The 57,671-nt window shown below is 36.8% G+C and carries 53 protein-coding genes (2 of these 53 only partly in view); 29 read left to right on the forward strand and 24 right to left on the reverse strand.

Features of this window, described 5'->3' with window-relative positions; translation table 11 throughout:
• Nucleotides 1–1,517, forward strand: partial view of a glycosyl hydrolase family 18 protein gene (locus CZ809_RS01625; protein ID WP_080155700.1) — the 3' portion only. Its footprint begins 832 nt before the window's first position; the window shows 1,517 of its 2,349 coding nt (coding positions 833–2,349); its start codon lies off the left edge, out of view; the stop codon is at nucleotides 1,515–1,517.
• Between the two features lie 98 nt (nucleotides 1,518–1,615).
• On the opposite strand, the gene dcuC is transcribed toward CZ809_RS01625, so the two are convergent.
• The 3 genes from dcuC to CZ809_RS01640 form a co-directional block, all read right to left on the reverse strand.
• Nucleotides 1,616–2,971: a C4-dicarboxylate transporter DcuC gene (gene dcuC, locus CZ809_RS01630; protein WP_235865757.1), complete on the reverse strand. Its 1,356-nt coding sequence runs from the start codon at nucleotides 2,969–2,971 to the stop codon at nucleotides 1,616–1,618.
• 362 nt (nucleotides 2,972–3,333) lie between these two features.
• On the reverse strand, nucleotides 3,334–3,609 hold the full coding sequence (locus tag CZ809_RS01635; RefSeq protein WP_080155702.1) for a nitrogenase-stabilizing/protective protein NifW: 276 nt from the start codon (nucleotides 3,607–3,609) through the stop codon (nucleotides 3,334–3,336).
• A gap of 160 nt (nucleotides 3,610–3,769) precedes the next feature.
• Nucleotides 3,770–4,549, reverse strand: a complete 780-nt coding sequence (locus CZ809_RS01640; RefSeq protein ID WP_080155703.1) for a RelA/SpoT domain-containing protein — start codon at nucleotides 4,547–4,549, stop codon at nucleotides 3,770–3,772.
• 412 nt (nucleotides 4,550–4,961) lie between these two features.
• On the opposite strand from CZ809_RS01640, the gene CZ809_RS01645 reads away from it, so the two are divergent.
• Complete coding sequence (locus CZ809_RS01645; RefSeq protein WP_080155704.1) at nucleotides 4,962–5,291, forward strand: hypothetical protein; 330 nt, start codon at nucleotides 4,962–4,964, stop codon at nucleotides 5,289–5,291.
• A 51-nt stretch (nucleotides 5,292–5,342) separates the two neighbouring features.
• On the opposite strand, the gene CZ809_RS01650 is transcribed toward CZ809_RS01645, so the two are convergent.
• On the reverse strand, nucleotides 5,343–5,702 hold the full coding sequence (locus CZ809_RS01650; protein WP_080155705.1) for a HopJ type III effector protein: 360 nt from the start codon (nucleotides 5,700–5,702) through the stop codon (nucleotides 5,343–5,345).
• Between the two features lie 71 nt (nucleotides 5,703–5,773).
• Nucleotides 5,774–6,166, reverse strand: coding sequence for a DUF2750 domain-containing protein (locus CZ809_RS01655; protein WP_080155706.1), 393 nt, complete (start codon nucleotides 6,164–6,166; stop codon nucleotides 5,774–5,776).
• A gap of 411 nt (nucleotides 6,167–6,577) precedes the next feature.
• Here CZ809_RS01655 and CZ809_RS01660 point away from each other — a divergent pair, with 411 nt between their 5' ends.
• Nucleotides 6,578–7,924 carry a sigma-54-dependent transcriptional regulator gene (locus tag CZ809_RS01660; protein WP_080155707.1) on the forward strand — a complete coding sequence of 449 codons (1,347 nt, stop codon included), beginning with the start codon at nucleotides 6,578–6,580 and terminating at the stop codon, nucleotides 7,922–7,924.
• Here CZ809_RS01660 and CZ809_RS01665 read toward each other — a convergent pair whose 3' ends face one another.
• Entirely contained in the window at nucleotides 7,925–8,764 is an 840-nt protein-coding gene (locus CZ809_RS01665; RefSeq protein WP_158258936.1) for an endonuclease/exonuclease/phosphatase family protein, read from the reverse strand.
• Between the two features lie 228 nt (nucleotides 8,765–8,992).
• Complete coding sequence (locus tag CZ809_RS01670) at nucleotides 8,993–10,105, reverse strand: GGDEF domain-containing protein (protein ID WP_080155709.1); 1,113 nt, start codon at nucleotides 10,103–10,105, stop codon at nucleotides 8,993–8,995.
• 320 nt (nucleotides 10,106–10,425) lie between these two features.
• Between CZ809_RS01670 and nrdD the strand changes: the two genes are divergently transcribed.
• From nrdD to CZ809_RS01690, 4 genes are all read left to right on the forward strand, one after another.
• Entirely contained in the window at nucleotides 10,426–12,561 is a 2,136-nt protein-coding gene (gene nrdD, locus CZ809_RS01675) for an anaerobic ribonucleoside-triphosphate reductase (RefSeq protein ID WP_080155710.1), read from the forward strand.
• Nucleotides 12,562–12,670: 109 nt separating this feature from the next.
• Nucleotides 12,671–13,144 (forward strand): anaerobic ribonucleoside-triphosphate reductase-activating protein, encoded by a 474-nt coding sequence (nrdG, locus tag CZ809_RS01680; protein ID WP_080155711.1) that lies wholly within the window; start codon nucleotides 12,671–12,673, stop codon nucleotides 13,142–13,144.
• Between the two features lie 301 nt (nucleotides 13,145–13,445).
• Nucleotides 13,446–15,500, forward strand: coding sequence for an EAL domain-containing protein (locus CZ809_RS01685; protein WP_080155712.1), 2,055 nt, complete (start codon nucleotides 13,446–13,448; stop codon nucleotides 15,498–15,500).
• 100 nt (nucleotides 15,501–15,600) lie between these two features.
• On the forward strand, nucleotides 15,601–15,864 hold the full coding sequence (locus CZ809_RS01690) for a DUF2960 family protein (RefSeq protein ID WP_036791038.1): 264 nt from the start codon (nucleotides 15,601–15,603) through the stop codon (nucleotides 15,862–15,864).
• A 65-nt stretch (nucleotides 15,865–15,929) separates the two neighbouring features.
• Here CZ809_RS01690 and CZ809_RS01695 read toward each other — a convergent pair whose 3' ends face one another.
• Nucleotides 15,930–16,313: a nucleotide pyrophosphohydrolase gene (locus CZ809_RS01695; protein WP_080155713.1), complete on the reverse strand. Its 384-nt coding sequence runs from the start codon at nucleotides 16,311–16,313 to the stop codon at nucleotides 15,930–15,932.
• A 77-nt stretch (nucleotides 16,314–16,390) separates the two neighbouring features.
• Nucleotides 16,391–17,296 (reverse strand): EamA family transporter RarD, encoded by a 906-nt coding sequence (gene rarD, locus CZ809_RS01700; protein ID WP_080155714.1) that lies wholly within the window; start codon nucleotides 17,294–17,296, stop codon nucleotides 16,391–16,393.
• A gap of 342 nt (nucleotides 17,297–17,638) precedes the next feature.
• Here rarD and CZ809_RS01705 point away from each other — a divergent pair, with 342 nt between their 5' ends.
• Entirely contained in the window at nucleotides 17,639–17,992 is a 354-nt protein-coding gene (locus CZ809_RS01705) for a DUF2750 domain-containing protein (RefSeq protein ID WP_080156522.1), read from the forward strand.
• Nucleotides 17,993–18,704: 712 nt separating this feature from the next.
• Nucleotides 18,705–19,064, forward strand: coding sequence for an NlpC/P60 family protein (locus tag CZ809_RS01710; protein ID WP_080156523.1), 360 nt, complete (start codon nucleotides 18,705–18,707; stop codon nucleotides 19,062–19,064).
• Between the two features lie 64 nt (nucleotides 19,065–19,128).
• On the opposite strand, the gene CZ809_RS01715 is transcribed toward CZ809_RS01710, so the two are convergent.
• The 3 genes from CZ809_RS01715 to CZ809_RS01725 all read right to left on the reverse strand — a co-directional run bounded on the left by CZ809_RS01715 (nucleotide 19,129) and on the right by CZ809_RS01725 (nucleotide 22,600).
• Nucleotides 19,129–19,677, reverse strand: a complete 549-nt coding sequence (locus tag CZ809_RS01715; RefSeq protein ID WP_080155715.1) for a thioredoxin domain-containing protein — start codon at nucleotides 19,675–19,677, stop codon at nucleotides 19,129–19,131.
• The gene (locus CZ809_RS01720) at nucleotides 19,677–21,779 is read right to left on the reverse strand and encodes a protein-disulfide reductase DsbD family protein (RefSeq protein WP_080155716.1); all 2,103 of its coding nucleotides are present in this window, start codon (nucleotides 21,777–21,779) and stop codon (nucleotides 19,677–19,679) included. Before CZ809_RS01720 ends, CZ809_RS01715 begins: the two co-directional genes overlap by 1 nt.
• 269 nt (nucleotides 21,780–22,048) lie before the next feature.
• Entirely contained in the window at nucleotides 22,049–22,600 is a 552-nt protein-coding gene (locus CZ809_RS01725; protein ID WP_080155717.1) for a hypothetical protein, read from the reverse strand.
• 522 nt (nucleotides 22,601–23,122) lie between these two features.
• On the opposite strand from CZ809_RS01725, the gene CZ809_RS01730 reads away from it, so the two are divergent.
• Entirely contained in the window at nucleotides 23,123–23,587 is a 465-nt protein-coding gene (locus CZ809_RS01730; protein ID WP_080155718.1) for an ATP-dependent zinc protease family protein, read from the forward strand.
• A 5-nt stretch (nucleotides 23,588–23,592) separates the two neighbouring features.
• Nucleotides 23,593–24,495 carry a 30S ribosomal protein S6--L-glutamate ligase gene (gene rimK, locus CZ809_RS01735; RefSeq protein WP_080155719.1) on the forward strand — a complete coding sequence of 301 codons (903 nt, stop codon included), beginning with the start codon at nucleotides 23,593–23,595 and terminating at the stop codon, nucleotides 24,493–24,495.
• Between the two features lie 59 nt (nucleotides 24,496–24,554).
• Here the strand turns inward: rimK and CZ809_RS01740 are convergent, their stop codons facing one another.
• Together CZ809_RS01740 and CZ809_RS01745 are read right to left on the reverse strand one after the other, a co-directional pair.
• Nucleotides 24,555–26,084 (reverse strand): phospholipase D family protein, encoded by a 1,530-nt coding sequence (locus CZ809_RS01740; RefSeq protein ID WP_080155720.1) that lies wholly within the window; start codon nucleotides 26,082–26,084, stop codon nucleotides 24,555–24,557.
• A gap of 218 nt (nucleotides 26,085–26,302) precedes the next feature.
• Entirely contained in the window at nucleotides 26,303–27,376 is a 1,074-nt protein-coding gene (locus CZ809_RS01745; RefSeq protein ID WP_080155721.1) for a Preprotein translocase subunit SecY, read from the reverse strand.
• A 390-nt stretch (nucleotides 27,377–27,766) separates the two neighbouring features.
• Here CZ809_RS01745 and CZ809_RS01750 point away from each other — a divergent pair, with 390 nt between their 5' ends.
• The gene (locus tag CZ809_RS01750) at nucleotides 27,767–28,012 is read left to right on the forward strand and encodes a hypothetical protein (protein ID WP_080155722.1); all 246 of its coding nucleotides are present in this window, start codon (nucleotides 27,767–27,769) and stop codon (nucleotides 28,010–28,012) included.
• A gap of 210 nt (nucleotides 28,013–28,222) precedes the next feature.
• Nucleotides 28,223–29,284: an L-asparaginase 2 gene (gene ansB, locus CZ809_RS01755; protein ID WP_080155723.1), complete on the forward strand. Its 1,062-nt coding sequence runs from the start codon at nucleotides 28,223–28,225 to the stop codon at nucleotides 29,282–29,284.
• A 73-nt stretch (nucleotides 29,285–29,357) separates the two neighbouring features.
• Here ansB and CZ809_RS01760 read toward each other — a convergent pair whose 3' ends face one another.
• The gene (locus CZ809_RS01760) at nucleotides 29,358–30,137 is read right to left on the reverse strand and encodes a DsbA family protein (RefSeq protein WP_080155724.1); all 780 of its coding nucleotides are present in this window, start codon (nucleotides 30,135–30,137) and stop codon (nucleotides 29,358–29,360) included.
• 292 nt (nucleotides 30,138–30,429) lie between these two features.
• Here CZ809_RS01760 and aphA point away from each other — a divergent pair, with 292 nt between their 5' ends.
• The 4 genes from aphA to CZ809_RS01780 all read left to right on the forward strand — a co-directional run bounded on the left by aphA (nucleotide 30,430) and on the right by CZ809_RS01780 (nucleotide 33,363).
• A complete protein-coding gene (gene aphA / locus CZ809_RS01765; RefSeq protein WP_080155725.1) occupies nucleotides 30,430–31,149 on the forward strand; it encodes an acid phosphatase AphA in 720 nt (239 codons plus the stop codon).
• A gap of 189 nt (nucleotides 31,150–31,338) precedes the next feature.
• Nucleotides 31,339–31,752, forward strand: coding sequence for an alternative ribosome rescue aminoacyl-tRNA hydrolase ArfB (arfB, locus tag CZ809_RS01770; RefSeq protein ID WP_080155726.1), 414 nt, complete (start codon nucleotides 31,339–31,341; stop codon nucleotides 31,750–31,752).
• Between the two features lie 183 nt (nucleotides 31,753–31,935).
• The gene (locus tag CZ809_RS01775; protein ID WP_080155727.1) at nucleotides 31,936–32,379 is read left to right on the forward strand and encodes a hypothetical protein; all 444 of its coding nucleotides are present in this window, start codon (nucleotides 31,936–31,938) and stop codon (nucleotides 32,377–32,379) included.
• A gap of 96 nt (nucleotides 32,380–32,475) precedes the next feature.
• On the forward strand, nucleotides 32,476–33,363 hold the full coding sequence (locus CZ809_RS01780; protein WP_080155728.1) for an aspartoacylase: 888 nt from the start codon (nucleotides 32,476–32,478) through the stop codon (nucleotides 33,361–33,363).
• A gap of 68 nt (nucleotides 33,364–33,431) precedes the next feature.
• Here the strand turns inward: CZ809_RS01780 and CZ809_RS01785 are convergent, their stop codons facing one another.
• From CZ809_RS01785 to CZ809_RS01795, 3 genes are read right to left on the reverse strand one after another with little or no spacing between them, the layout of a single operon-like run.
• The gene (locus tag CZ809_RS01785) at nucleotides 33,432–34,193 is read right to left on the reverse strand and encodes an ABC transporter ATP-binding protein (RefSeq protein ID WP_080155729.1); all 762 of its coding nucleotides are present in this window, start codon (nucleotides 34,191–34,193) and stop codon (nucleotides 33,432–33,434) included.
• Nucleotides 34,193–35,239, reverse strand: coding sequence for a FecCD family ABC transporter permease (locus CZ809_RS01790; RefSeq protein WP_080155730.1), 1,047 nt, complete (start codon nucleotides 35,237–35,239; stop codon nucleotides 34,193–34,195). Before CZ809_RS01790 ends, CZ809_RS01785 begins: the two co-directional genes overlap by 1 nt.
• Complete coding sequence (locus CZ809_RS01795) at nucleotides 35,239–36,390, reverse strand: ABC transporter substrate-binding protein (RefSeq protein ID WP_080155731.1); 1,152 nt, start codon at nucleotides 36,388–36,390, stop codon at nucleotides 35,239–35,241. Before CZ809_RS01795 ends, CZ809_RS01790 begins: the two co-directional genes overlap by 1 nt.
• Nucleotides 36,391–36,688: 298 nt before the next feature.
• Between CZ809_RS01795 and CZ809_RS01800 the strand changes: the two genes are divergently transcribed.
• From CZ809_RS01800 to CZ809_RS01820, 5 genes are all read left to right on the forward strand, one after another.
• The gene (locus tag CZ809_RS01800) at nucleotides 36,689–37,390 is read left to right on the forward strand and encodes a DNA alkylation repair protein (protein WP_080155732.1); all 702 of its coding nucleotides are present in this window, start codon (nucleotides 36,689–36,691) and stop codon (nucleotides 37,388–37,390) included.
• 129 nt (nucleotides 37,391–37,519) lie between these two features.
• Complete coding sequence (locus CZ809_RS01805) at nucleotides 37,520–38,179, forward strand: DNA-methyltransferase (protein ID WP_080156524.1); 660 nt, start codon at nucleotides 37,520–37,522, stop codon at nucleotides 38,177–38,179.
• A 54-nt stretch (nucleotides 38,180–38,233) separates the two neighbouring features.
• Nucleotides 38,234–39,166, forward strand: coding sequence for a LysR substrate-binding domain-containing protein (locus CZ809_RS01810; protein ID WP_080155733.1), 933 nt, complete (start codon nucleotides 38,234–38,236; stop codon nucleotides 39,164–39,166).
• Nucleotides 39,167–39,291: 125 nt separating this feature from the next.
• Nucleotides 39,292–39,537 carry a hypothetical protein gene (locus tag CZ809_RS01815; RefSeq protein WP_080155734.1) on the forward strand — a complete coding sequence of 82 codons (246 nt, stop codon included), beginning with the start codon at nucleotides 39,292–39,294 and terminating at the stop codon, nucleotides 39,535–39,537.
• 271 nt (nucleotides 39,538–39,808) lie between these two features.
• Nucleotides 39,809–40,486 (forward strand): SH3 domain-containing protein, encoded by a 678-nt coding sequence (locus tag CZ809_RS01820; RefSeq protein ID WP_080155735.1) that lies wholly within the window; start codon nucleotides 39,809–39,811, stop codon nucleotides 40,484–40,486.
• Between the two features lie 93 nt (nucleotides 40,487–40,579).
• Here the strand turns inward: CZ809_RS01820 and CZ809_RS01825 are convergent, their stop codons facing one another.
• Both CZ809_RS01825 and CZ809_RS01830 read right to left on the reverse strand, forming a co-directional pair.
• A complete protein-coding gene (locus CZ809_RS01825) occupies nucleotides 40,580–41,713 on the reverse strand; it encodes a hypothetical protein (RefSeq protein ID WP_144396133.1) in 1,134 nt (377 codons plus the stop codon).
• Nucleotides 41,714–42,081: 368 nt separating this feature from the next.
• On the reverse strand, nucleotides 42,082–43,266 hold the full coding sequence (locus CZ809_RS01830; RefSeq protein WP_080155737.1) for a hypothetical protein: 1,185 nt from the start codon (nucleotides 43,264–43,266) through the stop codon (nucleotides 42,082–42,084).
• Nucleotides 43,267–43,537: 271 nt separating this feature from the next.
• Between CZ809_RS01830 and CZ809_RS01835 the strand changes: the two genes are divergently transcribed.
• The gene (locus CZ809_RS01835) at nucleotides 43,538–44,317 is read left to right on the forward strand and encodes a TatD family hydrolase (protein WP_080155738.1); all 780 of its coding nucleotides are present in this window, start codon (nucleotides 43,538–43,540) and stop codon (nucleotides 44,315–44,317) included.
• Nucleotides 44,318–44,419: 102 nt separating this feature from the next.
• Nucleotides 44,420–45,763, forward strand: a complete 1,344-nt coding sequence (gene hflX, locus CZ809_RS01840; protein WP_080155739.1) for a GTPase HflX — start codon at nucleotides 44,420–44,422, stop codon at nucleotides 45,761–45,763.
• A gap of 84 nt (nucleotides 45,764–45,847) precedes the next feature.
• On the opposite strand, the gene CZ809_RS01845 is transcribed toward hflX, so the two are convergent.
• The 4 genes from CZ809_RS01845 to CZ809_RS01860 form a co-directional block, all read right to left on the reverse strand.
• Nucleotides 45,848–46,300 (reverse strand): hypothetical protein, encoded by a 453-nt coding sequence (locus tag CZ809_RS01845; protein ID WP_080155740.1) that lies wholly within the window; start codon nucleotides 46,298–46,300, stop codon nucleotides 45,848–45,850.
• A 110-nt stretch (nucleotides 46,301–46,410) separates the two neighbouring features.
• The gene (locus CZ809_RS01850) at nucleotides 46,411–47,322 is read right to left on the reverse strand and encodes a DnaJ C-terminal domain-containing protein (RefSeq protein ID WP_080155741.1); all 912 of its coding nucleotides are present in this window, start codon (nucleotides 47,320–47,322) and stop codon (nucleotides 46,411–46,413) included.
• Nucleotides 47,323–47,588: 266 nt separating this feature from the next.
• Complete coding sequence (dnaK, locus tag CZ809_RS01855) at nucleotides 47,589–49,493, reverse strand: molecular chaperone DnaK (RefSeq protein WP_080155742.1); 1,905 nt, start codon at nucleotides 49,491–49,493, stop codon at nucleotides 47,589–47,591.
• A gap of 258 nt (nucleotides 49,494–49,751) precedes the next feature.
• The gene (locus CZ809_RS01860) at nucleotides 49,752–50,195 is read right to left on the reverse strand and encodes an Hsp20 family protein (protein ID WP_045028746.1); all 444 of its coding nucleotides are present in this window, start codon (nucleotides 50,193–50,195) and stop codon (nucleotides 49,752–49,754) included.
• A 643-nt stretch (nucleotides 50,196–50,838) separates the two neighbouring features.
• Between CZ809_RS01860 and CZ809_RS01865 the strand changes: the two genes are divergently transcribed.
• The 5 genes from CZ809_RS01865 to CZ809_RS01885 all read left to right on the forward strand — a co-directional run.
• Entirely contained in the window at nucleotides 50,839–52,467 is a 1,629-nt protein-coding gene (locus CZ809_RS01865; RefSeq protein WP_080155743.1) for a sodium/sugar symporter, read from the forward strand.
• Between the two features lie 121 nt (nucleotides 52,468–52,588).
• Nucleotides 52,589–54,496: a DUF294 nucleotidyltransferase-like domain-containing protein gene (locus CZ809_RS01870; protein WP_210434260.1), complete on the forward strand. Its 1,908-nt coding sequence runs from the start codon at nucleotides 52,589–52,591 to the stop codon at nucleotides 54,494–54,496.
• Between the two features lie 2 nt (nucleotides 54,497–54,498).
• Complete coding sequence (locus tag CZ809_RS01875; RefSeq protein WP_080155744.1) at nucleotides 54,499–55,245, forward strand: 3'-5' exonuclease; 747 nt, start codon at nucleotides 54,499–54,501, stop codon at nucleotides 55,243–55,245.
• A gap of 184 nt (nucleotides 55,246–55,429) precedes the next feature.
• On the forward strand, nucleotides 55,430–56,638 hold the full coding sequence (locus tag CZ809_RS01880; RefSeq protein ID WP_080155745.1) for an efflux RND transporter periplasmic adaptor subunit: 1,209 nt from the start codon (nucleotides 55,430–55,432) through the stop codon (nucleotides 56,636–56,638).
• Nucleotides 56,639–56,641: 3 nt separating this feature from the next.
• A protein-coding gene (locus tag CZ809_RS01885; RefSeq protein WP_080155746.1) for an efflux RND transporter permease subunit crosses the window boundary here: on the forward strand, nucleotides 56,642–57,671 show its beginning. It continues 2,093 nt past the right edge of the window; the window shows 1,030 of its 3,123 coding nt (coding positions 1–1,030); it begins with the start codon at nucleotides 56,642–56,644; the stop codon falls past the right edge of the window.

Here is a 57,671-nt window from a genome sequence, read left to right on the forward strand (position 1 = left end):
TCTCAGCATCTACCGCTAAACTTGAAGGTTTTAATTGGCCTCGTTTGGTTAAATCAATGGATTATTTTAACATGATGACGTATGACCTTAACGGAGCATGGTCAAATGTTACCGGTCATAATGCGCCATTGTATCCATATCCAGAAGAAGAATATGCAGGATTAGATTTAGAAACTCTCCGTATTTGGATGGCAGAGCAAGGCATTCCATCAGAAAAAATTAATTTTGGTGCTGCGTTTTATGGTCGTGGCGTTCAGACCACAGAAGCTGAAGCTTATTTAGGCGCACCAACGGATAAGCGTATTTATAATATGTCTGTTGATGGTCCATTACTCAGTGCCGTTGATGTTGATAACTGGAAAGAATTTGAAGGTTCACCAAACTATAATTATATAGTTAAAACGTCAGGCTGGGAGCATAAGTGGGATGCAAATGCCGAAGTCCCTTATGCTGTGAAAGGTAAATATTTCTTAAGTTATGATGATGTTCCATCTATTAAGAAAAAAGCACAGTACATTGTAGATAATGACCTAGGTGGCGTAATTGTATGGCAAGTGCACGGTGATATTCAATGTGAAGGCACATTTATTAATCATGGAACTAAGTTAAAAGAATGTACGAAGCTTAGTTCTCCATTAGCAGAAGCTATCGATGATGTTTTTAGTGCCAATACCACACCTAATGCAGCGCCTGAGTTAACTGTACCGAGTGCGCAAGCCGTAATGTCTGGCGAGACTATCAGCTTTAGTGTGTCAGCAACCGATACCGATGGTGATCGTCTAAGCTTTAGCTCGACAGAAGCGCAAGTGACTGATAACGGAGATGGTACTGCAACTGTGACTTATACGGCACCAAATACTGCGACTGATATCGTGACATCGGTAGTGGTTAAAGTGACCGATGGCCGTAAGAGTGCAACGCAATCTGTCGTTGTTAATGTGAAGGGGTCTGGTGTTGTTGAAAACACAGCGCCTGAATTAACGGCACCAGCAACGGTTGATGTTAAAAGTGGTCAGAGTGTCGTTATAACAGTAACCGCGACTGATGCTGACGGTGATACGCTTACTTATTCTGCATCAACCGGACAACTAGCTGTTACTGAAACTGGTGCAAAAATTACTGTTACTGCGCCAACTGTAACAACAGATACGACCGTTAATGTTGTGATTACGGTTTCTGATGGTGAAGTATCGACCCAACAAACGGTGGTTGTTAATGTGGCAGCGGATGGTGGTGCTGTTGGTGATACGTGGAATACCGACACTATTTATAACAGTGGTGATACCGTAGTCTATAACGGTGTTACTTATACTGCTCAATGGTGGACGAAAGGCGAAACCCCTGGAACATCCTCTGTATGGGTAGAAGAGGATACTGGCGAAGTTGGTGGGTGGTCAGCATCTAAAACGTATAGTGGTGGTGATGAAGTTATCTTTGAAGATAATAATTACCGCGCCAAATGGTGGACAAAAGGTGACAACCCCGGCAATGCAAATGGCCCTTGGGAGCGCATTTAACCCTATTTGTTAATGTAAATAAGAGATAATAAAAAACCCCGCATAGTTATTTATCATTATAATAACTAGCAGGGTTTTTCTTTATTTTATTGCTTGTATTACAAGCCGATGATTAGTGACATTGCCGTTGAAACAATTAACGCCCCAATCATCGGAATTGCGGTGCGTTTAACGAGTTCAAATGGTGACACATCAGCGACTCCGGCTACTGCGACAATTGCACCAGTGATCGGTGACATTGAACGAGCAATACCTGAAGCTAATTGCATTGGCATCAACATAACAACCGCGTTAATACCAACCTTATTTGCGATGTCAGGTACCATCGCTGCAAATGAGAAGAATGGTGCATTACCTGAACCCATTAAGATAGCGGCAAAAGTAATAATAATAACCATCAAAATAATCATTATTGCAGGAGACAATGAAGCATTAATCGCGAAATTAATTACAGTATCTAGTAATCCAATCACTTTCATACCATGTGCAAACACTTGACCGGCAATAACTAATGTTACAACGCGTGCAAATTGTTTACCCATGCTGTCGAAATAAACCAAGATATCTTTAAAGATAGGTTTTGCACCGTGACGAATACTTTCACACACCATTGCGACTGCAATTGAAATAAACATTGCAGTTACCACATCTATTTTTACTGATGCAATCGCCATTGGGCTGAAGATCATAATTAATGCTAATGGAATAATTGGTAGTAATGCATACCATGCTGGTGGCGCAACGTGATCATCTTGTGTTTGAAGTTCTACTTCATCAGTAGCTATTGCGCGACGATCAAACCATTGTTGAACAAAGAAATGCAGCGTTGCAATAGTTATCATTGTGGCAATGGCAACAGGTAGCTGGTAGGTAATAAAATATTCTGTCACCGGAATATCAGCAGTCCGCGCCGCTAAATTTACGTTACCTGAGGCCGGACCTAAATCTAGACAGGCGGCGGTTGCAATAACAGCGACGGCAGACATTTTACTCACGCCAAGGCGCACTAAAATAGGGTATAGAGTAACCATTAACAATAAGCCAAGGCCTGATGCACTTGGAATAAAAATATTAAGGATCTGGCCCATGATATAACCTAGAGCCATAACAAGATAAGGTGCTTTGAAGTAGCCTAATGGTTTAATGGCGATATTGACCAAAGCACGTGAAGCGCCAATATGATCCATATATTTAGCAAAACCGCCCACCGCCATGATAATAAGACCCAGTGTTCCCACTGTTTTGGCTGTGGTATTTTTTAGGAATGTAAAAATATCAAGCCATTGATTACCGCTTGAAATGTTTTCAGGTAGTGGTGTGCCAGTACTAAAAAGAATAGCCGCAGCCATCATTATAATACCGCCAAGCAGTAATGTTGTTTGTGGGTTGTACTTCTTGTAAATCAGTAAGCCTACAAGGAATATAACAATAAGGCTAAATAGTGTAACCATCATTTATCTCCATATTGGAAAGCATCCATTTAATATGGCGAAGAATAATAGAAGATTGAAAACGTTTTCACGATGGGAATTAATTCAAATCAGAAGCGAATTAATGTAATTATGATTGCGGTCAAATAAATAACATTATCAATACCAAGTGCATAAAATGAACAATACAAAAAATTATATTAATATTAACAATAATTAAACATTAAATAGTGAGTGACTAAATTTAGTCCTAACTTTCGTTATTCTTAGAAGGGATTTAAGATAAAGAGTTGGTGTTGTTGGTTATAATTACACGGTATATTTATGGTTGTATGTTATTTTATTTTTTACATTTAATATTCTATTTAGTGTGCTTTATTATGCCATTATCGTCTTTGGCAGCTAGTACACCCTCGGCAAGCTTGTCTCGTTGTTTTGTCTAATTGTGAACGTTGTACTCGGCAATAAGCATTTTTTAATGCTCTACGTGCTGCAAACCAGTCTTTGGGTTTTTCTAATATTAAATAGCCGTTAAATCGCTTAATTAATTGGGTACGGTTAGCATGAATAAATTGACTATCATAACCGATATCAAAGTAATCAAGTGCTTGTTCGATTGTAGAAAAGCTTTTGATGGTTGTTAGGATATTGGGTTTATTCATGTGGTGATGGGTTCTATTTAGGAGAGATAAACATAAGATAGCAATATTTTGTATGCTTGGTGTGGCATTTATTTTATACGCATTGCAGCAAAGAGTCATAAATAATGATCAAGCAAGTCATGGCGGATTACTACCGCCATGACTTTATTCTAATTGTACCTTATGCCGCTTGTGGTTGAAGGTAACCTAACCATGCGGTTTGGTAAAGTTGATGCGATTGTTGACGAAGTTGATTAATTTGCGCTATTTCAAACTCAGATAATGGGCGTTGTTGCTGCTGTGCTAAACGTTCGATATGTTGAATTTTTTCATATAGGTCGTGCTCTGGGCCATTTTTAATAGTTGAGATTTCATCTAAGTGAAGCTGAACTTCAGTAATAATTTGACTATGGGGTAAGCGAACTAGCACGTTTAAGTCACGGTAACCTGATGGGGTTGGGTTCTTAAAACGGTTCTTTACACTAACAATGGTCACTTCTTTTGCCAGTAGTTCATAAGCTTGTACTAGTGCTGGAATATTCTGAGCAACAATAGAGCCACGCGCAATATCGGTGATCTTAGCTGTTTCACCTTGCAATTCAGTTGCAATTTTTTGTTGTGAACGCTGTGCTGATTTAATCTGCGGAATAATAATATTAGTGGTTGATGCAAGGCTGATACTTTGTAGTAATGTTTGTAATTCTACTTGTGCGTCAGTTGATGCTAAATAAAGTGCATCAAAATCATTAAAAGGCTGGCGTAGATTATCATCTCGCCATGATTGAATGCTGTATAAGCCACTCAAGTCACGCTGGAAAGCTTTACGGCTCGCTTGTGTCTGGCGTGTTTGTGATTGGTCATGGGTATTAAAAGCGGGAGCGATCGCTGGTGCTGCCACAACGGTGCGGCTGAGCATACAAAAAAGAACAAAACTTGTACGTAAAACAGATTTTATGTTCATTAAACAACTCCTAAAAATATTGCAAAGGCAATATCAAAACATACAAAAACGGGTATAGCTAAAAAGAGGTATGTTAGTTGTAATGCGTGTCTGTTTACATGTTAGTAACTTTACCTTGAACAGAAGTTGAATACTGTGCTGATATTCATATTTTTGAATTATTTATTACAGTTTATTTACATTATTCATAATCATAGCGGGTTATTAGCAATCACACGGGTATTTTGTATATATCATGCGATTTTTGTCATAAATGATGTTATCAAATAGAGGTAAAATACGGCATAGTAACAAGATAACGATTAATCTTTGGTGTAATGCACCAAGTAGGTAAGTCGATTTTACCTAGTTATCATTTGGTTTGTATTCAATAAGTGTTGTACTTATATGGCGTATTTTTTAAGGGAAAAAAATGCAGGAAAATTTATTAATTGGTTTCGTTGTTATTTGGCTAGGTTTAACAGTAGGAAGTGTGATGTTATTCCAGCGCGGTAATGATGTAGCGAAAAAGCGCCGTTTATGGCCAATTTATACCGTGTTTAGTAATGTTGTGATTGGTGGCTTTATTATTTTTATGCAACCACCTACAGCATGGATGATTTCGATATTGATCCTGCTAGTACCTGTAACTTTACTTACTATCCGTTCAACAAAGTTTTGTGACGGTTGTGGCCAGGCAAGCCGTTCTCCCTTTTTTATGAAACCACCACAAACATGTAGTCATTGTAAAAAGCCATTATAAATTATATGACATCACCATAAAAACCACTGTAATAATATTAGCAGTGGTTTTTTATACGTCTTTTTTAAGGCTTAAGGGAAAGCACTCAAAATGAATACCGGTGGGACCTGAGATCATAAATTGACGAATATTCTGATGGTTATTCTTTTGTGGGTGTTTAATGACATCATCACGATAAAATGTACCAAAACAGGCTAATGTTTCAGATTTAGACAGTTGATGTAAATGTGCAAATGCAAATATTTTACATGATCCTTCATTTGTTCCTGCAAGATTAGTCATAGCATCATTGGTAGAACCATTGATAAATTGAGTTGGCTGGTAATGATAATTATCATTGATAGTGTTTATAACGTCTTGAAAATTAACTTTATTTGGTGTGTTTCTGATTTTTTCAATGAGCGAGTCCATAATATTCCATTGGTGGGTAAATGTATAAAAAGAAGGCTAGCATCATGCTAGCCTTAATAGAAAAATTGCAGTTAGCGATGCTTATTCGCTAATGTTTTTAATTCGTAATCCAGTTCGTCAGGGTAGATAACCAGACCTTCTTGTTCTGGAATAGGGAAGACAACAAGGGCAAGTTCATCATCTTCTAAGCCGTGAGTCCAACGGCTATGCCATTTATTTAATGAAATAGCTTCTGCTTTACATGTTTCCCATTCCCCTGTTGCCCATGCTTCTGCAAATTCTTTATTTGGCCAAACAGGAACACAATCTTCATCATCAGTATTGAGCATAACGCATCCATGCTCATCGATAAGAATCCAGATTTCACGGTTAGCAACAACTTCTTTCACTAAGTGTTTGTAACGTTTTTCTGCATCAAAACTTTGAATTGTTTCAATCATTGCAGCATCTAGTGGGGTAGACATACTGTCGTCCTATTTTTTCACATTATTATTTTAAGTAAGGATAAAACAAAAGAGGAGTAACGTCTTGTGTTATCCTTGCTTTTTCTGCATTTGTAGGGTGTTAGCTTATTTGGTTAATGCCTAAATTGTTATATTTTCATGAGTGTTTAAATGTACAAATAAAACAATAAAGTACATTATATTCTGTTTTTGTTTTTTATTAAGATAAAAAAATCATATGAATAATTTTCCCATATATTTTCATTAATTGGATGAAATATAACAACTATATTAGTGTTTATATTATTAACAACTCAAACTTAGTATATTTTTATTGTCATTCTTAAGGTTGATACAATGCAAAATACACTGATCTTACCTATATTTTTTAATATAAATTGATCATGGCTATTTTCTAAAAAGGTGACTCTAATGGTAGCTATAAATGATAAAAAAAAGAGTAATGGACGTCTTGTTGCCATGGGGTGTACTTATGAACCTTGGATTGCACTATTAGAACAAGCCGGATGGAAAACACATTGTTGCTATGACCTACGAACAGCTGATGCGATATTAGAAGAATATAGCCCGTGTGTATGTATAGTTGATTTAAGTAATAATGACTTTAGTTTAAACAGTATTTCTCAACGAGCAAATAAAACCAAGCATGTGAAGTGGATCGCGATTATAAAGAAAGAGCAATTAAAGATTGATTCTATTTGCCAGTTTATAAATAATTTCTGTGTCGACTTCTTCTCTACACCGATACCGTCAAGCCAGTTATTAGATACTGCAGGGCATCAATTGGGAATGTTAGAAATTGAATCAACATCTTGGGTTGATACTAATCATCAATGTGAAGTAGGGCTATATGGTGAATCTAAATCGATTAAGCACTTGAGAGATATGGTAAAACGTGTTTCGATGACCGACGTTAATGTTTTGCTCAGTGGTGAACAAGGGGTTGGAAAAGAACTCATAGCAAAAACAATCCATAAGTTAAGTAAACGGCGCAATGATGATTTGACGATTATAAATTGTTCTTCATTATCTGATAGTGATCAACGAATGTGTTTTTTAGATCCTCAGCAAAATATGGATGATAGTGGAATAATTAAGAGTGGTACTGTTTTATTAAATAGCGTAGAAGAATTGTCTACGTCATTACAGTTGAAATTACTTAATTATTTTCAACAGCCAGAAAATGAAAAATTAAATGATCAAGGGTGTTTGGATGTGCGTGTTATTACATCATCAAGTGTTGATTTAGAGCAAGCTGTAAAAAATAATACATTTAATAAAGAATTGTATTATCGATTGAATGTATTTCATGTCGCTGTCCCTACATTGAGAGAGCGTGGTGCAGATATTATTTTATTAGCTGAATATTATTTACAAAAATTTTCTAAAGAATATAGCACTAGAGCTATGCATTATAGTGAAGAAGCTAAGCAGTTATTATTGCGGTATAACTGGCCTGGTAATGTTCGTGAACTAATTAATCAAGTAAAACGGGTTTCATTATTAAATGACAGTAATGAAGTAAATCTTGAACATTTTGATTTACCTAAAAAAATAAACACTAAGCAGAGTTTACGAACCATAAAAGATGAAGCAGAAAAAGATGTTCTAGTGACCATGCTTGAAACTCATAAAGGGCAAGTTGCATCTGCTGCAAAAGATTTGGGTGTATCACGAGCCACAATGTATCGTCTTCTTAATAAGCATAATATTATTCCTGATGTACGTTATTATAATAGTGGTTATGCTGCTGAGTAGTTAATTGTCCTCTATTGGTGTAATCGATAACTCAAATAATAACGGACAATGATCACTGAGCGTAAATTGTGAAAGCTGCTGTTTATTATATTGGATTTGATGCTGGCTAAGCGCATTGATATTCGTTGTTGCAATAAGATGATCGATCAATTTACGATAAGTACGATAGCGAGTTTTTTTGGTTGTTAATTTGATTGTACAATTAGCGTTAATAGATGCTGATAATAAATTAACCACAGCCGCATTACCTGTGATTTTATTGATAAATTGTCGGTTATCGGTGATCTGATGATTAATATCGCCAACAATAATAAACGGTTTTGATAGGCGTTGTTGAGTTTTAATCCATTGTTTAATTAAAATCAATTGTTGTGTGAGAGTCTTACATGCTTTGCTTTTTTGTTGGGTGAGTTGTTTTTCAGTAAAACAACCAGATTTCAGATGAAGGTTGAGTAGTATAACTGGTTGTTGATTAATCGTTATTTGAATGACACTGCCATAACGTAATTTGTTTCTAAATGGCATCGTTACACCCATAGCTATAGCTGGTGAACTTAATTGTGATAAATCAGCAATATCATCGACAATAATATTTCGTCTGATGGCAAACCCCGTATATTGATTGTTTTTTTTGAAGCTGTCTTGAGGATTGTTAATTCGTTCTGAAAGATAGATTTTATATTGCTGTTTATCAATAACACGATATAAAGCATCGGCACTATCAACTTCCTGGAAAGCAAGAATGTCAGGAGAATAAGTCGTAAATAATTGCTGTAATGCATTATAATCACCCGCCGATCGTGTAATGGGGGAGGTTGGCTTGAGTGATAGCCACTGCATATTCCAACTCATTATACTAAATGGTTGTGCGTAACTTTTATTTATACTAATAGAAAATATGAAGAAGAATAATGTTGCAAGAAAAAAATAAGGCATAGTCATTATTGTCGTTATGATGATTTAATAGTGACAATGCCTTAAACCTTTTCACAAATGTATTGCTGGCTATTTGTTAGTACAAGAATGCCGTTACTATCATATTTTCGTGTAATCATGCCACCACATATTTCATTTTTTTGTGCTGCAATACTGATTACGGCCGGCCTCTTTCGCGTTATAAAGATGATTATCCGCTTCATTAATGAATTGATTAGGTCGTTGGTTCATTTCCCATGTAGCAATGCCTTGGCTGACAGTAACATAATCATTAATATCAGAAGATGGATGTATGATCGCCAATGTTGCTAAATTTTGTTTAATACGTTCAGCTACACGACGTGCGCCGTTTATATCTGTATTTGGCAACAACACTACAAACTCCTCACCCCCATAGCGCGATACTGTATCGTTATTTCTTAGTAAGCTGCGGCTGATTGTTGTTGCTACTGATTTTAAGCAGGCATCACCGTTAACGTGTCCTTGTGTGTCATTGAAGCGTTTAAAATAATCCACATCAATTAAAATAATTGAAAGTGGAATACGATGATGCTTTGCATTGATTATTTGCTTATCAATCGTAAAGTCAAAAAAACGCCGATTGTTAATTTTGGTTAATTGGTCTGTAAACGATAATTGCGCAAGTTGTTTTAGTAAACGCTGATTTTCGTGTTCTTGTTTAATACGGGTCGTAAACCACTTAAAGAGTAATTGTCGGCCTGATTCAATAATAATGATCGTAATAGCGAGTTTAGTAAACGCAAAAAGTAGATCAAACCTAGGATCCGCAATACTATACCAAGTTGTAAATACAAGGATTGGTAGTGTGGCGAGATAAACAGCCATGCGATAGGTATAAAAACTGAGCAGTACCACCAGAAATAATAGGTTGCCGACGATTTCAACAATAACATAGGCATGACCTAAGTTATTTAGGTTGATAATCGCTCCTCCCCACGTTGTTCCAAACAGTAACGCATAAATAGATGAAATTATTTTATAATGTTTAAGCGTTTTATTTTGTACAAAAAAAACCAACCCGAAGACAAAAAGTAGGCCTTGAATCCCAAAATTCACCGTTGTTAATAGTAAATTACTATTTTCTTTGTTAAAAAAATCAACCCAAATAACGATGGTTATTAACATTAATGTGATTAAAGAAATCTTAGATGCCCAGATAAAACCAAGACGTAGATTTTTATATATAGTGTCGTCAATGCGTGTATCTAGTGATGAGAAATACATTCAGTTAGATCCATAGTTGTTGTGCATGAGATAGTCTCAAGAATTGCTCGAAAGGCAAGTGATTTTTTTTTAATTTTTAGTAAATGTGATAATAAATTTATTGACAATGAGCTTTCTAAATAGGGTTACATTCAAATTTTTGTGACGAGTCATAACCATCGTTCAGAAGACAAACTGCTCGTTAATAAAATTGATCTTGATCAATGTTTCTTTGCGCTAGATCGCGCCTAATACCCTACATCTTGTTGCTGAACACAAATAGAACACTATATTTTGTGGTTACGTGACACTGTAATTTTCTGTGATTTTAGGAGCATTGTGTGAATCCTGTAGTAATAAAGCGTGATGGTTGCCGTGTGTCTTTCGATGTTTTACGCATTAAAGAAGCTGTTATTGGGGCAGCAAATTCCATCAGCGATTCAGAGTGTCATACAATGGATGAAGCCTATGCTACATCAGTCGCTGACGCGGTATTAAAGCAGTTCTCTGGTACTGATAACGTTGATATTCATGCTATTCAAGAGGCAGTAGAAACGCAACTTATGGCAGGTCCACACAAGGTTGTTGCTCGTGCTTATATCGAATATCGCCATGATCGAGATATCTCTCGTGAGAAGAAAAGTCGTTTAAATAACGAGATTCGTGGCTTAATCGAGCAAAGTAATGCTTCTTTGTTAAATGAAAATGCCAACAAAGACAGTAAAGTTATTCCAACCCAGCGTGATTTACTTGCAGGCATTGTTGCTAAGCATTATGCAACTCAACATTTGTTACCTCGTGATATTGTCAAAGCACATGAAAATGGTGAAATTCACTATCACGATTTAGACTACTCACCATTTTTCCCAATGTTTAACTGTATGCTAATTGATCTTAATGGCATGTTGAGTGATGGCTTTAAGATGGGTAATGCTGAGATTGATACTCCTAAGTCAATTTCTACAGCAACAGCAGTTACAGCACAAATCATTGCTCAAGTTGCGAGCCATATTTATGGTGGTACAACAATAAATCGTATTGATGAAGTGTTAGCACCTTATGTAACGGTAAGTTACAGTAAGCATTTAGAAGTCGCAACAGAGTGGGGTATTGCTGATCCTATTGCTTTTGCACAAGCACGTATTGAAAAAGAATGTTATGACGCATTCCAATCATTAGAATATGAAGTAAACACATTACATACTGCGAATGGTCAAACTCCTTTTGTAACTTTTGGCTTTGGTTTAGGCACATCGTGGGAATCGCGTTTAATTCAACAATCTATTCTTAAAAACCGTATTGCAGGTTTAGGTAAAAATCATAAAACAGCCGTATTCCCTAAGCTTGTTTTTGCGATTAAAGATGGTCTTAACCATAAACCTGATGATGCTAACTACGATATTAAGCAATTGGCATTAGAGTGCGCATCTAAGCGCATGTACCCTGATATTCTAAACTATGACAAATTAGTTGAAGTAACCGGTTCGTTTAAAACACCAATGGGTTGTCGTAGCTTCCTTGGCCCTTATGAAGAAAATGGTGAACTTATTCATGAAGGTCGAAATAACCTTGGTGTAGTAAGTATCAACTTGCCACGAATTGCATTAGAAGCACAAGGTGATGAAGCGCGTTTCTTTGAGATTCTAGATGAGCGTCTAGCATTGTCTCGTCGTGCATTAGACACGCGTATTACGCGTTTAAATGGCGTAAAAGCCCGTGTTGCTCCTATCCTTTATATGGAAGGTGCATGTGGTGTGCGTTTAAAAGAAGATGATGATGTCTCTGAAATCTTTAAAAATGGCCGTGCATCTATTTCATTAGGTTACATTGGTATTCATGAGACCGTGAATGCATTGTATGGTAATGCAACGCACGTTTATGACAGTGAAATGCTGCGTGAAAAAGCAGTTGCCATTGTACAACGTCTACGTGATGCAACAGATGCTTGGAAAGAAGAATCTGGTTATGGCTTCAGTCTTTATAGTACACCGAGTGAAAACCTATGTAGCCGCTTCTGTGCTATTGATACCAAAGAGTTTGGTGTTGTTGGTGGCGTAACGGATCGCGGTTTTTATACCAACAGTTTCCACTTAGATGTTGAGAAAAAAGTGAATCCGTATGACAAGATTGACTTTGAAATGGCATACCCAGATATCGCAAATGGTGGTTTTATTTGTTATGGCGAATACCCAAATATTCAACATAACCTTGAAGCATTAGAAAACGTATGGGATTACAGCTATACCCGCGTTCCATATTACGGTACCAATACACCGATTGACGAGTGTTATGACTGTGGTTTTACCGGTGAGTTTGACTGTACGAGCAAAGGCTTTACATGTCCTAAATGTGGTAACCATGAGCCTTCACGTGTATCAGTAACTCGCCGTGTATGTGGTTACTTAGGCAGTCCAGATGCACGTCCGTTTAACTTCGGTAAACAAGAAGAAGTTAAGCGTCGCGTTAAGCATATGTAATAGCGATAAGTAGACTGAAGTTAAACATAAAAAGTGCTTTAGGGCACTTTTTATGTTTTAGGTATTGATAGTATGTTGTGAGATGTACTGAGATTAACCGAGATATAAAATGAACTACCATAATTATTACCCTGTTGATATTGTTAATGGCCCAGGTACGCGAGTGACTTTATTTGTTTCTGGCTGTGTTCATCAGTGCAAAGGTTGTTATAACCAAAGCACATGGCGTGTTGATGCTGGACATCCATTTACGCAGGCAATGGAAGATCAAGTAATTAATGATCTTAACGATACACGCATTAAACGTCGTGGGTTATCGTTATCTGGTGGTGATCCGTTACATCCGCACAATGTAGCTGCAGTACTAAAATTGGTACAACGTGTACGTCGTGAATGCAGTGATAAAGATATTTGGTTATGGACAGGGTATTTGTTATCAGAATTGACACCAGAACAGCTGCAAATTACAGCTTTAATCGATGTTATGGTTGATGGTAAATATGAACAAGAACAACGAAATCCTTCCTTGGTATGGAAAGGCAGTGAAAATCAGATTATTCATTATTTCAACATTGATAATTAAATAGTGCTGATTAATTAAACAATAACTGTCATGGTAAGTGGTTTTTTGTTTATATTTTGTTGTAATAATGTTTATCTTTGTTTGTTTTCTGAACTTATCCACCGTTTCTGTGTATAACTATGGGAAAAGATATTTAATAGTGGCAGTATTTTGATCAAGGTTAAATAAAGTCAAAAAGCAACCTTGAATTTTTTATTTTTGATGACTGAACCTTGATTTTGAGACGAAAATTATTGGCTCTTGATAAAAAAAGCATTATATTTAACTAATTGAATATAATGCTTTTAAAGCAGAAAATATAATGCCAATCTTTACAAGAATGTCGCAGTTATCTGTTAATAAATATCTTGTCGCAGTTTCAAATGTTTTTTTAATGGCGTTACCATTGGTATTGATATCGACTTTTTGTGAGTTGATAGCGTTATTCTGTGAATATTTTAATTTTAATGATTTTGGACAAACGGTTCATTATGTCGGTCAAACGACAAGGGTCATGATTCCTATTTTGGTTAACTTTTACCTTGCTACTTATTTGTCAGCAGTAAAACGTATACCAAAAGGTATTGTGATTGCTACATCATTAACGGTATTTTTTATTGTTTCTTATCAATGGGATTTAATATCGCCATTAATTCCTCTTCCTAATAGTTTTCCTATATCATTACTGACAGCGTATATTTCTTGTGAAGTCATTGCTAAATTAAGAAAAATAAGATTATTTAAAGGAAAGACAGATCAGTCATTTATTGATATATCGATGAGTATGTTGGCTGGTTCCATTGTTACAATATCGATAGCATTATCGATAAGTTTTTTATTTAAAAAAATATGTGAACAATTATCTTCATTAATTCCTTGGTCATTTATTCCACGATTGGATCCTACCTCTTTTATCGATGGCCTTATTTATGAAATGTTGCGAGGCTTATTTTGGGCAATAGGTGTTAATGGGCATCATATTCTGCATTCCTATAAAACAGAGTTGTATAATATTACCTTAATAAATATTACTGAATGGCATAATTTTGGTATTGAACTTAATATATTAAGTACTAATTTTTATGACTTTTTTACAGGTATTGGTGGTAGCGGTAATATGCTGAGCTTGGTTCTCTGTATGTTATTTTTTGCGAAAAGCAAAGGCTATAAATTACTAGCAAAAGCAGCATTAATACTTTGTTTATTTAATGTCAACGAACCTATTCTCTATGGTATCCCGGTTATTTTTAACCCGATAATGATCATTCCGTTCTTATTAGTTCCAACGGTGAGTTTTATTCTTGCATATGGTGCGATTTATATGGATATCGTACCGCCATTAAGTGAAATACATAGTTGGTTAATGCCACCTTTTATTAGCGGTTATATGGCTACAGGAGGTGCAATTTCAGGTGCTGTATTACAATTACTAATAGTGCTTATTGGCATTATGATCTATTTGCCATTCTTTAAGCTAATGGATAAACGTAGTTTAGGTATTGGTGTCTCTGATATATTTTCAAATCGATTATTTACCAGTGATGAAATAGAATCTAAAACACGATTAACCAGTTTTATTCCATCGTTACATGATAATCTTCGTGCGCAGAAGAAAATTGAAAAATTACAGGATGATGGTGAATTTATTCTTTATTATCAACCTCAGGTCGATATTACAAATAATAGTATTGTTGGTTGTGAAGCTTTACTTCGCTTTAGGGATCATCAAGGTAAAATATTACCACCAACATTTATTTCCGATTTCAATCAGTTGGGATTAATGCCTGAATTAGATTTATGGGTATTAGATAATGCCATAAAAGCCGCTGAAAAATTTATCATTATTAATCCTAAATTTAAATTATCGATTAACATTTCACCTGATACGGTACTGTTGAAAAATTTTGTGAGTATTGTAAAAGAACGGATTGGTAATAGTTCACTATCTTTTCATCATGTTGAATTAGAGTTTACAGAAGAGCTTTTAATTTTAGATGAAGAAAAAGTAACTAAGATAATAGCAGAGTTACAATATATTGGTATTTCGGTGGCGTTAGATGATTTTGGTACTGGATATTCTTCGTTAGCTTATTTATCTCGTTTCGAATTTAATAAAGTTAAAATAGATCGCTCGTTAGTATTGAATCTTGATAGTCTGCGAGGCCGAGAATTATTTAAAATTGCGGTACAACTTGGAAAAATTACGCAAGCAGATATTGTTGTGGAAGGGGTCGAAAAACAAGTAGAATTAGAATTTATAGCTTCACTTGGTGTACGTTATATTCAAGGTTTTTATTTTTATCAACCAATGGCTGAAGATGATTTATTTCAACATGATTTATTAATACCACGACAGTGTGAAGTTGTTGATAATTAAGACACAGTAAAGTAAATCGTTATAGTAAATACGGTTCTACTTCCATATTGAGGCCTTATACGGTAAATTCGCTATCCTTTCATGCTCTATTGGGGACGTTATGTCACGTACTATTGTTTATACCTACAAAGAAGAAGAGAAGCGACTAATTTTCTCTTTTGATATACACCGTAACATTCATGAAGCGGTAGCTGCTGCTGAAGGTATTGATCTAACGACATTTCTAAAAATGGAGCAACAAGTTGAAGCTGTATCTACGTGCAGTAAAGCTGGACGTGAATATCGAGATAGTTATTTCCGCAAGTTAGGCTTTGGTAAAATTGCTCTTGCGAAGAAAGAAAATCGCGGTGTTGGTGAAAAATAAACCAATAATAAAAAAGCTGACATTATGTCAGCTTTTTTATTGCCATCTATTTATGCCTAATAATATTAATCCAACTCGTTATATTTTTTAGCTGAACCATAGCACTTATTGATAGGGTATTTAGCTGCATTTTGTTGGATCTTTTCTTGGCACGCTTGAAGTACATTAATATCACATTTGTCAGCTAGTCGTAGTAAATACATCATTACATCAGCGATTTCTTCACTGGCATGTTGTTTTTTTTCTGGTGATAGTTGTTGGCTTTGTTCTGGTGTTAACCACTGAAATATTTCTATTAATTCGCCTACCTCACCACTTAATGCCATCACGAGGTTTTTAGGTGTATGAAATTGATCCCAGTTACGCTGTTGAGCAAATTCAGTAAGTGCGTGTTGTAAATCTGTAAGCTCATTAAATGGCGCTTTAACTGGGGGAGTCGTTGTTGGCATGTTTAGTTCCTAAATAGTGGCCGAAAAGCAATACAATAGCCTAACGATAATAAATATGACGTTAGGCTATCAATTCATTAATGGCTGGTTAGAATGACTTTTTTACGACGAAACATAGCGGGCAGAGCTTCGACTGTACAAAAGATTAACCCTAACCAAATTAAACCAAAACTGATGGCTTTCGTTTGATCAAATACTTCACCAAATAAGAATACTGCCAATAAAAATTGTAAGCTTGGCTCAATGTATTGCATTAAACCAACCATCGTTAGACTGGTACGATTGAGTGCTAAAGCAAAAAATATTAATGGTGCAACGGTCACTGGTGCAGCACCTGCATACAGTAAAAAGGTAGTCGTACCTGATGTTAGTGCAACACTGTCACCACTAAAATATAGCCAGATCATATAAATAAGAGCAAAAGGAGTCAGTATTGCAGCTTCAATTGTTACCGACGTTAGTGCATCATATTTAATGTATTTTTTGGTTAATCCATAGATGGCAAAAAAGCTACCCATGATTAATGATAGCCAAGGTAATCGACCGTATTCCCACACCTGATAACCGATGCCTAAAATTGCTAAGATGACGGCAATGACTTGCGCTTTAGTTAGCCTTTCTTTTAAGAAAAACATTGCTAATGCAATCGCAAATAATGGGTTAATGAAATAACCTAAACTGGCAGCCAATACATCATCATGAGTAATGGCCCATGTAAATGCATACCAAGAAACACTCATTATTACGCCAGCAAAACCACACATGGCTAATGATTTTTTATCCGCCACAATATCTTTAATTGCAGGAATAGGTTGTCGAAGCAATATCATAACGATTAACATTACAGGTACGGAGAAAATAAGCCTTAATGCAAGTAATTCATTAGTATTTGCTTGAGGTAGATATTGGTAATAAAGCGGTAATATTCCCCAAAGAATAAATGAAAATGCCGCAAGCATATTACCTGCACGACGTGATTGCATGTTTACACCTAAGATTAAAAAGTAGTTGTTGCCTCAACATCATTGCAATATTGAGAAGTTATTATGGTGAACGATCAAAATGGCGCTCAAGCTTAAGAAACCATCTTAGTGCAGAGTGTTCACTTTCGCTGACATTTTGTCACTGAATTTTTATAAGTCAATATACGCTGTGAAGAAAAGGCATTTATCGAGATCATTGATTTGTTGCTAATATTACTCAAACAACAATAGCTAAATAATAATGCTGATAAGGCGTTTTTTTGATAAAATATCTAGGTAGGGTAAAGGTTGATATATTTAACTGATAAAGCCATATTATAGCATTTTAATTGAGAGTAAATGATGACTAAATTAACTGCAGATATCCAAGCAAATAAAGCTTTGTTCGTAACAGAAACACAAGCAACACGTGTTGTTTGGAGCCTTCGTAACGAAGAGGGTGATTGGTTATCTGTTGCATCTTCTGAATTTGAAGACTCTGAAGTGATGCCTTTTTGGTCAAATGAAGCAGATGCGAAAGTACAATGTGCTGATGAATGGGCAGAGTTTCAACCAAGTGAACTACCATTAGACATTTTTCTTGAAGATTGGATGATCACACTAGTAGAAGATGGTGTGTTAGTTGGTTTGAACTGGAATGAATCACTTGAAGGTATTGAATTAGAGCCTTCAGAAGTAGCTAAGCTTTACCTATAAGTTTATAAAACACTAGCCCTGTGAATAATACTGGAATAATATCCTGATATTCATAGGGTTTTTTTTACGCTATTGATAATTAAGCTAATTACATAAACCTGTGAATTGTATCTTATTTTCTTGAGATGAGATTTAAAGACCTCGCATTTAATATTAAAAGATTTACAGTAGTGATTGATGATATTTCATCATTTTATCTCTTCTATTGTATTAGTTTTAGCTTGCACCATGGTGTAAGCTTTTTTTTGCGTTTAATTTAATTGTATTTGATTTTTATATTATATTAATCACATCATGATTGTGCTCCATCCGCTCATTATCTTATATTAATGATATATATCTTTTTAATTATCTATACATGTATGGCTATATTCTTGAATAGTATAATTCTTCATGTATTATTATATAGATTAGATAATAATATATAGAACAATTGAATCAAGACCACAGTTATTAGTTATGCTTTACGTTAGTATGACGAATGTAACTCTAATATTTAGTAGATTGTATCGAATATATTTATCTCCACTGAAGGATTGCAGGATAAGTCGTGAAGAACGGATTGATTACAAAAAAAACGATATTAATTTTATTGGCTTTATTGTCAGCGGTAGGGTGTTCATCGTCACCATCGAATGAGACAGCGACCACAACAGCATTAACACCAGTACCAAAGCAGGAAATAGCACATACATTACCTGCCAATAACGGTATGTTTGATGGCGTTTATCATAATTGGAAAGGTACACCATATCGTTATGGTGGCTCGTCGAAAAAGGGAATAGATTGTTCTGCTTTCGTTCAAGTTGGTTATTCCAGTGTTTACCAGAAGTCGTTGCCACGAACAACGTTAGAATTAGTTAAAAAGGGTAAACAAGTTAAGCGTCATAATGCAAAAGAAGGTGATTTAGTCTTTTTTAGGACTGGGCGTAATTCACGTCATGTGGGAATTTATTTAGGTAATTTAGAATTCTTACATGCATCACAATCAAAAGGCGTTATTATTTCTCGCTTAGACAACCCATATTGGCGACGCCATTTCTGGCAAATTCGTCGCTTAGATAAATATTAAAAACAAACCCAGCAACGCATCATTCTTTTCAATCGAAACAATAACGACGTCGCTGGGTTTTTTATTATTTCATCTCAACCCATGCTAAACGGGCAAATAATCCTGGCGGTGTTACTAATCCTGCCGTTGTACTTTGAATCTTACCATTCTTAATCATTAAAATTGTCGGTGCTCGTGAGAGTTTCCACTGACGAGTTAATGCTCTGTTGTTATCGTTCACAACAGCAAAGTTATAGCCTTTCGTATGCAAGTAAGCATGTAAACGACGATCATCACCAGACTGCATAGCAATGGTTACGATCTTAAGGTTTGCCCATTGTTGGTTATTTAGCCAGTTAATAACAGGAGAAACGACCTTACAACTGCCACACCATGTTGCCCAGATATATACCAGTACTGTTTGATTATAACTGTCTTTAAATATATCAACTTTCTGATTATTAATCGTAGTATAAGTAGGTTGCGATGTTGATATCTGCATTTTATCTAAATTACGATTGCGCCACGCTTCTAATGCACTACCCGCAATCATAGCTAGAATGATAAGTATAATAATACTTTGAATCCATCGTCGTTTTGTATGACGAGGCTTTTTATTAGTATCTGATGACATTATTTTCCTGCTTCTTTTAATGCACTAAGAACACTTTCACTTGATAAAATAACGGGTAACTCAATACCTTTAGGGGCATTAGGGCCATAGACAATATTAAAAGGCACACCAAAACGACCGTGAGATTGGAGGAATCCAGTTACGTAATCTGACGGTTTAGTCCAATCACCACGCATTAGAACAATATTTTTATTATCCAGTGCTGAATAGACGGGTTCTTGTAAAATCACTCCGATTTTATTGGCCTTACAAGTAATACACCATTGTGCAGTCACATCGACAAAAACAGTTTTACCTTGTGCAACTTCGGTCGCTATTTTCGCTGTATCTAGTGGGATCCAGTGATGATCATCCGGTAGCGGTGTTGACCATTTATTCGCGGTGAGGCTACCTGTAAATAAACTTGCACCCGCACCAAGCAACATTACAGCCAAGGTTATAATAACAGTTTTGCGTCCTTTTTTACGGCCTAGTAGCCATAAGATAATGACTAAGATAACAGCACCTAATCCCCATACGGCTGAGGCATTAAAGAAGCTGGTCATTAAACTTAGTAACCATACTGATGTTGCTAGCATCATTAAGCCAAATAACGTTTTAACACGATCCATCCATGCGCCAGGTTTGGGCATTAATGTTGCTAATTGTGGGAAAAGGGCGATTAATAACCATGGTGCAGCCATACCAATTGCCAGTGCGGTAAAAATAGCAAAAAGGGTAATTAAATCGGCTCCTAAGGCAAACGCAACTGCGGTACCTAAGAATGGTGCGCTACAAGGGGTTGCAAGTAATGTCGCAAACATACCTTGGATAAAGTGACCTAAATGAGAACTATCCCCTTTAGTCGCTAGCCATGTGTTGGTATTACTTGAGAGACGAATTTCAAATAAGCCCAACATATTGGCACCAAATAGCACCGTAATTGCGATCATTGCGCCAATAAACCATGGGCTTTGGAATTGAATACCCCATCCTAGCGCTTGGCCTGATAATTTCATTACCGTTAAAAATACAGCTAATAACCAGAATGAAACAATGATACCAGCAGCTGAGGCTAAAAACTGAGTTCTAATTTGACGACGGGCAAGTCCTTGAGCTGAAATAACACTACTTAACTTCATTCCTAATACTGGTAACACACACGGCATAATATTAAGAATCAGACCACCAAGTAAGGCTAAGCCAATTACTTTTAGAATATTGCCATTAGTTGAAGGAATATTCACGGGAAGATCTGTTGCTGTTGCTGTCATTTCAACCGCAATATCATGATCACCTATTGTGACATGAAGTGGTTGTCCTACGAGCTTAGGTGTTCCAAACCAACTGGTGACAGGTAACGTTGCATATAGCGTATCACCTTTGATGGTTGTTGTTGGCTTGAGAAATGACGTATCTTTTACTGCTTGTGTATCACCGTCAATAATGACATCAGGCTGCTGCCAACCGGTGCTGTTTGTTGCCACTACGGTGACTTTTTTTTCTGCTTTATTATAAGAAACCGCTTTTAAGGTTACTGCTGGTGATGTTTTCGGAACCTGACTTTCGCCCTTATTGTACAAAAACATGGCTTCTGTAGAGGGTAATAATTTACTTGGGATAAAATCAAATGAAAGTTCGTAATCGGTTAAAACACAAATACTTGTACATGATGACATGGTTAATTTACCAGAAAGGAACACTGGTTTCGTCATGTCTTTAACATGGATAGAAAGCGGGAAAATAACATCATGTTTATAGCCAAGGGTTTCAACACCTAAAAACTCATAACGCTTAGGTAAAGGCCACTGCCAGTCGACATGACTAATATTCGATGAGGTTTCCCAATTGATACTAGGTGCAACGCCACCTTCACCTGGTGAGCGCCAATATGTTTTCCAATCAGTATCAAGTTTAACTTCAAGCAAACCTTGAACAGTATGTTTGGCGGGATCTTGCTGTCCTGTTAGCATCAGTCTAACTTCAACAGGGGGGTGCTGTGGATTAGTTACCCAACCCGTACTGTGTTGTGGCGTTGCTGCTGCTATTGATGAAAAGGTAATGCCAAACAAGGTTGTGAGTAAGGCAATGGTTAAATAGAAATATTGGTATAACTTTTTCAATCTAGAGCTCCAAATAAACAACGCATAATGATGATTTTTGCAGTATTTAACGCTGTTCTGTCTGTGATTTTTTGTGTTGAACTAAAGTGTTGTCTGCGTAAAAGTGATGAGCCTTTGGTAACGTTATACATAAGACCGACAAGAAGCAGACTTTATTTCATTAAAAATAAATACGGCCCCATTGTCGGTAATTTATGCCATCAGAACAAGTCAGGAGAGGGGGAAAGTCGACGGTTCGTATTATTTTTAAGTTATAACATATAACGCTGTTATACTTTTCTGAACAGTAGCTTGATACGGGTACTAAATGTGACTTTATTGTGGTTTTTTCCCAAGTAGTATGACTGCATTAATTGGCATCGAAGTACTTCTTGTGTGGTATTAAGCGGTGCAGAGGAGATAGTTTCTGTATTTTGTAACAGAAGCTGAGCTTGAGTTTCGGCTTGCTCATTGCTGTAACTGTAATCAATGCTAGATGCTCCTTGTACCATTAGCCATAAATGCGTTAGTGCCAGAAGATAGTCTTGCTCTTGATGAGTAAAATATGCGGCATAATCAGTACCAACAGTAGCATTAAAAACCGCTTTCATTTTTGTTGCAGCTGTCTGTTGATAGATCCATTGCTGTTGAGCTTGTTGTTGGTGTAGGGTCATAAACCCAAGCAATAAATTGATTGTTGTGCTGTCAGGACGTTGTTGGCAAACATGATCAAAATGTGTTGATGATGTGCTAATAAATTGATCCAATTGTTTTTTTATTGCCGAATCCACAGGCAAATCAGCCATGCCAAGTAATAATAATTGCTGTTCTAATGCTGACATGTTTATAAGTTCTTATTGAGGAATGATGAAAGAATAGCATGTTCAGAGTTTACGGTAGAAGGATTAAATAAGGTTGAGTATCAGTTAACTTTTATTGGAAATAAAATAATCAAAATTGACTTTTTGTATACTGTTTTTTTATTGGTATTGTATAAGGTCTGACGACAGTAGAGTAATCATGATGTGTTAGTGGTATCTACAAGAATAAAAAAGGGATTATCCAAATCTATCACGTTGAAACTTATTGCTTAATGACATTAATAAAAAATCTTATATGCCCAATTTGTGGTAATATAAAACACGATGATACTAAAAAACAATCATCTTACGGTGATTTTACCACCGTTATTGGCACTGATTCAGGTCAATTCAGTGCTCAGTTAGTTAATGATTTCCTTGTTTATAGATGACAGTCTAAATAATGTACTGACGGTTGTTTATAATTAGATCTTATTGATATCAGTTATATTTATTACATTTTTGAATGTCTAAATTAGCTGGTTAGGAAGTTGGGTTATTGTAATGATTAATAAAGAAACAATTGTGAATAAAAATAATAAATTTATTGTTGGTTGGCGTGAAATCGCCGCTTTACCTGATCTTGGTGTCGATGATATTCATGTCAAAATTGATACAGGAGCACGTAGCTCTTGTCTCCATACTTTCAAAATTGAAGAGTTTACTCAAGATGATGAGCTATGGGTGAAATTTTGGCTGCACCCTATTCACAATAACACGGATATTGAACAGGTTTGTATGGCAAAGGTTGCTGACAAACGTGTTGTAAGAAACTCTGGTGGCGATGAACAATTGCGCTACTTTATTGTTTCAACTATTGATTTTAATGGTCAACAATGGCCAATCGAAATATCGTTAACAAGTCGTGACAATATGGCATTTCGTATGTTACTTGGACGAACATCTATGCATGGTCGTATTATTGTTGATCCAGAAGCCTCTTACCTTATTCAAAGCAAGGAAAAGTAATAGTAATGAAAATCGGTATCTTATCTCGTAATCAGTCATTGTATTCAACGTCTCGCCTTATTGAAGCGGCAGAGCTGCGTGGCCATGAAATCAAGGTGATTGATGCACTTCGTTGCTATATGAACATTAATTCTCAAAAACCCTCTATTCACTTCAAAGGTGAAGATTTAGTGGATTTTGATGCCGTTATTCCACGTATCGGTGCATCAGTGACGTTTTACGGTACAGCAGTATTACGCCAATTTGAAATGATGGGTGTTTATACAGTTAACGAATCTGTTGCGATTAGTCGTTCTCGCGATAAATTGCGTTCAATGCAGTTATTATCACGTAAATGTATTGGTATGCCTGTGACAGGTTTTGCAAGTAAGCCTGATGATGTTAAAGACCTACTTGATATGGTCGGTGGTGCACCGGTAGTGATTAAGCTACTTGAAGGTACACAAGGCATTGGTGTTGTATTAGCTGAAACACGTAAAGCGGCTGAAAGTGTCATTGAAGCATTCATGGGCTTAAAAGCAAATATCATGGTGCAGGAATACATTAAAGAAGCGGGCGGTGCTGATATCCGTTGTTTCGTTATCGGTGATAAAGTGATCGCTGCCATGAAACGCCAAGGTGCTGAAGGTGAATTCCGTTCTAACTTGCACCGTGGCGGCAGTGCTGCATTAGTTAAAATTACTCCTGAAGAGCGTAAGACGGCGGTTGCTGCTGCAAAAATCATGGGATTAAGTGTTGCTGGTGTTGACTTACTACGTTCAGAACGTGGCCCTCTAGTGATGGAAGTTAACTCATCACCAGGCCTTGAAGGTATCGAGAAAGCAACAGGTAAAGATATTGCCGGTATGATTATCGAATATATTGAAAAGCATGCATCTAAAAAAACAGCACTACGTAGCAAAGGCTAAGTAAGTACTGTTTTGTATATTTCAAGCCCTTCATGATGGTATTTATGAAGGGCTTTTTTTTATAAGTGCTTTTCTATTGGTAACGCGCCAGCCAGCCACGCTCCTATCTTCAGCATTGAACTGCTATCTGGCTCAGAATCGAATTGTTTGCCAGTAATATCATCCGTCCAAATAATGTCGTTATTGTTATCTAATGATAAACGATAAGCACTTTTTTCTAGAAGTTGATCTAAATCAGCATAAAAAATATCAGAGAAGGCTTGAGAGTCGACAATGACACCTAGCTCGGTATTTAGATACGCTGATCGAGGATCAAAATTGAACGATCCAACAAAGACTTTTTTACGATCAATAATAAATGTTTTAGCATGCAAGCTTGAGCGAGAGTTACCTAACCATGAGTGCTTTTTCTTAATATTAGGATCGGTTTTGATTTCATATAATTTGATCCCACTCTCAAGCATTTCTTTACGGTATTTAGCATACCAACCATGCACGGCAAATACATCATTTGACGCTAATGAATTAGTTACGATGGTAATATTTAAGCCACGTTTAGCCGCATTGACGAGTGCTTTTACTCCCGCTTCTGTTGGTACAAAATACGGAGAGATAAGTAAAAAATCAGTTTTTGCTTGGCTAATCATGGTTGATAAATGATGCAGCAATAAATCATCTTGGCTATTTTTTACTTTATAAGGCGTATCATAAACAAGTTCAGCGTCGGCCCAATAAAATGGCAATGTTTGGTTAGATAATTTTTTTGCCATTGGGTGTTGTTTTAATGAACGTGCATAATCAGAGGTTAAATACTGCTTTTGTGCTTTTTTCCATTGCTGCAATTGGTCTGCGGTTGGCAAGTGCGCATCAGTGACTAACATTTCAATTGGTGTTGCAGGTTTACTGTTCCAATATTCGTCAAATTGACGTGAAACCTGAGGAATAATTTTCCCCATCATTAATAAATCAAAGTCACCAAATTCAACATTATTATTAGCAGAGAAGTATTCATCACCAATATTTCGTCCACCCGTTATGGCAAAGACACCATCGGCAATGATTGCTTTATTATGCATACGTCGATTTAAACGATCAAAATCAGTTAAAAAACTTAATGGTTTAAAACTACGATTACCAAAAGTATTAAATAAACGAACTTCAACATTAGGATGTGCTGATAAATTGGCTAAGAATTGATCATCACGGTTTTGCATATCATCTAAAAGTAAACGTACACGTACTCCACGTTCTGCGGCTTGGTATAAGTACCATGTGAGTAAATGACTCGTGGCGTCATCGCGGTAGATATAATATTGCACATCCATTGTTTTTTGAGCACTTTCAATAATAGCTAATCGAGCAAGTAGCGCTGCTTGGCCATCACCAAGAGGGTAAAAGGCCGTTTTATTTGGATTTGCTTGAATATAAGGTAATGTTTTTTTTAATAAAGTGGTGTTGTAGTTGTCAACGTTACTGTAAGTCGCTGTTTTTGTCGTTGATAATGGCTGTGCACAACCGATGAGGGTTAAGGTGCTGATAGCAATAAATGAGCGAGTAAAAAATTGCTTGAAACGAAGAAAAGTGATCATTAGAAAACATGTTTCTGAAAAAAGTGAAGCGATTTTACCTGTAATTATGGTGAAGTGCTTTAGATAAATCGTAATTTGTAAAATTTTCTAAATTAAAAATAGTAATTCTTAGTTATGCGAGAATTATATGTCAGTGTTGACACTTTTAGGGTATAAAAAAGTCCAAAACACCGATGGTTGTTTTGGACTTTTATTTTCATCAATATGATTAGAAATATTTAGTTAGCGAGTGGTGGTATACCATGCCATTGGTAGTGATTGTTTGGCTTTTTACTTACAATCCCTTGATCAAGCAGTTGATGAAAAATAGCATCAACTTCATCGGTCGTTAGTTTGAGTAATTGGCTCACCGCTCGTTTACTGCAATTAACTTGATTTTTACTTAATGCTTCAATTGCTTGTTCATACATCGTTTTAGGTGGCTCTGGTTCCACTTCTTCTACAATAATCTCATCTGCATCATCAATATCGCTAATGGATGATGTTCCTACCATTGATGGGTCAAAATGCGTTAATAATTGCGGCTGATCTTGAAGATTATAGCCATTAACTGACATAAGCTGTTGACGTTTAAATTGGTAACGGAAGCGATTTTCTTCACCAATCAACCCAACAAAAAAAGCAGCAAAAAAATCAAGCAATACTGATAGGAAAATAACTAATCCCAGTTGTGCAGCTTGGTTACTCACATTGAAGGTAGTTGCAAGGCTATCAATTAATCCAAGCACTGAACCTTGGCCTACAATTGGTGTTGTATCACGTTCAATCGCTATTTGTTGTTGCTGTTTGCGTAATGCTTCATTTTCTTTTTGAATACGGGTAACACCAGAAGCAATACGTTCCATTTGGATGTATTTTTCTGCGGCGACATTATTAAGATCAATCTGTTTTTCAATGGCTTGAATTTGCATATTAAATGCATTGATCTTACTTTGTTGAACATTGGCCTCGCTGTGTGCTTTATTGGTGGCACTGTTTATTCCACCGACTGAGCCGCCGATAGAAATTGCCGCTAATACAGCATAAAAAGTAAATGCAGTGAAGGTACCACTGTAGTTGCGTCGTGCTTTACGCTCTCCGACTTCGTACCATGCAAAAAATTTCCCCAATTCAAAAATGACAGCTAAGCCACCAAAAAGAAACTTCATTAAGGGATCGTCATCAATAGATAAAAACAACAACAGTGAAAACACGATTGAAGCAAGAATAGCGGCACCTGTGAAGCTATAAACACTCCACATTGCGAAAATCCCTTTAGGGAAACGTACTGGTATATTTTGGTTGAAATGCATAAAAATATCTAAGTAAGGAGCATTTGTTCAGCTGGTCGCACTATAGCGACAAGCATATAAAAGAGCTCTAGGATACAGTAAAATGCTTGTTAACCCCTTATAAAATCGAGTAATTAAAAAGCCATTGATGTTATTTTGTTCATTATTGCCATTGTTGTTTGAATAACAATCCAAAAGTGTGAATGTAAAAATAATTATTAATAACTTCTAACATATAATTAATTATGACAGCGAATTTCAGTGCGTTAAATTAACCTGATATATACCAATATGCTTAAATTGAGTAGCAATATAAATATACTAGTGTGAGGCTATGTTTGATATAAATGAGAAGAACTGACTATTTTATGACTACACTTAACACATGACTATTTTTATAGGGTATCGGTAATGTTTTTTGTCAGTCAACATCAACGCCTTAACCCGCAACAAAATATTAATGATATCGCTTTTTTTGAGCAAGCATTACCCAATAAAATGTTGCTGCACTCAACTTTTATTTATGTGGAAGAAGGGTATTTCCAATGTGTGTGGGAAGCGGAAAATAGTGATATGTTATTACAATATATTAATACGGCCGTCGGCGATGAATGCCAAATTGAGTGTTATAATGTCGATCCTTTTACGGCAATTTAATAATTTTTTCGTGGTATTGTTACCGTGCTGTTTTATTAGTGTTTGAATGATGATTGTTTTTTGTTTTCATTAATGGTTTCAGTGTCTTTTGTGTGATTACGATCACTTTCATTGTGTATAAATAGTGACACTCAGCGCAAAAAAATATTCTATTAATAATATTATCTATACCATAAATAAATATTAACAATATAACTTATGGTGTGAGTGATGAATAAAAATCCTGTCTGTATTGCGATGCTTGTTGCTGGTTTGTGTGTGAGTTCGTTGTCTGTTGCTGCCGATTTGCCTAATATCAAAATTTTAGCAACGGGTGGAACCATTGCAGGCGCTGGACAATCAGCAACAGAGTCTGCTTATACGTCGGGCCAAGTTGGCATTAAATCATTAATTAACGCTGTACCTTCAATGACAAAAATTGCGGATGTTAGCGGTGAGCAAGTTGTTAATATTGGCTCGCAAGATATGAATGATCAGGTGTGGCTTACTCTATCTAAACGTATTAATGAACTATTAGCACAAGATGATGTTGATGGTGTTGTTGTTACTCATGGTACCGACACCATGGAAGAAACCGCTTATTTCCTAGACTTGACTATTAACAGTGATAAGCCAGTCGTGCTTGTTGGTGCAATGCGACCATCAACGGCGGTGAGTGCTGATGGTCCAGCTAATTTATATAATGCTGTTGTGACGGCTGTTGATAAAGACTCAAAAGGACGCGGCGTATTAGTCGCAATGAATGATACAGTGCTAGATGCACGTGATGTCACAAAAACCAATACTACGGCCGTTGATACTTTTCGAGCACCTAATTTTGGTTCGTTAGGTTATATCCATAATAGTGATGTTATTTATCAACGTGCGCCTGAGCGTCATCATACAACAGCAACACATTTTGATGTATCGAAGCTGACCACTTTACCAAAAGTAGGCATCGTTTATAATTACTCCAATGCGTCAGCATTACCTGTAACTGCGTTAGTGAATGCTAAATTTGATGGTATTGTCAGTGCGGGCGTGGGTAACGGTAATATGTATAAAGCTATTTTTGATGAATTAGCCAAAGCAAGTAAAGAGGGGACAATGGTTGTACGTAGTTCACGAGTTCCTACAGGTTCTACGACACTAGCCGCTGAAATTGATGATGCGAAATATGGTTTTGTTGCAGCTGGAACACTCAATCCACAAAAAGCACGTATTTTATTAATGCTATCGCTAACACAAACAAAAAATTATAAAGATGTTCAAAAGATGTTTCAGTATTACTAAACGTCATATTTAAAGAACAACACAACAAGACATAATATTAAGTCTTGTTGTGTTTTCTGTTTCAATTTAGCTATTATTTAGTGCTTGCTTGTAGATCACTGATTGCTTTTTCTAGAGCATCAGGATTGTAACCATTAATAATAGTAATATTATCGGTAGTGATATTATTTGTTGGCATCACAATTAATGCAGGGGTGCCTTGGAAACCTAATTTACTAAATAACTCAAAGTTATTCATAAAGGTATTATTTGCATCAAATTTAGACACATCAACACCAACGCTTGTTGCGATACTATTAATATCTTGTTTGGTTAATTTACCTTCATCTTTACCTGTTGCAAATACGGCATTATGGTATTTAGCGTATGTTGCGCCACCTTTTTGTTGGTAGATCCAATTACCCATATCGGCAGCATATTTTGATGCTTCCCAACGTGATGCAAAGATAGGTGTTTCTTTAAATATGAATTTTACATCTGGATTTTTTTCTTCTAATTGCTTGACGGTATCTGCAATTTTAGAACAATACATGCATTGGTAATCAAAGAATTCAATCACATTCACTTTAGCGTCTTTAGGGCCAATAAAGGGTGTTGCTTTATCATTTATAAGCTGTTCAGCATTTGCAATCACGACTTTTTTAGCTTCAACTTGTTGAGCTTGCATCTGTTGCTGTTGTAATGTCTGAGACGCTTTTACTAATACATCGGGATGATTAATAATATATTGACTTGCAATTTTCTCAATTTGTGCTTTTTGTTGAGCTGTAAAGTTGTCACTGTTATTGGCTGTTGTTTCATTACAACCGGTAAGTAATGCACCTAACATAATTGGTAGAAGTAATTTTTTCATCGTATTATCAATCACTATAAATATTTATTGGTCAGAATATCATTTAGAGTAATAATAAAGTAACTTAGTTCAAGTTATTTCAGTAAAATGTCAATTATTAGCAATTAAAAGTAGTAAATATTAATATATTTAGTTAAATTCCATCAAAGCAATTAAATGTTATTTTTTGCTTTTGTTTTTTATGGATCTTATATTCCAGATAAAATAACGATTTAATGTGATAACTATCACTTTATATATAAATATGAATCGTTAGATTATCAATTCAATTTTTTTGATTATTGATTCTAAAATGAAAAAGACATTTACTGCGATTACTATTTCTTCTTTGCTTGCTTTGAGTCTTGTTTCTAGTTCTGTAATGGCTGAGCCAAAAGTACCTGCGACTGAAACAGGATATAGCACTATTCAATTAACACAAATGGGCCAGCCTAAAAGTGTTCATTGGGTAACAGTGGAGCAAATTGCTCAGCAATTAAAAGGCAAACCACCAATGGCGGTAGGTTTTGATGTTGATGATACTGTATTATTTAGCTCTCCAGGTTTTTATCGTGGCAAACAAGTCTTTTCTCCAAACAGTTTTAGCTATTTAAAAGATCAAAAATTCTGGGATAAAATGAATTGTGAGTGGGAAAAATTCAGTATTCCAAAACAAATTGGTAAAGAGTTAATTGCTATGCACCAAAAGCGTGGCGATGATATTTACTTTATCACTGGTCGCGATCCTTCAAAATGTGAAATCACCACACAATATCTAAAAGATGTGTTTGGTATTAAACATATGAATAAAGTTATTTTTGCAGGTTCTAGTAAAACAACTAATACTAAGACACCTTATATAAAAGCTGAAAATATTAAAGTTTATTACGGTGACTCTGATGGTGATATCACAGCCGCTCGTGATGCTGGTGCTGTGGGTATTCGTGTTATGCGCCCGGCTAACTCAACTAATCGTCCTATTGCTAAAAATGGTATCTATGGTGAAGAGGTTGTTGTTAACTCACAATACTAGTTGTTATTTATAAGCACAATATTGGGGTTTTATTTACATAATAAATGCCTGATCTATTATCAATAGATCAGGCATTTTTATATCCAGTCATTGGCTTAGAACGTTGAGACTTTGGGTTAATATTTATAAGCGTAATGAGTGTGGTAGTATTGGCCGACATAAAACCAGCGTTAAAAGAGGTAAATATCGATGCTAGTGATTTCTAATGCTGTGAGTTTAGGTGATTGGGAGATTGAATTAACGGCTATACGTGCTCAAGGTGCGGGTGGACAAAACGTTAATAAAGTATCAAGTGCTATTCATTTACGGTTTGATATCAAGCGGTCATCTTTGCCTGAATTTTATAAAGAACGATTACTAAAATTATCAGATAGTCGTATAACTAAAGATGGCGTGATTGTTTTAAAGAGCCAACAACATCGCACTCAAGAAATGAATAGAGAAGAAGCCTTATTGCGTTTAAAACAGTTGATTCAGAGTGTAATGACGGTGCAAAAAGCGCGCCGAGCAACAAAGCCAACTAAAGGTTCTCAAGTTCGAAGAATGGATAAGAAAAATCAACGGGGCCAGACCAAGCAATTGCGTGGCAAAGTACAAATGTAAATAAGAAAGAATCAGTAAGGTTGTTGCCGTTCGTTTAATGGAATATTTAATGTGATATTGACTGCATTATCATACGAGTTTTTAGGCGTCATTGTCGCTATCTATTAAAATCGAATTCTATTCAAGATCAGTAAGAGAAGAGCTTATTGATCAATACATGCGCTACTGATTTGGTGAACAAGGATGTTTGAAAAAAAGACGTTGCAACTATTACAATTATTTTATCGTGAAACTGAGCGCGTACGCTTACTTGATATTGATCAATTACCTGTATTAGGGGTTGAACAACAACCTGTGATGAACCTATGGTTAGAGACTAAGCGCAATTTTCAACGCGATGAAATTTACCAACAATATTGGATTAAAACGTGTAGTGCTGGTTATATCACTGAATTACGGTTACATGCTGATGGTACTTTAGATGAATATACGCTGTTTAATCGTCTACATACTCAAGGACGGTGGCAATTAGTTGATGGCGTTATCGAGATAGAGATCATTAAAGGTGATAACTGCTATCGCTGTGCTGTATACGCCAATCGTTATATTAATATTCATTCCGCTATCGAATATAAAAATGATCAACTTCATTCTTATTTAAAATTGGCGCAAACTCGTCCGATTTAGCGATATATAATCAATTTTTTGTCTAATAAATAGACTTCCAAAAGTGATTAAAGTTAGTACACTAAGACTTATCAGTGAATATATTAGGACACAAGGATGAGTATAATAAAAAAGGTGGCGATTGTTGGTGGTACGCACGGCAATGAATTTAGTGGTATTTACTTATTACGTAAATGGCAGCAATCAACAGCATTAACCCGTGATAGTTTTAGTGTTGAAACCGTATTTGCGAACCCTAAAGCGCACGATGATAATAAACGTTATATTGACCATGATTTAAATCGTCAATTTAATTTGTCTGACTTAGCCAATAATGATCTAGCAAGCTATGAACAGAGTCGCGCCAAAGCGATCAATCAACAGATTGGTCCTAAAGGTGATGCTCGCATTGATTTTATTATCGATTTACACAATACCACCAGTAATATGGGGCCTTCTTTAATTCTACTGCAATCTGATAGCTTTAATCGTCAGATGGGGGCATATGTTAAAATGCAGATGCCTGATGCTGTAGTCGTATTTGAAGATCATACCCCAGTTGAACAAAACCATTTCCTTAGTACTATTGCATTACAGGGCGTTATTGTTGAAGTTGGGCCGCAGCCACAATCGGTGATCCGTCAGGATATTCTTGATTGGATGGATGAGATGACAACGCATATTCTTGATTTTGTTCATCTGCATAATACCAATGAACTTATTCCTTTAATTCCAAGCTATGAAGCATTCCGCTACCACGAAACACTGTCATTGCCAGAAGATGAGCAAGGACAGCGTATTGGCATGGTACATCGTTCAGTGCAAGATAATGATTTTAAACCGCTACGTAATGGTGATCCAATCTTTACTTTGTTTGATGGCACAGAAGTGTATTGGCAAGGTGATTACGAAGCGTATCCTCATTTTATTAATGAAGCCGCTTATTATGATAATAATCTAGCGATGTCTTTGGCGAAGAAAATTGTGATGGAAACCCATGGTTAATTTGTTTGGGTGATAGCTAATTAGTATGTACGATTACGCCTCAGGATACTGAGGCGTAATAAAATGGCTCACTGTGATCTATTTGATGATTTAACAACGACAATTGGCCGATCATCGATAATGGCAACGTGTGAATCAACATCAAATACCGACCAAATTAAAGGGGGTGTAATCGTTGTTATTGGATCGCCATAAGCAAAAAGCTGGCCTTGGTGCAATGCTGCCACTTTGGTTGAATATTGAATGGCCAAATTAAGATCATGAATAACCATTAATACACAAGCTTGAGTTTCTTGACTGTATTTTCTTACAAAATCAAGAAGCTTCATTTGGTTATGCATATCAAGCGCCGATGTCGGTTCATCAAGTATCAGCACTTTCGGTTGGTTAATAACGGCTTGCGCAAGCCCTACCATTTGGCTTTCACCGCCAGATAATTCAGTACACACTTTATTGGCTAAATGTAAAATTCCCATTTGTTTTAATAATTGTAAACTTTTTTCTGCACTGTTCGCTTTAGCAAATAAAGAATGTGATCCCATATTTAACGTGGTGATCAATAATTCAACCACGGTAATGGTGGCTGAAATACGGTGATCTTGAGGTAAGTAGCCAATATTCTCTAATGTTAACGGCTTTCCATGCAGTAATATTTGATGTGAATGTTGACGTAGATTTTGGGTAATATGTCGCAGTAAGGTTGATTTACCAGCACCATTTTTACCGATAATCGCCACCATTTCGCCTAAGGCAATGGCGGGTAGGGATAAGTTATCTAAGATTACGTTATTGTCAAATGCGACTGAAATATCATTAATTGCAAGTGCCATTAAAAACGCCCCCCTTTTTTAATGATCAGATAAATAAAGAAAGGAATACCGATGATCGACATCACGACGGTTAATGGCAAAATAATACCGGGCATAATGCTTTTACTAGCAATAGAAGCAAGCTCAAGCAATACTGCGCCAACAAGGAAGGAGGCGGGTAGGAAGTAACGTTGATCTTCGCCTAATACCATACGGGCAATATGAGGAGCAACCAGCCCAACAAAACCAACAGCCCCCACAAATGAAACTGCTAGCGATGTGATGACAGAGACTAATAATAGCGTTTTGATACGTAAGCGTTTAACGTTTACTCCCATTGCTTGAGCACGTTCATGACCAATTTTAAGGGTGGATAATTGCCAAGCATCTTTCATCATGATGACCAATACAATCGGTAATACGATCGCAAGTACGGTAATTTTGGCCCAACTGCCGCGATCAAGTGATCCCATTTGCCAAAACACTAATGTTTGTAATTGGGTTTCACTAGCAACGTATTGCATCATGGTCAGTAAACTGTCGTAGGCAAACATTAACGCAATACCAAAGAGCATTACGCCTTCAATTGAAATTCGTTTTACTGATGAAATAGCGGCAATTAAAAAGGTGGTTAATAAGCACATAATAAATGCCATTAACGCTATTTGATACTGTGGTGGAATGAAGGGAATCGCAATAGCGTTCGTGATCACTAATGATGCCCCAAACCCCGCGGCGGCTGAAACGCCAAAAGTATAGGGATCGGCAAGGGGGTTGTTCAATGTGGTTTGCATTTGTGCGCCAGCTAAGGCTAAAGCACCACCGATTAATGGTGCCATTAACGCCATGGGCATTCGAATATCCCAGACAATAATTTTACTGGCAATATCACTGGTTTGAGGATGGATCAATGCGTGGATAACTTGAGTAAAACTTAGCCCTTGTGAGCCAATGAAAATATCCGCAATAACACAAATAATACTGAGTACAAAAAAAACAGCTAAGGCCACTTTTTTGTTACGGTTACGAATGTTATGAGTGTTTAACTCCAGTAGAATTGAGGTCATTACTGCATAGCCTTAAAGTTATTCTGACCAAAATCACCACTGATTGTGCGATGACCAAATTGCTTATTCATTTCTTCAAAGGTCTGTTCTGGATTTAGATTTTTAAATACGTTGGGGTGGATCCATTTAGCAAAGTATTCCATGGCGACTAAGTTATACGGTGAGTTATAAAATGGCATATAAATCGAATAAACATCTTTGGTTTGATAAGCACTGACAGCTTGTAACCAATTACGATCCATTAATGCTGATGTGGCTATTTTTATCGCGGTGGGGTTAGGGGTGTAACCTAATGGAATGCCATGCGTTGGCTGACCCTTATCATTAATCCAGCCAGTGGTTTGCATAATATAAACATCAGGTTGAGCTGTGATCACTGTTTCTGGTGACATTTGCCCAGTTACTGCGCCTTTTAGTGGTTTATCTGCAATATTAATCGCTTTTAAGAACGGAATATAAGCCCCCATATTACCGCCTGCAAATGTGCGACAACAGGAATCGCTGTAACCGGCCGCCCGCTCAATAAAGACCTTTTTGGGCTTCAGATTGGGGGATTGGGCTAATGCTTGCTCAATATTGGCAATATGAGTGAGGTAATAATGAGCAAATGCTTGTCCTTGCGCCTCTCGACCGACGGCTTTCGCTACTGTTTCAACCGATTTTACAGTGTTCTTAATTGGATTTTCACGAAAATCAACCGCGATAACTTTAATGCCCGCTGCGTTTAATTTTTTTAATAAACCGTTATCTTGTGCCAATTTAATATTGGAGAGATCAACGATAAATAAATCAGGTTTTGGTTTTAAATTAATGAACCGTTCAGCATCAAATTCACCTGATTTTATCAACCCAATTTTAGGTACATGCTTGAGTGAAGGATATTGTTTGATGTAGTTGGCATACATACTGGGTGCAGAAAACTGCATATCATCGCGTGCAGCAACGAGGTGTTTGGCTGCATTTTGTTGATAAATAATTTCAAGTAAAGGAAAAATACGGCTAGTTGAGAGAGCAATATTTTGTGGCTGGTGGTCAAAGGTAGTAGCACGCCCGGCCACATCAGTTACGGTAATAGGATAAGCGGCTGCAAAAGAGTTTAATGACCAAAAAGTAGCAGCACAAAGTGTAAGGATTTTTAGTTTAGTTCTCATAATGATACCCACAGAGAATGATTTTTGTGAATACTAATGAGAATAATTATTATTTTGAACTGTGATAAATGCAAACTTACAATGCAAATATAAATGATTTCGATTACTATTTGCGTGTTGGTGATGTAAATTGCATGAAATTGGTATAAATGATTTGAGATTTAGGTCGCAATATGAAAAAGTCGGAGTACTTGTTTTTATCAATCAAAAAACATAACAATATTGATTATAATAAAGTTATTAACCATTACATGCCTTAATGCTCAGCAGTAATGAGAGATAACAAGGAGGAACGGCTATGTCATTAGTTATACCAATGGTTATCTTTATGCAGCAACATTTAGTCGCTGAAGGCAGTACACTTGTTGCAAAAAAAATGCAGTATGATCTTAACAGTCGACAACTCTTTTATGGTGTTAGTCCTGAAAAACGTCATAAAATATTTCAATTAGCGATTACGCATACCAGTATTGATAATATTGAAAACTACCATCGCTTATTATTGTGGTTATGGTCTGGGGTTTATCGAGAAGAACGCTATTTAGCATTAGATGCTGGAGAGTATTATCTTGAATATCAAACGCTCGCTTCTTTTGATGTGTATCTTGAAATGTTAGAAACGGCGGATAATGTTGATACATTAGATCGTCTTGTGACTAACTTAATAGGTAAGGTGATACAGCAAGACAAAAATTTAGAACGTTATCTTATTCAATGGCGTGAGTCTGACAGTGTTTGGCTAAAAAGAGCGTCAGTATTAGCGCATTTACATCATAAACAACACACAAATACGACGCTTCTCAGTGAGACAATTTTATTTCTAGCGGCTGATAAATCACAGTTAGTACAACAAGCGATGGGACAAGTGTTAAATGCTTATCGTGACGTTAATACGGTTTTTGTTGATAACTTCATAACAAATAATATGACCCGTTTAACGCCACTTTGCCAACGTGAAGCAAGAAAACTCACAATGATGGTAAATAATACAGTTGAATAAAATTACCGGTGTTTAGATGCTTGTTGCTATCTATATTGATCTTTTTTTGCTACAACACTTAGCGTAAGTAATGCCTATTCATTAATGAGTAGGCGTTATGGTTTTTTAATGTTTAGTGTGGGTTTTTCAATGCAATTATATCAACAAGATGCCGTCGAGTGGCTGTCTTCATTAGCCGATAATAGTATCGATCTTTTGATCACTGATCCTCCGTATGAGTCGTTAGAAAAGCATCGTAAAATTGGTACAACCACGCGGCTAAAAAATAGCAAGTCTTCAAGTAATCAGTGGTTTGATATTTTCCCTAATCAACGATTTCAAATACTATTAGAACACGCTTATCGTGTTTTAAAGCCTAATAGCCACTTCTATCTTTTTTGTGACCAAGAAACCATGTTTTATATTAAGCCTATTGCAGAGCAAGTTGGGTTTAAGTTTTGGAAACCGATTGTATGGGATAAAGTCGCAATAGGAATGGGATACCATTATCGAGCTCGTTATGAATTTATTCTTTTCTTTGAAAAAGGTAAGCGTAAATTATCTAATTTATCTATTCCTGATGTGCTTGAATTTAAACGTGTTTATCGTGGCTATCCAACAGAAAAACCAGTGCCTTTGATCGCAACGTTAATCGAACAAAGCTCAGTTATTGGTGATGTTGTCGCTGATCCCTTTTTTGGTTCGGGTTCAACGTTAGTTGCCGCGCAACAATTACAACGTCAAGCATGGGGTAATGATATATCAGATGCTGCGCACCAACATTTGCGTAGTCGAGTACAGCCAACATGATAGTGGTTGGTTGATTTAGGCGATTGATTGTGATTGTTGGTAAGGGGGCAGTAAATGAAGAACTTTGATATAAATTTATTACGTATATTAAATGTGTTGTTGGAAGAACAAAGTGTTACAGCTACTGCAGCACGACTTCACCTTAGTCAATCAGCAGTAAGTAAACAGTTAGCAAAATTACGTCAAACCTTTGCCGATCCTTTATTTGAACGAACGCCTTATGGCTTACGGCCAACGCCGAAAGCGCTTTCATTGTCTGATTCTGTTTATGACATTTTACAACAAATTAATCAGCTAACACGTGCAGAGCTATTTGATCCAGCACTTAGTCAGCGTCAATTTCATATTGATTTAGTCGAAACGGCATACTCATTAACATACCCTCGGTTTATGCCGCAGATGCTACAGCAAGCCCCTGATATTAGTCTAACCAGTCAAACATGGAATGATGATAGTTTGCAGCGCTTACTTCGCTGTGAAATTGATTTCGGAATTGGTATTTTTGAGTGGGATGAACGTTCATCCAGTCATTATCGTAATGTACCCTCATCGTTAAATTATATTGAGCTAGCACGTGATTATCCGGTGTGCTTAATGCGTAAAGGACATCCGGCGTTGAGTGAGCCTTGGAATTTAGATGCCTTTCTAAAATACCGTCATCTACAAGTTAGCATTGGCGGGTTAAAGCGGTGGCTACTTGATGAAATTTTAGCACTTGAGAATAAGCAACTCGATAATGCGGTAAATATGACGGATTTTTATGCAGCAGTAAAACTCTGCGAACAAAGTGATCTCTTTATGTGCTACCCCTCAGCGGCAGTATTAGCAAGGATAGATGAAACAGAGCTTGTTAGTCGTCCTATTCCGATTGAACTTGAGCCTGGTGGTTACTTATTATTATGGAATAAACATTTTGATTTGGATCCTAGCCATCAATGGTTACGACAACTTATCACTAATGGAGCTAACGTTAGCTTGAAAAAATAAAGGATCACAAATGAAAATTCATTGCTCATGTTTTATAATCGAAGAGGCTAGTATATTAACCTTAATGGCGTATCGTATTTAAATATAGTGTAGAGATTATATTTAAATAATAAAGGATGGTTATTATGTTACCTGAAGATAAAAAACTATTAGATCAAATGTTGACTCTTGAAGGTAAGGATCTTACGCGGTTAACGGCGGCGGAAAAAAAGATTTTTGATACATTTAAAGCGCGCGAGTATGAATTTGGCGTGAGTATTGATGTCGCCACTGAAGCACCTATTGGCGATTTAGGCCAAGGCACATCTGAATATGATATCAATGAGCAAGAAAAGCATTATCCTCGTGAAATTATTATTAAACAAGATTGAATACACGTTCTGCCGTTATAGGTAACGGCAGAATAGTTATTTGAATTTTATGAATATTTAATAGTATTAAAAGATTAAATAAAAAATAAGACAATGATTGATTTTTAATTAGTTAAATTGCATTTTGAGCTTATTAATCATGATATAAAAATACTATTATTCATTTTGGATTCATCTTTAATGCTTAATATAATAGATATCGAATCTGCTTATTTATAACCACAGTTTTTAATTTAATTTTAAGTTATGTAAATACGCATGAGAGGTTGATATGAAACGTTTAGCGATGGCAATCACAGGTATTGTAGCCGTTACTTGTCTAAGTACTGCTGCATGGGCTGACACCAGTATCCAAACGATTAAAGTATATGAAAACCCAAGTATTACTTCTCCGGTGGTTGAAACCATAAAGTCTGAGATACCATTAATTACCATTTATCAAAATAATGGTTGGGAAAAAGTGGGTGATACAACTAATGGTAATACGGGTTGGATCCAAAGTGTCGATCGTCAAATGATAGCAAAAGCGAATACTAAGGTTTTACCTGATCAAACGACCAATACTATAAAAACTAAAGATGGTGAGAAGAGTGTAACTAAGGGTGTATTACAAACACCACAAGGTCCATTCCATTATGAAATTGTGCAATTTCAAGGCAACAACCATAATCAAAAGGTAGATAAATACCTTTTTGATGCGATGCAGAAGCAACAACTTGACATGAATCAAGCCTTTGCAAATTCTTGGAATACAATGGGTAGTCCAAATGATTTTAATACCATGCAAGCGAATATGGCGAAGTTAATCCATCAGCAACAACAGCAAATGTTAGCTATGCAGCAGCAATTTCAGCAAGCTGGAATCACCGCACCCACACAACCAAAATTAAATGCGCATGTGGTAACTAAAGCTGCTGTTGTAACACCAGAAGTTGTACCAGCTAAATAATATTTAGTTAATGGTATTAAAAAGTCGGGTATTTATCTCTAAATTTATAAGAGGTAAATAAGCGGCTTTTTATCTATTTTATTTTTATCTATATTAATGCTGAATATTTAAGGAGAAATCACTATTGAATGGTTTTCCTTTTAAGTTTGTTGTTACACGAATAATATTTTCATGCTCAAGTTTATGACAGCCGATAGTTGTATTTGCAGAATAAGTAGTCGCACCGCTATTCACTGAACATAATAATTGGAATACGTTGACGTCACCTTCTTTTGGTACGTAAGTTTCTGGGAAGGTAATATCATAAATACCTTTTGACTGTTTATTTACTGTTATTTGGCCTTCTGCTATATCTGGGCCTTGAGTAACATTCACATAACTAAGATCGTTATTATATCTAACGTGAACGGTTACTTCATGCGAAGTGCGTGGGTATACTTTTTGTGGCGGTTTTGGTGGGTTTTTTATATTAATGAAGTCGATTGGTTGACTGATATCAATACTTTTTATATAAGCGGTGACATTATTTTTTTCGTCAATTCTAAATCCCATCCAAGGGTAGCGATGAGTAATATCGATACTTTCATTACTGACTTTGGCCAGAACTAAAGGTTGATCTCTTACGAGATCTGCAATTCTGTCTAATGTATAACTAATTTCTTCACCGTATTTGTTAAGTTCTTCGTCCGTTGCATTAATGGCCTGATCCCATTCAGTACGTAATACTTGTTGTTCTGCTTCGGTACAGACGGATTGTCCATTAGCATTGATGATTGATTGAGATACGGCTTTATCACCAAAAAGATCATCCATATCATCTAAACTAAACTGATCGCGTTCTATTGTGTATTGCTGTATTTTTTTTGTATTGGGTGATTGTCTTAATATATAACCACCGACTGCTTCATTATATCGGCGGGAAGAAGATAGTTCTACATATCGAGTACCGCTACAATCAGGTGTTTTATAATAAAATGTATTGGCAATGGCACTAATGTCAGCAACCTCTCCCACTATTGGAACGATCTCTCCTTGTCCATTAATAAAGCCATTCCAATTGTCTCGATTAATATTGGCATAACTTCCATTATCAGTCATATATGGAAAAGCATCACCATCTGATGTATAGCCAATAAAATGGCCATTATGGTCTTGATAATAATTACTATTTTCTGCACTTAATGCATGAAGTGAAAAGCTTGCTAAGCTGATATTTATAATAGTCATTAGTATCTGTTTATTTTTTTTATTCATTATGTGTATTCTTATAGGCTGTTAAAAATAAAGTGTTATAGTCATTTAATGAGCATCGGTACGCATAATTATTATATGTCAATATATTGACGTAGTAGTTGTATTTTACTCTCATTATCTTTCTTTATATTAACAGTGTGACTATTTTTAGTTATCAAATGTTTTAGAATAATAATTAAGACGAATACTTATGTGGGGGTAATGGGTTATTAATTACTTTATTGCCTGTCTATAATGAAGATGTTTAGTTGTAACAAATATAAGAAAATTGAAGATTTACTATCTTTAAAACCTCTTACTTTATTTATCTAAATATAATAGTAAGAGGTTTTATTTTTATATTAACGTTGAAGATTTAATGAAAAATCACTATCAAAAGGTTTTCCTTTATAGTTCGTGGTTACACGAATAATATTATTATTATTTAGTTTATGACAACCGATGGTAGTGTTTGCTGCATAAATATCGGCACCGCTATTAACAGAACATAATACTTGGAAAGTATTTACACTACTTTTTTTCGATAAGTAATTTTCAGGGAATGAAATATCATAGACGCCTGTTGATTCTTTATTTACTGTTATTTGCGATACAAAAATATCAGGACCTTGGGTAATGTTAACATAACTAAGATCGCCAGTATAACGAACGTGAGCTGTAACATTATGAGATGTACGTGGGAATGATAACTCTTCAGGTGGCACTGGTGGTGGTGTCTCTCCGAGAATCAGTTCAATACCATGGCCAAAACGAGCGGCTTTTATATAACCTATAACATTATGATTTTCTTCGATATCAAATCCCATCCAAGGGTAGCGGTTAGTCATATCGATACCATCGTCACTAACTTTTCCTAAGACTAAACGATTATTCATTGCTTCTTCAGGGATTGTGTCAATTATATAATCAACTTTCTCGCGATTCGCTTCTAGTTCTTCTGCTGGCCCATTTTCTACCAAATTTATTGCCCAATCCCACTGATCTCTAAGTTCTTGTTGGTGGGTTTTAGTACAAATAAATTTTCCATTTTCATCGATTTTTGATTGAGATACACCTTTATCACCAAACATATCATCACCCACATTATCCATACTAAAGGGTTCATGTGTGACAGTATATTGGGTTATTTTTTTTGTTGTTGGTGACTCTTTTAATATTTCAGTCTCAAACGGATCTTCGTGATAATAATGATAGAGCTTTAATTTTACATATCGAGTACCAGTACAATCTGAAGTTTGGTAATAAAAGTCATTTGTAGTGTGATCTACGTCTAAATAGTTTCTGAAAGTCATTATCTGGCCTTTTGTATTTATAAAACCATTCCAATCATCTCTAGAAATTTGAGCACGATCACCTACCTCTGTCCATGTTGGAAAAAAGTAAGGATCAGTAGTATACCCAATAAAAACTCCGTCATAATCTTGATAATAATTGCTGCTAGCTTCAAGGCTTAATGCATTAACTGAAAAGCTAGCTAAACTGATATTTATAATATTAATTAATAATTTCTTATTCATTATTTTCATTGCTTATATCCATAAAAGTAATTTAAAATAAACTATAGTTTTGTGTAACTTATTTTTAACAAATAGTATATATTAAATTTTATATTAGATGAAGGTTAATGCTATTAATTCTTTATTTAACAATGGCTTGGTATTTATTTATCTTATGGTTTAATAGAAGTAAATATTTGTTGTGAATGGTTTTTATTATATTTTTAGAATTAAATTTTAGTAATATATAATGACTAAAATTTTTATTTTTTTGAATAACGCTAGGATATTATTAATTATTATGATCACAGATATTCATTGCCATTTAGAATCGGTTGCACCTGAAAATATAGTTTCTTTTATTGCGGCGGGTAATAAAATAGGAGCGGTATCAATGACACTTAATAGCGCTCAGCAACTATTGAAATTAAAGCGACAATATCCTAATTCGATTGAATTGTTTTTAGGTATACACCCTGAAGTTACACCTGATGAAATGATGATAGAAGCAGTGATTGCGTTGATCCATCAGCATCATACTTTGTTGAGCGGTATTGGTGAGATTGGTATACCGTTCTTTTATCTTGATGATAAAACAGCAACCGAAAAGCGGCATATAAAACAGCAAGGTGCACAACTAATGGCTCGGTTTGTTGCTATAGCTGCGGACTATGACCTGCCGGTTAATTTGCATGTGGTGGAAGATGACATTGCGCTAGCACTTCCTATATTGCAGCAATATGATGTTGAAGGTGCTTTATTTCATTGGTACGAAGGTACTGCGACACAATTAGCCCTGTTACAGCAACAAGGACATTTTATTTCAGTGAGTCCGTGGATTTTTGTCGATGATCATTATTGGCAATTTGTGCAGAATATACCGCTATCGATGATGTTAGTTGAATCTGATGCGCCATGTAAATATAACGGAGAGGTTGGTGACCCGAGTATGGTGGTTGCTGTGATCGCGGCTTTGGCTAAGCACCACCAAATATCGATAGCACAATTAACAGCAATATTAACCGTTAATACTCAGCGTTATCTTCGAAAAGAGGGAAAAAAGGTGAAGATGGTTAAGTGATAACCTAAACGACAGTCTATTTTTATATAAAGCTGATTGATAACAGCGTAGGATGAAACAAATATAAAAATAGGGTGTACGTATGTGCACGTATAGAAAATTATGCAATTAACAGCAAAAGCCTCACAAAATCGTGCTTTACTTATTTCAATCCAAACACCGCAGTTTAAAGGTGATGAAGCCAAAGCATCACTGGCTGAATTAGCTCGTCTTGTTACTACGCTTGGTTTTAAAGTCGTTGGAACGCAATCCCAAAAACTCAGTTCAACTCAACGTATGAATGTATTAGGTTCTGGCAAGATGGCCGAAATAGCACATCTTACAGGTAACCAAGGTTTTGTGGATGATTTTGACGATGATGATGACATTGTCGATGAGATGCTTTTTAGCGAACTACCGTCTGAAGATTTACCCTTTGGCAGTGCTGATGTAGTGGTATTTGATTGTGATTTAAGTCCATCACAATTGCGCAATGTTGAAAATCAACTGGGTGTCGAGGTATTTGATCGTACCGGTATTATCATTGAAATTTTTAGTCGTCATGCGCGTACTCGTACTGCACGACTACAAGTTGAAATTGCACGCCTTAACTATTTAGCGCCGCGTTTACGTGAATCAACCAGTGGTAATAAAGAACGTCAAATGGGTAAGGGTGCAGGTGAAACCACACTTGAACTTGATCGTCGTAAAATTCGTGACCAATTATCAGAACTACGACGCGAACTTGCTAGTGTGCAAGATGAGCTTAAAGGTCGTCGTGCTCAACGCTCAGAGTTGTTCTGTGTCGCGTTAGTGGGTTATACCAATGCCGGTAAGTCATCAATGATGCGTGCACTAACAGGCAGTGAAGTACTAGTTGAAAACAAATTGTTTGCTACCCTTGATACTACCGTGCGTGCATTACAACCTATAACTCAACCACGAATTCTAGTCTCTGATACGGTTGGCTTTATTAAAAAGCTTCCGCATGATTTAGTCGCGTCATTTCATTCAACATTGGCAGAAGCGCATGATGCTTCATTATTGTTATATGTGGTTGATGCTTCTGATCCTTCTTTCCGTTCACAACTTGATGTTGTACATGAAGTGCTACACGAAGTAGGTGTGGATGATATTCCTAAGCAATTGGTGTTAAATAAATCAGACCAATTGAGTGAGGAACAACAACAGGCATTGATGGTTGAGTTCCCTGATGCTGTGATGACATCAACCCGTAATCCGGCTGATATTACTAAATTACATCAATATATCGTTAATATTGCACAGAATGAGATGGTTGAAGATGAGATCATCGTGCCATACACTGCCAACGGAATTATTGGTGAAATTCGCTCAAGCATGAGTGTGACCAAAGAAGAGTATGAGTATGAGCATATTACTTTTACTGTTCGCTCAAACCCAATTAACTTAGCACGCCTTAAAAAGCAAATGCAGAATAAAGATTAAACAATCTTCTGATCCTATGTTTTAAACCACCATAAAATACGCAGCAAATAATAGGCTGCGTATTTTAAATGAGCGATAATTCGCTCATTTTTTTTCTTTGTGTTCACCTTTAAAACCTAAAAAAGATAACTGCTTTTTTGCCGCTGCAGGTGGTGTATAGCTACTCTCGTCATTATTTTCTTCTACTACTGGATGCGTCGTAAGTGGCAGTAATCTAAATATCGCAAATCCACCTTCTTTGCGTACAAATGAAATTTGACGGTGTAATAGGTTATCTGTTTCTTTTGTTGCCGCTAATGTTTTGTCGTTGACCAGTGCCAGCGGGGCAATCATCGCTTGGCAATGGTAAAGTTTATAACTGTAATCATTAAAGAATCGGCAAGGTTGATCTAAGGTAAATGTTTCGCCTTCAAGTAAATGACGACTATTCTCCACCGCGTTATTAATGTCGGTGATGTTAGCGGCAAATACACAAGAAGTGGTAAAGCTGATGCCCGTAATCACTAATAAGCTGGTAGTAATTATTTTTTTCAGCATAGAGTCTTCCTATTTTTTAATCTAAATTGAATGCAAAAAAGCCAATAGCAAGGAATAAAAATATTCGCTGATATTGGCTTTATTATAGACAGAGCGTCACCTAATTTAGGTTAAGCTGCTGCAAACTCATTCAGTAATTCTTTTTGACGATCACTAAGGTTGAGTGGTGTTTCAATGATGAGTTGAACGATTAAATCACCCGTATTACCCTTACGATCGGTAACACCTTTACCTTTTAGGCGGAACTTACGGCCAGTTTGTGTGCCTTCAGGTATTTTCAAACTGATTGCGCCACCTAATGTATTGACTTCCACTTTACCGCCTAAGGCTGCGGTAACAAAATCTGTGGTTGCTTTACAAAGTAGGTTATTACCTTCGCGAGTGTAGCGTGGGTGAGGGCGAATATTCATCTGAATATAAACATCACCCTGAGGGCCACCGTTAATACCTGGATGACCTTTACCGCTTAATCGAATGCGACCACCTTCTTCGATACCCGCTGGAATTTTGATGTTCAGCTTTCTATTGGTTTGAACGCTACCTTCAAATACAGGAAGATCGATAACACGTGATGCACCACTGATAGCATCTTCAAGATCGATTTCCATGGTGTATTGAAGATCTTCACCTTTTTGAGGACGAGTTGAATGGCGACCACCGAAGCCGCCTCGACCACCACGTGCATTGGAGAACATGTCACCGAAAGCACCGCCAAACATGTCTTCAAAGTCGCCGTAACCACCTTGTTGACCAAAGCCTTGATGGCCACCACGTTGACCACCGCCCATCCCTGGATTTTCAAACGCATTATGACCAAATTGATCGTAAGCAGTACGTTTTTCTTTATCCATTAGAATCTCATAAGCGGCTTTTACTTCTTTGAATTTATCAGCAGCGGTTGGATCATCCGGGTTTTTATCTGGGTGGAACTTCATTGCTAGCTTTTTATAAGCTTTTTTAATTTCTTTTTCAGATGCAGTTTTGGCGACACCAAGAACTTCATAAAAATCGCGTTTTGACATTGGTAACACCTCTTATCCCTATCGGGACAACTATCTGGAACATTCTAAATCATGTAGTTAACACATATGATAACGAAAAACAGCATCATACTTAAACAGTTAATGATCTAAAAAGGCACAGATAGTTAGCCTAATAGGATTCTCTTTATTGTAATCGTCGAAAAGGGCGAGAGATAAAGATCTCTACGCCCATAGTTTTTGTGAAGTTTTTGCTATGTGCTGTCGATTATTGATTTAGCAACTTATCGATGTCGCAACATTAACATTTACTTCATTTCTTCAAACTCAGCATCTACAACGTCATCATCTTTCGCATTTTGTTGGTTAGCGTCAGATTGTCCTTGAGGATTTGCTTGGGTTTGAGCCTGAGCATGTTCCATTATTTTTTGTGCTGCTGTCATTAACGCTTGAGTTTGTGTATCTATCGCTGCTTTATCATCGCTAGATTTCACGGCTTCAAGTGCAGTGATAGCTGCTTCAATGTTGGTTTTTTCTGCTTCAGGGAAGCTATCTCCCGCTTCAGTCATCTGCTTACGTGTGCTGTGAATCAATTGATCCGCTTGGTTACGTGCAGTTACTAACTCTTCAAACTGTTTGTCTGCGTCTTTGTTTGCTTCTGCTTCTTGTACCATCTTTTCAATTTCAGCGTCGGTTAAACCACCAGATGCTTGAATCGTGATCTTTTGTGCTTTACCTGTTGCTTTGTCTGTGGCTGATACGTTTAAAATACCATCCGCATCTAAATCAAATGTCACATCAATTTGTGGCATGCCGCGTGGTGCAGCTTGAATACCTTCAAGGTTAAACTGCCCTAATGATTTATTATGTACCGCTTGTTTACGCTCGCCTTGAAGGACGTGGATCGTTACTGCATTTTGATTATCTTCAGCAGTCGAGAACACTTGATTCGCTTTTGTCGGAATTGTGGTGTTCTTATCGATCAAGGTTGTCATCACACCACCCATGGTTTCAATACCAAAGGATAGTGGTGTTACATCAAGCAATAGCACATCTTTAACATCACCTGCTAATACACCTGCCTGAATGGCTGCGCCCATAGCAACAGCCTCATCTGGGTTAACGTCTTTACGCGGCTCTTTACCAAAGAAGTCAGTAACAACTTTTTGTACCAATGGCATCCGCGTTTGACCACCCACTAAAATCACATCAGTAATGTCACTTATATTTAAGTTAGCGTCTTTTAATGCTGATTTTACAGGGTCTAGTGTACCTTGTACTAGGTCTTCAACCAGTGATTCCAATTTTGCACGTGTGATCTTAACATTCAAGTGTTTAGGACCGGTCGCATCGGCTGTGACGTAAGGCAGATTAACATCTGTTTGTTGTGCTGATGATAATTCAATCTTCGCTTTTTCCGCCGCTTCTTTTACACGCTGCATTGCGAGTGGATCATTTTTAAGATCGATGCCTTGGTCTTTCTTGAACTCGCTTACAAGGTAGTTAATTAAACGGGTATCAAAGTCTTCACCACCAAGATGAGTATCACCATTGGTTGCTAATACTTCAAACGTTTGCTCGCCATCAACGTTATCAATTTCAATAATAGAAATATCAAACGTACCACCCCCTAAGTCATAAACAGCAATAACACTGTCACCGGCTTTTTTATCAAGACCATAAGCTAATGCTGCCGCTGTTGGTTCATTGATAATACGCTTTACATCGAGACCTGCAATACGGCCTGCATCTTTTGTTGCTTGACGTTGAGCATCGTTAAAGTAAGCCGGAACGGTAATGACAGCACCTGTTACTTTTTCACCTAAGTATTCTTCTGCTGTCTTTTTCATTTTTTTCAAAATTTCAGCAGAAACTTGTGGTGCCGCCATCTTTTGGCCTTTTGCTTCAACCCATGCGTCGCCATTATCTGCTTTTACAATTTTGTAAGGCATAATATCAAGATCACGTTGAATCTCGTCATCTTCAAAACGACGACCAATTAAACGTTTAATCGCAAATAACGTATTTTCAGGGTTAGTCACTGCCTGACGTTTTGCGGGTTGGCCGACTAAGGTTTCACCATCAGTGTAGGCAATGATTGATGCGGTGGTACGTTCGCCTTCCGCATTTTCAATAACACGTGCAGTATCGCCATCTAAAACAGCAACACAAGAGTTAGTTGTACCCAAGTCAATACCGATAATCTTACTCATATTTATAATTCCTTTGTGCGCTGCATTGATTAGTTTTTCTTATTCGAACGGCGAGTTATAAGTATGCCGTTAAGGTCCATGAAAATGGTTCATGTGATCCTTGGGAATAACAATAATCAATTCAGCTAAATTTTTAAGTTACCCATAATAGGGTGAATATTTACGGAGCTATTAGCGACCCGCATTAATAATGCATGATGAATAAAGCCAATAGCTCAACGTTATTATTACGAGAGGAGCACTTACAACTGATGAGGCTTACTCGGCAGTTGGTGCTACTGATGCTGATTGACCAATTGCAATTTTACGTGGTTGCATTGCTTCTGGTACTTCACGGAAAAGATCAATATGTAGTAGACCATTTTCAAGATTAGCACCAACAACACTTACATAATCAGCAAGTTGGAATTTACGTTCAAAGTTACGTTCAGCAATACCCTGGTAAATAAAGTTCTTGTCTTCTTCTGGTGCACGAGTACCAGTCACAACAAGCATATTCTCGTTTTGAGTAAGATCTAAACGCTCTTCAGAGAAACCAGCAACTGCCATAGTAATACGGTAGTTGTTCTCATCCGTTTGTTCGATATTGTACGGAGGGTATCCCGCAGCTTGGGTTTTAGTGTTGCTTGCTTCAACAAGGTTAAACAAGCGATCAAAACCAATAGCATGGCGGTATAGGGGAGTGAAATCTACATTACGCATAAAAACTATCCTCAATAATAAGCAATAGTCTTAGTTGTTTGTTAAGTATGTCGTTATCGACAAGGCGACTTAACAGCAAACTAAGTGAACCAGTCTGTTATAGGATCTTGATTCGATATATAAGTGCTAATAAGGCATTCCCTAATAAGGCGAATCTTAATAGCGGTTTGAACTCCATTTGGCAGTTCGTGTAATTAATATATGCTTCCGGAGGGTTTCCGTCAACAGTTTTTAATTAGTTTTTCTAATGTTTTGTTGTAATTTATACTAACTTGCTGATTTTAAAAAACTATCAACACTAAAAAATTGTACTCTGTTTTATTACCATAGGTTATTCATTGATAATCTAACGTCATTTAACCGTATTTTTGTTGTTATCTTTATATACATAAGGGCAAAAAATTGTATTTTCAAGACCTCATCAAGCAATAATTCACTTAAATGAAATAGCGTTAATTTTCTGTTTTGCTTATCACATTGTGGGCTATTAAATAAAGGGAATATCGGTTTTTAATGGTGACTGAGAACTACGACACACTATCTATTATCGGTAAATAGACGTGATCAAAATTGTGATCGTTCGCATTATTTAACGCGTGATAACGTTTACAATTGGTTACAGTATTTATCATGGAGTTACATCATGTCGTCTTACTTAGGGTTATCAAGCATAGATATTGCAGTCTTTGTTGTATATGTGTTAATTATTATCGGGGTCGGGTTATTCGTTTCTCGTAATAAAAAAGGTCAGACTAAAACCACGGAAGATTATTTTCTAGCGGGTAAATCTTTACCGTGGTGGGCGGTGGGGTCATCATTGATTGCTGCAAATATTTCAGCCGAACAATTTATTGGAATGTCAGGCTCTGGCTATTCGATTGGACTCGCTATTGCTTCTTATGAATGGATGGCGGCACTGACGTTAATTATTGTGGGTAAATATTTTTTACCCGTCTTTATTAATAAAGGTATTTACACCATTCCTGAATTTGTTGAACAACGCTTTAATAAAAACTTGAAGACTATTTTAGCTGTGTTCTGGATTGCACTGTATGTGTTTGTAAATTTAACTTCGGTATTGTATTTAGGCGGGTTAGCACTACAAACTATTCTTGGTATTCCTCTGATTTACTCTATTTTAGGATTGGCTCTTTTTGCATTGGTTTACTCTATTTATGGTGGTTTATCCGCAGTCGTATGGACTGATGTTATTCAAGTTTTCTTCCTTATTGTGGGTGGTTTAATTACAACAGTAATGGCGGTGTTGTATATCGGCGGCGCTGATGGGTTATTTGGTGGTTTATCTCGTATGGCTGCAGCAGCACCTGAACACTTTACAATGATCCTTGATCAAGATAACCCACAATACATGAATTTACCTGGAATCGCGGTATTAATTGGTGGTTTATGGGTTGCGAACCTTTATTACTGGGGGTTTAACCAATATATTATTCAGCGTACTTTAGCGGCTAAATCAATTGGTGAAGCTCAAAAAGGTATTGTTTTTGCAGCATTTTTGAAATTGATTGTGCCTTTCTTGGTTGTTATTCCTGGTATTGCAGCTTACGTGATTACCCATGACAGTACTTTACTTGCCGGTTTAGGTGATATTGGTCAAACTAATATCCCTAGTTTTGCACATGCAGATAAAGCTTATCCATGGTTGACGCAATTTTTACCGATTGGTCTAAAAGGCATGGTTTTTGCCGCGCTTGCCGCAGCGATAGTGTCATCACTTGCGTCAATGCTGAACTCAACCGCAACCATTTTTACGATGGATATTTATAAAGAATATATTTCACCTAATTCGAGTGATAGCCAGTTAGTGAATGTTGGCCGTGGTAGCGCAATTGTTGCCTTGGTTATTGCATGTATTGTTGCCCCAATGCTAGGTGGTATCGGACAAGCGTTTCAGTATATTCAGGAATACACTGGTTTAGTTAGCCCTGGTATCTTAGCGGTTTTCTTATTAGGTTTATTCTGGCATAAAACGAACAGCAAAGGAGCAATTGTTGGGGTGTTATTATCGATTCCATTTGCTTTATTCTTGAAGTTTATGCCTTTGAATATGCCATTTCTTGATCAGATGATGTATACCTTATTGTTTACTATGGCAGTGATAGTACTGGTAAGTTTGGGTAGTGCAACATCAGCATTAGACGATAAAGCGATTGATTTAGATCCTGATATGTTTAAAACCGATAAGATGTTTAATCTTGGTGCTTATGCCATTTTAATTATTCTTGCTGTGCTTTATTCTGTGTTCTGGTAATAACATTAGCATCATGTTAAATAAAGATAGCGAATCATTAGTTTCGCTATCTTTTTAATATCATTAATGGATACGACACTTATTTTGTTATCGATGGTAACGATTACAAAATAACAGTTAAATGACACGAGTAATTATTGATATGTCTGAAACCTTGATTCCTAATATTATTGAGTTTATGGGGACGGTTGATCCGTTTGATAAGCTAAACCCTAAAACATTACGTGATGTCGCGGGAATGATCACCATTCGTTATTTTGGTAAAGGAGAGGTGATTGATTTACAAGAAAGTGATCAACTGTATTTATTGCGAACGGGTGCTGTTGAACAACGCAATCTTGATGGTACGTTACGAGCAAAATTAGCAGCGGAAGATTTTTTTGGATTTTCTCGATTAACTCAGCAAGAGACCAATACTGCTAGTGATCCTTATACCATTACTGTTATTGAAGATGCGCTAATTTATTGTTTGTCTATTAATGCATTATTAGCCAAATTAAATGATCAACCGAATGCTTTAGCGCATTTTGCTTCACACGCACAAAGTCGCCTTCGCAGTGGATTAAATGTTGTGTGGTCACAACATGAAAAAGGGTTGTTTTTTAAACCTATCATGGACGTGCTTAATCCTCATATTGTTTTGGTTGAAAGTACTCAAACTATTCAAGCAGTTGCTAAAGCGATGCATGTGAGCACGAATTCATCTTGTGCTTTTATTATGCAGAATAATAAATTTATTGGCTTGATTACAGATAAAGACATGACGAAGCGCGTCGTTGCTGACGGTATCGCTATTAGCGAGAACATTGCTACTGTTATGACGCAGACGCCTTACAGTGTTAAACGCGACGATTTGGTGATCACGGCGGCATCGCTGATGATGCAACACGGTATAAAGAATATTCCAGTGGTAGATAATGGCGTTCCAATCGGATTAATTACCCCTTCTGATTTAGTTCAAAACCACCGTATTCAAGCGATCTTTTTAATCGATAAAATTAATAAAATTGAACGTCTTGATCAACTAGCGAAGCTTACTATTGAGCGACAGGCTATTTTTGAAGCCTTGGTTGAAGCGAAAGTGACTGTCAGTGTTATTGGTCAGGTTATGGCAATGATCATGGATGCTTATAATCGTCGGTTAGTGATGATGGCTGAGGCATATTTAGGGGCCGCGCCTTGTGAATACTGTTGGGTAGTTGCCGGTTCTCACGCCCGTAATGAAGTTCATATGTTGTCTGATCAAGATAATGCGTTGATTTTAGCAAACGACGCGACTGATGCAGATAAAGCCTATTTCCATCATTTAGCGATGTATGTCAGTAAGGGAATGGCGTTGTGTGGGTATGAGCTTTGCAGTGGTCGGTTCATGGCCGTGACGCATAAATGGTGTCAACCTCTCGCTGTATGGAAAGCGCATTATCAAAAATGGGCAGTAAACCCTGAATATGATTTATTACTAGAAATGAGTGTCTTTCTTGATATGCGCTATATCACAGGCAAGCAACAGTTAGTTGATGAGTTACAGGCGTGTATGTGTAAACAATTGGTTCGTAATGCACGTTTAATCTCAGCCTTGGCTCGTAATGCACTAGTACAGAAAACCCCGCTGAGTATTTTTAGAAATTGGGTATTAGTAAAAGAAGGCGAAAATGCCAATACACTTGATATTAAAGATGCTGCATTAAGTATTATTGTGAATTTAGTGCGTGTGCAATATTTACAGTTGTTATCCCAATTATACAGCGCAGAGAAAAGTGTCGTTTATAAAACCAATACCGAAGAAAGATTACAGGCATTGTTTGAACACAATGTCATAAATAAGGCGACGTTCAAGGATTTATTAGCAGCATTTCAATTTATTAGTCAGATTCGTTATAGCCATCAACTGCAAGCATTACAACGAGGTAAAATACCTAATAATCATATTAACCCGAATGCATTTAACAGTTTTGAACGCACACATCTACGGGAAACGTTTAAGTTGATTACCAGCTATCAAGAAGTCATCAAAATGAAGTTTTGTTAAGCATGAAGAATAATCATATTTTTGGCCGATCTCAGTGGTGTTTATGGTGGCAGCGCTTATTGGGAAACCCGTTAGGTGATTTGGAACAGCGACGAATAACGCTGTTACAACAGCGGCCTGACTTGCCTGATTTTATTCAAGCATTGTTTCGCGCACCATTACCGCAACCATCGACAGTGATAAACCAATGGCCATTGTTAGCGATTGATTTTGAAACTACGGGCTTTGATGCTCAGCAAGATGACATTTTATCGGTAGGCTATGTTGCTATGCAGAGTAATGCGATTGATCTGAGCACCAGTGTCAGTGAATTAATTAATTCAAGTGCAACAATTAAACCTGATAGTGTGGTGATCAATCATATTGATCATGCGCAATTATTACAAGGACAGCCACTTGATGAGGTGATGATGCGATTACTGGTGGCTTTGACTGGAAAAATAGGTATTGCTCACGGTTGTTTTATGGAACAAGGCTTTATCAGTGCGTATCTACAGCATAAATATCAATTGAATGATTGCCCACTATTGTGGCTAGACACGTTACCGCTGTATCAATCTTTATATAATAATCAAATCTCACACCAAGATGTGCGTTTAGGCAGTGCGCGGCATAAATTAGGCTTACCTGAGTATCAAGCCCATGATGCCTTGTTTGATGCTATCGCGTGTGGGGAGTTATGTATGGTGTTATTGCATAAAATTTACGGTAATAAATTGCCGACTATTGGCCAGTTGCTTAAACGTTAGTGTTATTTATTATAAGCTTTCGGTCTTAGTTTAAGGTTTAGGTGCTTTTCTTTATTTATCACTGTCGGTGTTATTCTGCATTGATCACTTAATTGCACATCTAAACAACACGCGATGTATAGATGCTCTACACTCAAATTAAAGCAATAGTGTGTTTTGGTTTGCTAGTAAGGGATTGGATAGCATGGGTGTCATTATAAGACGCTATTTACCGGTAGTGATTTTATTGCTGTTTGCAGGGGTGTCGGCAGGGTTATTATTAAATAGGCCTCAACCTCAGCAGAAAATGATTGAAAAGATTGTGCCAGTACTTGATGTGATGCAAGTAAAAAAGCAGCAATTGAATTTTAACATTAACTCTTATGGAATGGTTAAACCTAAGCATCAAGCAGAGTTAGTTGCGCAAGTAAGTGGCATTGTTAACCGTTTAGATCCTGCTTTTGCGGTTGGACAATTTGTACGAAAAGGGCAAGTGTTAGCGTATTTAGACGATGATGATTACCATGCTGATCTTGCTCAGGCACAGGCAACGTTAGCCCAAGCAAAAGCGAAACTTGAACAAGAAATCGCCCATGGGATCGTAGCAAAAAAGAATTTACGTCATGTCGCTGTTGCTAAGCAATCAGCGTTAGGATTACGCATTCCACAACGAAAACAAGAACAAGCGAATGTTAAATTTGCACAAGCAGCATTAGCACGTGCCCAACGTAACGTTGCTCGTACAACTATTATTGCGCCCTTTGATGGTTTAATTACAGAGAAAGCGGTTAATATTGGCACTCATGTCAATGTTGGCGAGCAACTTGGGCGCATATTTGGTACAGATGTCGCTAGAATCCGCCTTCCTGTGACACCACAAGCTTTTTCATTCCTCGACACAAACTCACTCAATACTCGCGTTATATTAGCCTCAGAGCGCCTTGGCCAACCTTATCAACATTGGCAAGCTGACTTTATTGGTACTGAAGGGATCATCGATCAACAAAGTCGAATGGTTTATCTTATTGTTGATGTGTTTGATCCTTATCAATTACAACACCCAAGTTCGCAACGTGCTGATGTTTTAAAATTTGGGACGTTTGTTACCGCAAATGTTGCAGCAAGGCCGATTAATAATGCCGTTAAGTTACAACGTCACGTGGTGAGAAATGATCATGTGATATTGGTTGATCGCAATGGTTTAACTCAAATGCGCAAAGTCGTGGTTGCGCGTACTGATCTTGATTATGCCTACATTAGCAGTGGGTTAGAAGAAGGTGAGTTAGTGTCACTGACGTGGCCAGATAATCATTTAGATGGCAAAGAAGTAACCCCTATTTTAAATACTCCCTCTAAGACGGAACAAGCAACACTTACACTGACGCATTCTAAAGGTACTGAGAACGGAGACTAATGAATGGAATCATCAGGAATCATTGCTTGGTTTACGCGTAATCATGTCGCCGCTAATTTGTTGATGTTGCTGGTGATGATCGGTGGTTTATTTTCAGTTAATCTTATTAATAAAGAGATATTTCCTGCCTTTGGTACTCATAAAATTACCATAACCACTCAATATACAGGGGCTGCCGCTGCCGATGTAGAACAAGGGATCATTGTTAAAATTGAACAAGCTATTGATGACCTTGCTGATATTAAGCGGGTGACGGCTGTCGCTAATCAAGGAAGTGGGGTTGTTACGGTTGAGCTTGATAATGATGCTGATCTTAATAAAGTTTTAGATGAGGTAAAACAGCGGGTTAATAATATTACGACATTCCCTACTCAAATGGAGCCGCCCTTGATTCAACGGGCGGAATTTATGAGTAATGTGATGTTTTTATCAATATATGGTGATTTGAGTGATCGCCAACTTAAACGTTATGCTCAAGTTGTAAAAGATGAAATTATTCAGCAAACCAGTGCGACAGCGGTGACGGTAAGCGGAATAAGAAATGATGAAATAGCAATTGAAATAGCCGCACAGCAACTGCGCGATCATGGCGTTACCATTGAGCAAATAGCACAGGTATTACAGCAACGCTCATTGGACTTACCCGCCGGAGCAATTAAAGCCCAAGATGGTGATGTGTTAGTTCGTACCACAGAACAACTTTATCAAGGTGATCAATTTGCCAATATCGTTTTACGCACGAACGCGGATGGAAGTCGATTACGCCTGTCTGATATTGCCACTGTAACGGATGGTTTTGTCGAAAAATCAGTACTTAATCGATTTAATCAACAACGTGCCGCGGTGATACAAATTCGAAATCTTCCTAATCAAGACGCAACGCTCATATCCCAGCAAATCAGTGATTATGTGACGAATAAAAAGGCACAATTACCAGCGGGTATTCATATTGATAAATGGGCTGATATGTCACATTACCTTGAAGGGCGGCTTAATATGATGCTGTCTAATATGGTGTATGGCGGATTATTGG

Origin of the sequence: Photobacterium piscicola (assembly GCF_900166965.1) — a bacterium.
Lineage (GTDB): Bacteria > Pseudomonadota > Gammaproteobacteria > Enterobacterales > Vibrionaceae > Photobacterium > Photobacterium piscicola.

What these genes read in the sequence shown, in the direction of transcription:
- CZ809_RS01875 (WP_080155744.1), top strand. Translation starts at nt 54,499, where the DNA reads ATGAAGAATAATCATATTTTTGGCCGATCTCAGTGGTGTTTATGGTGG.
- CZ809_RS01740 (WP_080155720.1), bottom strand. Translation starts at nt 26,084, where the DNA reads ATGATCACTTTTCTTCGTTTCAAGCAATTTTTTACTCGCTCATTTATT.
- nrdG (WP_080155711.1), top strand. Translation starts at nt 12,671, where the DNA reads ATGAACTACCATAATTATTACCCTGTTGATATTGTTAATGGCCCAGGT.
- CZ809_RS01695 (WP_080155713.1), bottom strand. Translation starts at nt 16,313, where the DNA reads ATGCCAACAACGACTCCCCCAGTTAAAGCGCCATTTAATGAGCTTACA.
- hflX (WP_080155739.1), top strand. Translation starts at nt 44,420, where the DNA reads ATGCAATTAACAGCAAAAGCCTCACAAAATCGTGCTTTACTTATTTCA.
- CZ809_RS01665 (WP_158258936.1), bottom strand. Translation starts at nt 8,764, where the DNA reads ATGCAGTGGCTATCACTCAAGCCAACCTCCCCCATTACACGATCGGCG.
- CZ809_RS01645 (WP_080155704.1), top strand. Translation starts at nt 4,962, where the DNA reads ATGCAGGAAAATTTATTAATTGGTTTCGTTGTTATTTGGCTAGGTTTA.
- CZ809_RS01810 (WP_080155733.1), top strand. Translation starts at nt 38,234, where the DNA reads ATGAAGAACTTTGATATAAATTTATTACGTATATTAAATGTGTTGTTG.
- CZ809_RS01880 (WP_080155745.1), top strand. Translation starts at nt 55,430, where the DNA reads ATGGGTGTCATTATAAGACGCTATTTACCGGTAGTGATTTTATTGCTG.
- rimK (WP_080155719.1), top strand. Translation starts at nt 23,593, where the DNA reads ATGAAAATCGGTATCTTATCTCGTAATCAGTCATTGTATTCAACGTCT.
- CZ809_RS01635 (WP_080155702.1), bottom strand. Translation starts at nt 3,609, where the DNA reads ATGAATAAACCCAATATCCTAACAACCATCAAAAGCTTTTCTACAATC.
- CZ809_RS01655 (WP_080155706.1), bottom strand. Translation starts at nt 6,166, where the DNA reads ATGTCTACCCCACTAGATGCTGCAATGATTGAAACAATTCAAAGTTTT.
- CZ809_RS01835 (WP_080155738.1), top strand. Translation starts at nt 43,538, where the DNA reads ATGATCACAGATATTCATTGCCATTTAGAATCGGTTGCACCTGAAAAT.
- CZ809_RS01710 (WP_080156523.1), top strand. Translation starts at nt 18,705, where the DNA reads ATGTTTGATGGCGTTTATCATAATTGGAAAGGTACACCATATCGTTAT.
- ansB (WP_080155723.1), top strand. Translation starts at nt 28,223, where the DNA reads ATGAATAAAAATCCTGTCTGTATTGCGATGCTTGTTGCTGGTTTGTGT.
- CZ809_RS01685 (WP_080155712.1), top strand. Translation starts at nt 13,446, where the DNA reads ATGCCAATCTTTACAAGAATGTCGCAGTTATCTGTTAATAAATATCTT.
- CZ809_RS01860 (WP_045028746.1), bottom strand. Translation starts at nt 50,195, where the DNA reads ATGCGTAATGTAGATTTCACTCCCCTATACCGCCATGCTATTGGTTTT.
- CZ809_RS01785 (WP_080155729.1), bottom strand. Translation starts at nt 34,193, where the DNA reads ATGGCACTTGCAATTAATGATATTTCAGTCGCATTTGACAATAACGTA.
- dnaK (WP_080155742.1), bottom strand. Translation starts at nt 49,493, where the DNA reads ATGAGTAAGATTATCGGTATTGACTTGGGTACAACTAACTCTTGTGTT.
- CZ809_RS01775 (WP_080155727.1), top strand. Translation starts at nt 31,936, where the DNA reads ATGTTTGAAAAAAAGACGTTGCAACTATTACAATTATTTTATCGTGAA.
- CZ809_RS01820 (WP_080155735.1), top strand. Translation starts at nt 39,809, where the DNA reads ATGAAACGTTTAGCGATGGCAATCACAGGTATTGTAGCCGTTACTTGT.
- CZ809_RS01690 (WP_036791038.1), top strand. Translation starts at nt 15,601, where the DNA reads ATGTCACGTACTATTGTTTATACCTACAAAGAAGAAGAGAAGCGACTA.
- CZ809_RS01865 (WP_080155743.1), top strand. Translation starts at nt 50,839, where the DNA reads ATGTCGTCTTACTTAGGGTTATCAAGCATAGATATTGCAGTCTTTGTT.
- CZ809_RS01650 (WP_080155705.1), bottom strand. Translation starts at nt 5,702, where the DNA reads ATGGACTCGCTCATTGAAAAAATCAGAAACACACCAAATAAAGTTAAT.
- dcuC (WP_235865757.1), bottom strand. Translation starts at nt 2,971, where the DNA reads ATGATGGTTACACTATTTAGCCTTATTGTTATATTCCTTGTAGGCTTA.
- CZ809_RS01780 (WP_080155728.1), top strand. Translation starts at nt 32,476, where the DNA reads ATGAGTATAATAAAAAAGGTGGCGATTGTTGGTGGTACGCACGGCAAT.
- CZ809_RS01815 (WP_080155734.1), top strand. Translation starts at nt 39,292, where the DNA reads ATGTTACCTGAAGATAAAAAACTATTAGATCAAATGTTGACTCTTGAA.
- arfB (WP_080155726.1), top strand. Translation starts at nt 31,339, where the DNA reads ATGCTAGTGATTTCTAATGCTGTGAGTTTAGGTGATTGGGAGATTGAA.
- CZ809_RS01795 (WP_080155731.1), bottom strand. Translation starts at nt 36,390, where the DNA reads ATGAGAACTAAACTAAAAATCCTTACACTTTGTGCTGCTACTTTTTGG.
- CZ809_RS01800 (WP_080155732.1), top strand. Translation starts at nt 36,689, where the DNA reads ATGTCATTAGTTATACCAATGGTTATCTTTATGCAGCAACATTTAGTC.
- aphA (WP_080155725.1), top strand. Translation starts at nt 30,430, where the DNA reads ATGAAAAAGACATTTACTGCGATTACTATTTCTTCTTTGCTTGCTTTG.
- CZ809_RS01850 (WP_080155741.1), bottom strand. Translation starts at nt 47,322, where the DNA reads ATGTCAAAACGCGATTTTTATGAAGTTCTTGGTGTCGCCAAAACTGCA.
- CZ809_RS01670 (WP_080155709.1), bottom strand. Translation starts at nt 10,105, where the DNA reads ATGTATTTCTCATCACTAGATACACGCATTGACGACACTATATATAAA.
- CZ809_RS01730 (WP_080155718.1), top strand. Translation starts at nt 23,123, where the DNA reads ATGATTAATAAAGAAACAATTGTGAATAAAAATAATAAATTTATTGTT.
- CZ809_RS01715 (WP_080155715.1), bottom strand. Translation starts at nt 19,677, where the DNA reads ATGTCATCAGATACTAATAAAAAGCCTCGTCATACAAAACGACGATGG.
- rarD (WP_080155714.1), bottom strand. Translation starts at nt 17,296, where the DNA reads ATGCAATCACGTCGTGCAGGTAATATGCTTGCGGCATTTTCATTTATT.
- CZ809_RS01745 (WP_080155721.1), bottom strand. Translation starts at nt 27,376, where the DNA reads ATGCATTTCAACCAAAATATACCAGTACGTTTCCCTAAAGGGATTTTC.
- CZ809_RS01760 (WP_080155724.1), bottom strand. Translation starts at nt 30,137, where the DNA reads ATGAAAAAATTACTTCTACCAATTATGTTAGGTGCATTACTTACCGGT.
- CZ809_RS01790 (WP_080155730.1), bottom strand. Translation starts at nt 35,239, where the DNA reads ATGACCTCAATTCTACTGGAGTTAAACACTCATAACATTCGTAACCGT.
- CZ809_RS01725 (WP_080155717.1), bottom strand. Translation starts at nt 22,600, where the DNA reads ATGTCAGCATTAGAACAGCAATTATTATTACTTGGCATGGCTGATTTG.
- CZ809_RS01870 (WP_210434260.1), top strand. Translation starts at nt 52,589, where the DNA reads ATGACACGAGTAATTATTGATATGTCTGAAACCTTGATTCCTAATATT.
- CZ809_RS01845 (WP_080155740.1), bottom strand. Translation starts at nt 46,300, where the DNA reads ATGCTGAAAAAAATAATTACTACCAGCTTATTAGTGATTACGGGCATC.
- CZ809_RS01640 (WP_080155703.1), bottom strand. Translation starts at nt 4,549, where the DNA reads ATGAACATAAAATCTGTTTTACGTACAAGTTTTGTTCTTTTTTGTATG.
- CZ809_RS01805 (WP_080156524.1), top strand. Translation starts at nt 37,520, where the DNA reads ATGCAATTATATCAACAAGATGCCGTCGAGTGGCTGTCTTCATTAGCC.
- CZ809_RS01830 (WP_080155737.1), bottom strand. Translation starts at nt 43,266, where the DNA reads ATGAAAATAATGAATAAGAAATTATTAATTAATATTATAAATATCAGT.
- CZ809_RS01825 (WP_144396133.1), bottom strand. Translation starts at nt 41,713, where the DNA reads ATGACTATTATAAATATCAGCTTAGCAAGCTTTTCACTTCATGCATTA.
- CZ809_RS01750 (WP_080155722.1), top strand. Translation starts at nt 27,767, where the DNA reads ATGTTTTTTGTCAGTCAACATCAACGCCTTAACCCGCAACAAAATATT.
- CZ809_RS01660 (WP_080155707.1), top strand. Translation starts at nt 6,578, where the DNA reads ATGGTAGCTATAAATGATAAAAAAAAGAGTAATGGACGTCTTGTTGCC.
- CZ809_RS01705 (WP_080156522.1), top strand. Translation starts at nt 17,639, where the DNA reads ATGACTAAATTAACTGCAGATATCCAAGCAAATAAAGCTTTGTTCGTA.